Origin of the sequence: Halobacterium sp. DL1 (assembly GCA_000230955.3) — an archaeon.
Classification (GTDB): Archaea; Halobacteriota; Halobacteria; order Halobacteriales; family Halobacteriaceae; genus Halobacterium.
In genome coordinates, this window is sequence record CP007060.1 from 2550088 (window position 1) to 2604351 (window position 54264).

60 protein-coding genes and 1 tRNA gene (2 of these 61 cut by a window edge) are annotated in these 54264 nt (G+C 67.8%); 27 read left to right on the forward strand and 34 right to left on the reverse strand.

What is annotated here, in order from left to right; genetic code table 11:
• Both HALDL1_15255 and HALDL1_15260 read right to left on the reverse strand, forming a co-directional pair.
• Positions 1-139: the 5' end (the start) of an acetyltransferase gene (locus HALDL1_15255; protein AHG04796.1), read on the reverse strand. Its footprint begins 401 nt before the window's first position; 139 of the gene's 540 nt are visible here — the first part of the coding sequence; it begins with the start codon at positions 137-139; its stop codon lies beyond the left edge, outside the window.
• A 61-nt stretch (positions 140-200) separates the two neighbouring features.
• Positions 201-812: a metallo-beta-lactamase gene (locus HALDL1_15260; protein AHG04797.1), complete on the reverse strand. Its 612-nt coding sequence runs from the start codon at positions 810-812 to the stop codon at positions 201-203.
• A gap of 71 nt (positions 813-883) precedes the next feature.
• Here HALDL1_15260 and HALDL1_15265 point away from each other — a divergent pair, with 71 nt between their 5' ends.
• The 3 genes from HALDL1_15265 to HALDL1_15275 are packed head-to-tail and all read left to right on the forward strand — an operon-like array spanning position 884 to position 2258.
• On the forward strand, positions 884-1063 hold the full coding sequence (locus HALDL1_15265; GenBank protein ID AHG04798.1) for a death domain-associated protein: 180 nt from the start codon (positions 884-886) through the stop codon (positions 1061-1063).
• A gap of 4 nt (positions 1064-1067) precedes the next feature.
• Positions 1068-1646, forward strand: coding sequence for a hypothetical protein (locus HALDL1_15270; GenBank protein AHG04799.1), 579 nt, complete (start codon positions 1068-1070; stop codon positions 1644-1646).
• 24 nt (positions 1647-1670) lie between these two features.
• Positions 1671-2258, forward strand: coding sequence for a DNA polymerase (locus HALDL1_15275; GenBank protein AHG04800.1), 588 nt, complete (start codon positions 1671-1673; stop codon positions 2256-2258).
• Here HALDL1_15275 and HALDL1_15280 read toward each other — a convergent pair.
• The 3 genes from HALDL1_15280 to HALDL1_15290 form a co-directional block, all read right to left on the reverse strand.
• Complete coding sequence (locus tag HALDL1_15280) at positions 2255-3268, reverse strand: phosphate ABC transporter permease (protein AHG04801.1); 1014 nt, start codon at positions 3266-3268, stop codon at positions 2255-2257. The genes HALDL1_15275 and HALDL1_15280 overlap by 4 nt on opposite strands.
• Positions 3269-3270: 2 nt before the next feature.
• Positions 3271-4032 carry a phosphonate ABC transporter ATP-binding protein gene (locus HALDL1_15285; protein AHG04802.1) on the reverse strand — a complete coding sequence of 254 codons (762 nt, stop codon included), beginning with the start codon at positions 4030-4032 and terminating at the stop codon, positions 3271-3273.
• Between the two features lie 67 nt (positions 4033-4099).
• Complete coding sequence (locus HALDL1_15290; protein AHG04803.1) at positions 4100-5035, reverse strand: phosphate ABC transporter substrate-binding protein; 936 nt, start codon at positions 5033-5035, stop codon at positions 4100-4102.
• 176 nt (positions 5036-5211) lie between these two features.
• On the opposite strand from HALDL1_15290, the gene hisH reads away from it, so the two are divergent.
• Positions 5212-5868, forward strand: a complete 657-nt coding sequence (gene hisH / locus HALDL1_15295; GenBank protein AHG04804.1) for an imidazole glycerol phosphate synthase — start codon at positions 5212-5214, stop codon at positions 5866-5868.
• 63 nt (positions 5869-5931) lie between these two features.
• On the opposite strand, the gene HALDL1_15300 is transcribed toward hisH, so the two are convergent.
• Entirely contained in the window at positions 5932-6270 is a 339-nt protein-coding gene (locus tag HALDL1_15300) for a hypothetical protein (protein ID AHG04805.1), read from the reverse strand.
• A gap of 332 nt (positions 6271-6602) precedes the next feature.
• Between HALDL1_15300 and HALDL1_15305 the strand changes: the two genes are divergently transcribed.
• From HALDL1_15305 to HALDL1_15325, 5 genes are all read left to right on the forward strand, one after another.
• Complete coding sequence (locus tag HALDL1_15305; protein ID AHG04806.1) at positions 6603-7652, forward strand: isocitrate lyase; 1050 nt, start codon at positions 6603-6605, stop codon at positions 7650-7652.
• Positions 7645-8973 (forward strand): malate synthase, encoded by a 1329-nt coding sequence (locus HALDL1_15310; GenBank protein AHG04807.1) that lies wholly within the window; start codon positions 7645-7647, stop codon positions 8971-8973. Before HALDL1_15305 ends, HALDL1_15310 begins: the two co-directional genes overlap by 8 nt.
• A gap of 178 nt (positions 8974-9151) precedes the next feature.
• Entirely contained in the window at positions 9152-10267 is a 1116-nt protein-coding gene (locus HALDL1_15315) for a N2,N2-dimethylguanosine tRNA methyltransferase (GenBank protein AHG04808.1), read from the forward strand.
• A gap of 37 nt (positions 10268-10304) precedes the next feature.
• Positions 10305-11501 carry a ribonuclease BN gene (locus HALDL1_15320; protein AHG04809.1) on the forward strand — a complete coding sequence of 399 codons (1197 nt, stop codon included), beginning with the start codon at positions 10305-10307 and terminating at the stop codon, positions 11499-11501.
• A complete protein-coding gene (locus tag HALDL1_15325; GenBank protein ID AHG04810.1) occupies positions 11498-12343 on the forward strand; it encodes a PAP2 family phosphoesterase in 846 nt (281 codons plus the stop codon). The genes HALDL1_15320 and HALDL1_15325 overlap by 4 nt, the downstream gene beginning before the upstream one ends.
• 28 nt (positions 12344-12371) lie before the next feature.
• Here HALDL1_15325 and HALDL1_15330 read toward each other — a convergent pair whose 3' ends face one another.
• Complete coding sequence (locus tag HALDL1_15330) at positions 12372-13745, reverse strand: glutamine synthetase (protein AHG04811.1); 1374 nt, start codon at positions 13743-13745, stop codon at positions 12372-12374.
• 126 nt (positions 13746-13871) lie between these two features.
• Between HALDL1_15330 and HALDL1_15335 the strand changes: the two genes are divergently transcribed.
• Positions 13872-14333, forward strand: coding sequence for an AsnC family transcriptional regulator (locus HALDL1_15335; protein ID AHG04812.1), 462 nt, complete (start codon positions 13872-13874; stop codon positions 14331-14333).
• Positions 14334-14424: 91 nt separating this feature from the next.
• Here the strand turns inward: HALDL1_15335 and HALDL1_15340 are convergent, their stop codons facing one another.
• The 7 genes from HALDL1_15340 to HALDL1_15370 form a co-directional block, all read right to left on the reverse strand.
• Positions 14425-14877: a response regulator gene (locus HALDL1_15340; protein AHG04813.1), complete on the reverse strand. Its 453-nt coding sequence runs from the start codon at positions 14875-14877 to the stop codon at positions 14425-14427.
• 194 nt (positions 14878-15071) lie between these two features.
• The gene (locus tag HALDL1_15345) at positions 15072-16736 is read right to left on the reverse strand and encodes a thermosome subunit (protein AHG04814.1); all 1665 of its coding nucleotides are present in this window, start codon (positions 16734-16736) and stop codon (positions 15072-15074) included.
• Between the two features lie 191 nt (positions 16737-16927).
• On the reverse strand, positions 16928-17233 hold the full coding sequence (locus tag HALDL1_15350; protein AHG05402.1) for a hypothetical protein: 306 nt from the start codon (positions 17231-17233) through the stop codon (positions 16928-16930).
• A 246-nt stretch (positions 17234-17479) separates the two neighbouring features.
• Positions 17480-17561, reverse strand: a tRNA-Ser gene (locus tag HALDL1_15355).
• 47 nt (positions 17562-17608) lie between these two features.
• On the reverse strand, positions 17609-17797 hold the full coding sequence (locus HALDL1_15360) for a hypothetical protein (protein ID AHG04815.1): 189 nt from the start codon (positions 17795-17797) through the stop codon (positions 17609-17611).
• A gap of 2 nt (positions 17798-17799) precedes the next feature.
• Complete coding sequence (locus HALDL1_15365; GenBank protein AHG04816.1) at positions 17800-18180, reverse strand: endoribonuclease L-PSP; 381 nt, start codon at positions 18178-18180, stop codon at positions 17800-17802.
• Between the two features lie 69 nt (positions 18181-18249).
• A complete protein-coding gene (locus HALDL1_15370) occupies positions 18250-19479 on the reverse strand; it encodes a threonine dehydratase (protein ID AHG04817.1) in 1230 nt (409 codons plus the stop codon).
• 243 nt (positions 19480-19722) lie between these two features.
• Between HALDL1_15370 and HALDL1_15375 the strand changes: the two genes are divergently transcribed.
• The 4 genes from HALDL1_15375 (at position 19723) to HALDL1_15390 (ending at position 23241) form a co-directional block, all read left to right on the forward strand.
• Positions 19723-21024 carry a multidrug transporter MATE gene (locus HALDL1_15375; protein ID AHG04818.1) on the forward strand — a complete coding sequence of 434 codons (1302 nt, stop codon included), beginning with the start codon at positions 19723-19725 and terminating at the stop codon, positions 21022-21024.
• A gap of 118 nt (positions 21025-21142) precedes the next feature.
• The gene (locus HALDL1_15380) at positions 21143-21538 is read left to right on the forward strand and encodes an ArsR family transcriptional regulator (protein ID AHG04819.1); all 396 of its coding nucleotides are present in this window, start codon (positions 21143-21145) and stop codon (positions 21536-21538) included.
• Entirely contained in the window at positions 21531-22676 is a 1146-nt protein-coding gene (locus HALDL1_15385) for an arsenic resistance protein (GenBank protein ID AHG04820.1), read from the forward strand. The genes HALDL1_15380 and HALDL1_15385 overlap by 8 nt, the downstream gene beginning before the upstream one ends.
• Before the next feature lie 118 nt (positions 22677-22794).
• Positions 22795-23241 carry an ArsC family transcriptional regulator gene (locus HALDL1_15390; protein AHG04821.1) on the forward strand — a complete coding sequence of 149 codons (447 nt, stop codon included), beginning with the start codon at positions 22795-22797 and terminating at the stop codon, positions 23239-23241.
• 5 nt (positions 23242-23246) lie between these two features.
• On the opposite strand, the gene HALDL1_15395 is transcribed toward HALDL1_15390, so the two are convergent.
• Both HALDL1_15395 and HALDL1_15400 read right to left on the reverse strand, forming a co-directional pair.
• Entirely contained in the window at positions 23247-23999 is a 753-nt protein-coding gene (locus HALDL1_15395) for a chemotaxis protein CheY (GenBank protein AHG04822.1), read from the reverse strand.
• A 281-nt stretch (positions 24000-24280) separates the two neighbouring features.
• Positions 24281-25738 (reverse strand): hypothetical protein, encoded by a 1458-nt coding sequence (locus HALDL1_15400; GenBank protein AHG05403.1) that lies wholly within the window; start codon positions 25736-25738, stop codon positions 24281-24283.
• 233 nt (positions 25739-25971) lie between these two features.
• On the opposite strand from HALDL1_15400, the gene HALDL1_15405 reads away from it, so the two are divergent.
• Positions 25972-26388, forward strand: a complete 417-nt coding sequence (locus HALDL1_15405) for a hypothetical protein (protein AHG05404.1) — start codon at positions 25972-25974, stop codon at positions 26386-26388.
• A gap of 65 nt (positions 26389-26453) precedes the next feature.
• Here HALDL1_15405 and HALDL1_15410 read toward each other — a convergent pair whose 3' ends face one another.
• A complete protein-coding gene (locus HALDL1_15410; GenBank protein ID AHG04823.1) occupies positions 26454-27590 on the reverse strand; it encodes a citrate (Si)-synthase in 1137 nt (378 codons plus the stop codon).
• Positions 27591-27719: 129 nt separating this feature from the next.
• Between HALDL1_15410 and HALDL1_15415 the strand changes: the two genes are divergently transcribed.
• Entirely contained in the window at positions 27720-28913 is a 1194-nt protein-coding gene (locus HALDL1_15415; GenBank protein ID AHG04824.1) for a potassium channel protein, read from the forward strand.
• Here the strand turns inward: HALDL1_15415 and HALDL1_15420 are convergent.
• Complete coding sequence (locus HALDL1_15420) at positions 28910-29506, reverse strand: hypothetical protein (protein AHG05405.1); 597 nt, start codon at positions 29504-29506, stop codon at positions 28910-28912. The two genes, HALDL1_15415 and HALDL1_15420, sit on opposite strands and share 4 nt — an antisense overlap.
• A 50-nt stretch (positions 29507-29556) precedes the next feature.
• Positions 29557-29811: a hypothetical protein gene (locus HALDL1_15425; protein AHG04825.1), complete on the reverse strand. Its 255-nt coding sequence runs from the start codon at positions 29809-29811 to the stop codon at positions 29557-29559.
• 85 nt (positions 29812-29896) lie between these two features.
• On the opposite strand from HALDL1_15425, the gene HALDL1_15430 reads away from it, so the two are divergent.
• From HALDL1_15430 to HALDL1_15440, 3 genes are all read left to right on the forward strand, one after another.
• A complete protein-coding gene (locus HALDL1_15430) occupies positions 29897-30853 on the forward strand; it encodes a deacylase (protein ID AHG04826.1) in 957 nt (318 codons plus the stop codon).
• Positions 30854-31451: 598 nt separating this feature from the next.
• Positions 31452-32585, forward strand: a complete 1134-nt coding sequence (locus tag HALDL1_15435) for a threonine synthase (protein AHG04827.1) — start codon at positions 31452-31454, stop codon at positions 32583-32585.
• Positions 32582-33094: an NUDIX hydrolase gene (locus HALDL1_15440; protein ID AHG04828.1), complete on the forward strand. Its 513-nt coding sequence runs from the start codon at positions 32582-32584 to the stop codon at positions 33092-33094. The genes HALDL1_15435 and HALDL1_15440 overlap by 4 nt, the downstream gene beginning before the upstream one ends.
• Here the strand turns inward: HALDL1_15440 and HALDL1_15445 are convergent.
• Both HALDL1_15445 and HALDL1_15450 read right to left on the reverse strand, forming a co-directional pair.
• A complete protein-coding gene (locus HALDL1_15445) occupies positions 33091-33297 on the reverse strand; it encodes a hypothetical protein (GenBank protein AHG04829.1) in 207 nt (68 codons plus the stop codon). The two genes, HALDL1_15440 and HALDL1_15445, sit on opposite strands and share 4 nt — an antisense overlap.
• A gap of 95 nt (positions 33298-33392) precedes the next feature.
• Positions 33393-34655, reverse strand: coding sequence for a tRNA(Ile2) 2-agmatinylcytidine synthetase (locus HALDL1_15450; GenBank protein AHG04830.1), 1263 nt, complete (start codon positions 34653-34655; stop codon positions 33393-33395).
• Between the two features lie 140 nt (positions 34656-34795).
• Between HALDL1_15450 and HALDL1_15455 the strand changes: the two genes are divergently transcribed.
• Positions 34796-35758 carry a hypothetical protein gene (locus tag HALDL1_15455; GenBank protein ID AHG04831.1) on the forward strand — a complete coding sequence of 321 codons (963 nt, stop codon included), beginning with the start codon at positions 34796-34798 and terminating at the stop codon, positions 35756-35758.
• A 364-nt stretch (positions 35759-36122) separates the two neighbouring features.
• Positions 36123-36383 carry a hypothetical protein gene (locus HALDL1_15460; GenBank protein AHG04832.1) on the forward strand — a complete coding sequence of 87 codons (261 nt, stop codon included), beginning with the start codon at positions 36123-36125 and terminating at the stop codon, positions 36381-36383.
• A gap of 121 nt (positions 36384-36504) precedes the next feature.
• Here the strand turns inward: HALDL1_15460 and HALDL1_15465 are convergent, their stop codons facing one another.
• The 4 genes from HALDL1_15465 to HALDL1_15480 all read right to left on the reverse strand — a co-directional run bounded on the left by HALDL1_15465 (position 36505) and on the right by HALDL1_15480 (position 39744).
• Positions 36505-36750, reverse strand: a complete 246-nt coding sequence (locus tag HALDL1_15465) for a glutaredoxin (GenBank protein ID AHG04833.1) — start codon at positions 36748-36750, stop codon at positions 36505-36507.
• A gap of 56 nt (positions 36751-36806) precedes the next feature.
• Positions 36807-38243 carry a uracil permease gene (locus HALDL1_15470; protein AHG04834.1) on the reverse strand — a complete coding sequence of 479 codons (1437 nt, stop codon included), beginning with the start codon at positions 38241-38243 and terminating at the stop codon, positions 36807-36809.
• A 141-nt stretch (positions 38244-38384) separates the two neighbouring features.
• Positions 38385-39098, reverse strand: coding sequence for an adenine phosphoribosyltransferase (locus HALDL1_15475; protein ID AHG04835.1), 714 nt, complete (start codon positions 39096-39098; stop codon positions 38385-38387).
• Between the two features lie 121 nt (positions 39099-39219).
• A complete protein-coding gene (locus HALDL1_15480) occupies positions 39220-39744 on the reverse strand; it encodes an orotate phosphoribosyltransferase (protein AHG04836.1) in 525 nt (174 codons plus the stop codon).
• Between the two features lie 118 nt (positions 39745-39862).
• On the opposite strand from HALDL1_15480, the gene HALDL1_15485 reads away from it, so the two are divergent.
• Positions 39863-40336 (forward strand): GNAT family acetyltransferase, encoded by a 474-nt coding sequence (locus HALDL1_15485; GenBank protein ID AHG04837.1) that lies wholly within the window; start codon positions 39863-39865, stop codon positions 40334-40336.
• Between the two features lie 64 nt (positions 40337-40400).
• On the opposite strand, the gene HALDL1_15490 is transcribed toward HALDL1_15485, so the two are convergent.
• A complete protein-coding gene (locus tag HALDL1_15490; protein ID AHG05406.1) occupies positions 40401-40787 on the reverse strand; it encodes a hypothetical protein in 387 nt (128 codons plus the stop codon).
• Positions 40788-41035: 248 nt separating this feature from the next.
• Positions 41036-41581 carry a hypothetical protein gene (locus HALDL1_15495; protein ID AHG04838.1) on the reverse strand — a complete coding sequence of 182 codons (546 nt, stop codon included), beginning with the start codon at positions 41579-41581 and terminating at the stop codon, positions 41036-41038.
• Positions 41582-41667: 86 nt separating this feature from the next.
• Here HALDL1_15495 and HALDL1_15500 point away from each other — a divergent pair, with 86 nt between their 5' ends.
• Together HALDL1_15500 and HALDL1_15505 are read left to right on the forward strand one after the other, a co-directional pair.
• Positions 41668-42507 carry a proline dehydrogenase gene (locus HALDL1_15500; GenBank protein AHG04839.1) on the forward strand — a complete coding sequence of 280 codons (840 nt, stop codon included), beginning with the start codon at positions 41668-41670 and terminating at the stop codon, positions 42505-42507.
• Between the two features lie 50 nt (positions 42508-42557).
• On the forward strand, positions 42558-43157 hold the full coding sequence (locus tag HALDL1_15505; GenBank protein ID AHG04840.1) for a hypothetical protein: 600 nt from the start codon (positions 42558-42560) through the stop codon (positions 43155-43157).
• A 90-nt stretch (positions 43158-43247) separates the two neighbouring features.
• On the opposite strand, the gene HALDL1_15510 is transcribed toward HALDL1_15505, so the two are convergent.
• Complete coding sequence (locus HALDL1_15510; GenBank protein ID AHG04841.1) at positions 43248-44174, reverse strand: branched-chain amino acid aminotransferase; 927 nt, start codon at positions 44172-44174, stop codon at positions 43248-43250.
• Positions 44175-44316: 142 nt separating this feature from the next.
• Here HALDL1_15510 and HALDL1_15515 point away from each other — a divergent pair, with 142 nt between their 5' ends.
• The gene (locus HALDL1_15515) at positions 44317-45765 is read left to right on the forward strand and encodes an arginine:ornithine antiporter (GenBank protein ID AHG04842.1); all 1449 of its coding nucleotides are present in this window, start codon (positions 44317-44319) and stop codon (positions 45763-45765) included.
• A gap of 4 nt (positions 45766-45769) precedes the next feature.
• Here HALDL1_15515 and HALDL1_15520 read toward each other — a convergent pair whose 3' ends face one another.
• From HALDL1_15520 to HALDL1_15530, 3 genes are read right to left on the reverse strand one after another with little or no spacing between them, the layout of a single operon-like run.
• On the reverse strand, positions 45770-46042 hold the full coding sequence (locus tag HALDL1_15520; GenBank protein ID AHG04843.1) for a hypothetical protein: 273 nt from the start codon (positions 46040-46042) through the stop codon (positions 45770-45772).
• 57 nt (positions 46043-46099) lie between these two features.
• Positions 46100-46768: a bacterio-opsin activator gene (locus tag HALDL1_15525; protein AHG04844.1), complete on the reverse strand. Its 669-nt coding sequence runs from the start codon at positions 46766-46768 to the stop codon at positions 46100-46102.
• The gene (locus HALDL1_15530; GenBank protein ID AHG05407.1) at positions 46765-47175 is read right to left on the reverse strand and encodes a hypothetical protein; all 411 of its coding nucleotides are present in this window, start codon (positions 47173-47175) and stop codon (positions 46765-46767) included. The genes HALDL1_15525 and HALDL1_15530 overlap by 4 nt, the downstream gene beginning before the upstream one ends.
• 1292 nt (positions 47176-48467) lie before the next feature.
• On the opposite strand from HALDL1_15530, the gene HALDL1_15535 reads away from it, so the two are divergent.
• Positions 48468-50759, forward strand: a complete 2292-nt coding sequence (locus tag HALDL1_15535) for a histidine kinase (protein AHG04845.1) — start codon at positions 48468-48470, stop codon at positions 50757-50759.
• Here HALDL1_15535 and HALDL1_15540 read toward each other — a convergent pair whose 3' ends face one another.
• The 3 genes from HALDL1_15540 to HALDL1_15550 all read right to left on the reverse strand — a co-directional run bounded on the left by HALDL1_15540 (position 50760) and on the right by HALDL1_15550 (position 53138).
• Positions 50760-51422: a 3,4-dihydroxy-2-butanone 4-phosphate synthase gene (locus tag HALDL1_15540; GenBank protein ID AHG04846.1), complete on the reverse strand. Its 663-nt coding sequence runs from the start codon at positions 51420-51422 to the stop codon at positions 50760-50762.
• Entirely contained in the window at positions 51406-52110 is a 705-nt protein-coding gene (locus HALDL1_15545; protein ID AHG04847.1) for a riboflavin kinase, read from the reverse strand. Before HALDL1_15545 ends, HALDL1_15540 begins: the two co-directional genes overlap by 17 nt.
• Positions 52111-52175: 65 nt before the next feature.
• Positions 52176-53138 (reverse strand): tRNA-modifying protein, encoded by a 963-nt coding sequence (locus HALDL1_15550; protein AHG04848.1) that lies wholly within the window; start codon positions 53136-53138, stop codon positions 52176-52178.
• A gap of 135 nt (positions 53139-53273) precedes the next feature.
• Here HALDL1_15550 and HALDL1_15555 point away from each other — a divergent pair, with 135 nt between their 5' ends.
• Positions 53274-54264, forward strand: partial view of an aldehyde dehydrogenase gene (locus tag HALDL1_15555; protein ID AHG04849.1) — the 5' portion only. The gene runs 479 nt beyond the window's last position; the window shows 991 of its 1470 coding nt (coding positions 1-991); the start codon lies at positions 53274-53276; its stop codon lies off the right edge, out of view.

Genomic DNA, 54264 nt, shown 5'->3' on the forward strand with positions numbered 1-54264 from the left:
TCTCCGTGAGCGGCGTCCGCATCCCGGTCGTCCGCCAGACGGCGGGGTCGTTGACGGTGTCCAGGAGGAACTCGACGTCGTCCTCCGAGACCGCACAGAGGTCCACGCGCTCACCTGAGACGAAGGGGCGTCCTGGCATACGAGAACAGAGGGAGAGTCCGGCCAAAAGGGTTCCCGTGGTCTGCCAGGCGTTCGCTAGGCTACTCGTCGGGGTACTTCGGTTCGCGGCGCTCGGCGCGCTCCAGCGCGCGTTCGACGACCGCCCGCACGTCGCCCTCGTAGACGCCGCCGTGTCCCGAGTACATCTCGGAGACCGACGCGGGCAGACGGTCGAGCAGTTCGCGGATGCTCTCGATCAGGCGGTCGCGGGACTGGCCGGCCATGTCCGTGCGGCCGAAACTCCCGTCGTCGAAGGCGCCGTCGTCGTGGACGACGACGTCACCGGAGAACAGCGCCGCCTCGGAGACGAACGAGACGTGGTCGGGGGCGTGCCCGGGCGTGAACACCACCTCGAACTCGTCGTCGCCGATGGTGACGTGGTCCCCGTCGTCGAGCGCGTGGGTCCGCAGCGGGTGGTCGTCGTAGGCGTACACGTCAGGGTCGAAGGCCTCGCAGACGGCCTCGAGTTGCTGGACGTGGTCGCCGTGCTGGTGGGTAAGCACCACTGCGTCCAGGTGGTCCGTGTGCTGGCGAATCTCGTCGACGACGCCGTCGTACGCGCCCGCGTCGACGAGCGTCGTGTGGTCGCCGGGCGCGAGGAACGCGTTGCAGGTGAACGTCTCGGCGTCGCTCGTGACGTGTTCCACGTTCATGGTGGGAGGGTGGCGCGCTGGCCCCTTAAACCGGCGGGAAATTTTAGTGGAACGCGGTCGTACCCACGAACATGGGCTTCGGGAGCTACGACGAATCCGAACAGGAAACCCAGTCTCTCGACTCCGAGGAGATCGACACCGAGGAGAGCCTCGACACGGGCGAGTTCGAACACGCGGGGGACGTGAGCTACGAGATCGGGGCGTCGAACGACGAACTGCTCGACCGCCTGCAGGACATCAAGGAACAGTAGCGCCGTGAAACCCGGGACGCGGGCCCTCGGGGTCGCCGAATCCTACCGGGGCGACAGCTCGACGCTCGCCGGAGCGGTGGTGCGGGCGTCCCGTGTCGTGGACGGTTTCTCGTTTTCGTCGTGCACGGTCGGCGGCACCGATAGTACCGACGCCGTCGTCGACGTCTACCGGCAACTGGACCGCGAGGACGTCCAGTACGTTCTCGTGTCGGGCATCGCGCCGGCGTGGTTCAACGTCGTGGACCTCCAGGCCGTCCACGAGGCGGTCGACCGGCCGGTGCTCTCTGTCTCCTTCGAGGCGAGCGAGGGGCTCGAAGACGCCATCGCGCGAGAGTTCGAGGGCGACGAGCGCGAGTGCCGCCTCGCGGTGTACGACGCCCAGCCAGACCGCGAACCCCTGGCGGTCAACGGCGAGCGGGTGTTCGTTCGCGCCGTCGGCTGTGAGAATCCGGCGGACGTGGTGCGGGCGTTCACCCCCGAAGGCGGTCGTCCGGAGCCATTGCGAGTGGCCCGACTGGCGGCGAGGGCGGCCGACGAGTACGCCCAGATGTCCGTGGGGCGTCCGGGCGACGACCACGCTTAACAGCGCACGCGTGGTAGCCAGGCCATGGACAGCATGGACGGCCTCGAGGTGACCGACTGCACGAAGTGCGAGGAACTCGTCGAGTCCCGCAGCCAGATCGTCAACGGGGCCGGCCCCGCGGACGCCGACGTCCTGTTCGTCGGCGAGGGTCCGGGCGCCAACGAGGACGAGCAGGGCGAACCGTTCGTCGGGCGCAGCGGCAGCGTCCTCGACGACGCGCTCGCGGACGCCGGCCTCGAACGGGCGGATATCCGCATGACGAACTGCGTGCGCTGCCGGCCGCCCGAGAACCGCGACCCGACGAAGGAGGAGCTGAATAACTGCCGGCCGTACCTCGCGCGCGAGGTGGAGCTCGTCGCCCCCGAGGTGGTCGTCACGCTCGGGAAGGTGCCGGGCGAACACCTCCTCGAGCGCAGCGTCGCGGTCACGAAGGAGACGGGAGACGTCGAGCGCGTCGAACTCGGCGGCGAGCCACGCGACGTGCTGCTCTGTCTCCACCCGGCGGCGACGCTGTACGACGCGAGCCAGAAGGAAGCGTTCCGCGAGACCATCGAGAAGGCGGCCACGATGGCCGGCGTCGAGGGCGGCCAGTCGCGGCTGGGCGAGTACTAGTTCTTCGGGTCGCCGCGACCGAGCCACTTGTCGCCGTCGAACAGACCCTTGACGGCGTCGACGATCGACGTGTCCTGGCTCTCGCCGGGACGGAGGCGGGCGCGGATACGCGAGGAGAGCAGTTCGACGCTGATGACGATGACCACGACCATCAGCAGGCCCGCGGCCGCCTGCGCGTAGGCTTCCGGCGTGCCGAACTGGATCTTCAGGCTGATGTACTGGCCGAGGCCGCCGGCACCGACGACGCCGAGGCTGATGGCGATGCGGGTGTTGATCTCGAGGACGTACATCGTCCACGCGATGAACGACGACGAGACCTGACTGAGCATCCCGAAAATGACCGTCTGTGGGCGATTCGCGCCCGTCGAACTAATGGCCTCGATGGGGCCGTCGTTGATCTCTTCGAGTTCGTCCGTGAACAGGCGGCCGAGGTTCCCGATGGTGTCCGTCGCGATGGCGAAAATGGCGGACTTCGGGCTGATGCCGAACAGCGGGATGTAGATGAGGATCCAGACGAGCGACGGCACGGCCCGGATGGTGGACATCGTGCCGCGGAAGATGAAGTTGAACGGGAACGGCGTGACGCGTTCGGAGCCGAGCACGCCGAGGAGGAGTGCGAGCGGGAAGCCCAGTACGGTGCCGGTGAAGCCGACGATGATGGTCATGACGGCTGCCGCGACGAGCACGGACCCGCTCGACTGGGTCGCTCCTGCGCTCTCGACGATGGTACTGGGGTGTGTGAGACTGTACCAGAGGCCGTCGAGACCGCTGATGCCCTGGTTCTTCGACGCGATCGTGAAGTCGACGAAGTCCGGGTTGAGGAACTCCGTGACGAAACTCAGCCAGATCGGGAACTGTCGGACCAGTTCTGCGACGGTGAACCCGACGTACCGCATCCCGAGTGCGGTCGCCCCCACTACGAAGAAGACGCCGAGTGCGCCGAGGATGCGTCGGCGGCGCTGTCGTCGTTCGATCCTGTCCTTGACTCGTTGGATGTCGCTCGATGCCATTGTCAGTTCCCCGTGATGTGTTCGACGCCGTGGTCGGTAGTGTCGCCGTCGCCGTAGTAGATGCGGTCGACGACATCCATCGTCAGTTCCTCCTTCCCGCCGTCGAAGACGACTTCGCCGTCCCGGAGACCGATGAAGCGTTCACCGAACTCGCGTGCGATGTTTACCTGGTGCAGCGAGACGATAGACGTGAGATCGCGCTCGGTCGCGGCGTCCTTCAGGTACTGCATCACTTCCTGTGCCGCGCGCGGGTCGAGGCTGGCGACCGGTTCGTCGGCCAGCAGCAGACCCGGGTCCTGCGTGAGTGCGCGAGCGATGCCGACGCGCTGCTGTTGGCCGCCGGACATCGACCCGGCGCGCTGGTCAGCCTCCTCCAGCAGGCCGACGGTGTCGAGGGCGTTCAGCGCCATCTCCTTGTCCGGTTCGTCGTAGTGCGTGAGCACGCTGTCGACCGTCTCGGTCCGGTTCAGCGCGCCCGTCAGCGAGTTCCGGTAGGCGCTCATCGACTCGACGAGGTAGTGCATCTGGAACACCATCGCGACGTCCGAACGGGTGCCACTGACCACTTCGTCGCCGATAGTGAGGGCCCCTTCGGTCGGCTGCGTCAGACCGTTGAGAATCCGGAGGAGCGTCGATTTTCCCGCGCCCGACGGCCCCAGCAAGACCACGAACTCGCCGTCGGGGATCTCGAATGATACGTCGTTCAGCGCCACCGTATCCTCGCCGTAGACCTTGGTGACGTCCGATGCGGTTACTGTCGCCATTCTCTCGTTCTTGTAAGGAGGTGGCCTGAATAGGCCAAATGTTGTGTTTTTCAGTTCCGCGACTGCGTTACTCGCCGGAGTCCTCGAAGACGTCCTCGCTGTAGCCCAGTTCCTGGGCCACGTCGATGACTGGCTGGTACGTGTCGACGCCACGCTCACGCACGCCGGAGAACCAAATGTCGTCGTCGGTGCCTTCCTCGCCGTCGGCACCGTAGTACATCTCGTCGGGCGCCTCCGTGAACGCCTCCGTGATCGTGTCCTTCTCGTCGTCCGAGAGCTTCGGACTCACTACGATGGGGGCGCGCGGGATGCCATCCTCGGAGGCGACCTCTCGGATGCCCTCCGCGTACTCGCTCTCGTCGCCCGAGGTGATGAAGTAGCCGACGCCTGCTGCGGCGGCCTGCTCGTTACGGAGTGCTTCCATTGCGGACGCGTGGCTCGACCAGTTCGGGTCGAAGTTCGCGCCTGCCGTGCTGCCGGGTTCGTCGGGGATCTCGAGACCCGCGTCCTTCAGCATCCACAGGGGGTACAGCGAGCCGGACGCCGAGAGTGCGTCGGCGAACGCGACTGTCTCGCCTTCGAGGTCGGACAGCGATTCGATGTCGGAGTCCTCGCGGGTGACGATGACGGACTTGTACGTCCAGCCGCCGTACGCCTCTCGCTGGAGGATGATGTCCGCCTTCTCGGAGTTGACGCCGAGCGCGGCCGCGAACGGCCCCGTCTCGGCGACGTCGGCAGTGCCGGAGTCGAGCGCGTTGAGTGCCGCCGCGTAGTTTGCGGCGTACTTGATGTCGATCTCGTCGACGGCGTCGATGGTCTCCGCGAGGCGCTCCTGGACGGGTTCGTACTGCGCCGTCATCTGGTCCTGTGGTTCGGTCGGCGACATCAGGAAGCGCACGTCGCCGTCGACGTACGGCTGACTACCGAACTGCCCGAGACATCCTGCCGTGAGACCGGCTGCACCCGCTGCGCCGGCCGCTTTGAGGAAGTTTCGACGGTCCATGGGGATACAGGCAAAAATTCGATAGAAACGTCAAAAGCTTTTCTATACCATCTAACGTCGTGTACAGACGACACAAAGGCGCTCGGGAGTGGTACGTACCGCCGGGTAGCGGAGGGGAGTTGGCAGACATCGTTCGGAGGGAAAGGGACTTGCAGCGGGTCGTCCTACGGTGAGCCATGAGCACGCCGCCACCCGAGCAGACGTCCGCCTCAGTCGTCGTCGTGGACTACGGCCTCGGGAACCTCCGGAGCGTCACGCGCGGCCTCGAGCGCGCGAACGCCGAGGTCTCCGTCGTCGACGACCCGGCGGCCCTCGACGACGCGGACGGCATCGTCCTCCCGGGCGTCGGCGCGTTCGGCGACGGCATGGAGAACGCCGGTCCGTTCCGGGACGCGCTCGTCGACGCCGCCGAGGACGGCCGCCCGCTGTTCGGCATCTGTCTCGGGATGCAGATGCTGCTCACCGAGAGCGAGGAGGCAGAACGGGCGGGGCAGGGCGACGCCCGCGGCCTCGACCTGATTCCGGGACGCAACGTCCGCTTCAAGGGTGACGTGAAAGTCCCGCACATGGGCTGGAACGACCTCGACGTCGTCCGGGACCACCCGCTCGTCGACGGGGTCGACGGGGAGTACGCCTACTTCGTCCACTCCTACTACGCCGAACTGGAGAGCGACGACCACGCCGTCACGGAGACGGAGTACGGCACGCGCTTCCCCTCCATCGTCGCCAACGACGAGGGCAACGTCTTCGGCACGCAGTTCCACCCCGAGAAGTCCGGCGAGACCGGACTCCAGATTCTCCGCAACTTCGTCGACATCTGCGCCGAGCAGTAGGATGAGCGACGCCTCCGTCAGGCGGTACCGGCCCGACGACGCCGAGCGCAGCGCAAAAGGTCCTTAAAGGAAATCCCGGACTTCGCTGTAGAACATGTCGTGGTGGTCGACCGCACCGACGCCCTCGGCGACATCGACAGCGAGGGCGTGCCAGCAGAACTCGTCGGCCGCGAGGTTGTACTGGCTGTCGCGGCAGGTGCAGCCGCCGTCCTCGATGATGTACTCGTCCTCGTGGCCGACGACGACGGTGAAGTCGTTGTACTGTTTGACGCGGCCCTCGCTGGCGGCCTCGATGGCGCGCTGGCCGCGGTCCCCGTGTTCGGCGAGGAGGCGTTCGGTGATGGGGGCGGAGAGTTCGCCTTCGTCGGCGAGTGACGCCCGCCAGTCGTCGACCTCGGGCACGCCCCCCTGTTGAACGGGCCGTGGTTTAGCCGGTTCGGTTGCACCAGCCGGAGTCCTTAATGATTATTAATGGCCTTGCCCACATACCCGCATTATTAATCATTAACTTTATTCGGCTCTCCGCCGCCTCTCCTGTCGTAGTGCTCCCAACCCACCGCCGCAGACGAACCAGCACCGCCCGCCGACCACCGAGCGACCCGCGGAGGACCAGCTAATGCCCAGATACACCGACATCGAGAACACCGGGCTCCCGGTCGTTCCAGACCTCAGACCCGACGCCGACCGCGATGAGTGGCACGAAGAAGCCCGCAGCCACCGACTCCCACCCACCGATGACTGACGGCACCGACTACACGCGACGCGACCTCGACAACCCCGCGGGCCGCCAGTTCCGCGACCTGCTCGACGACCAGGAGTACGTGTTCGCACCCGGCCTCTACCACGCGCTGGACGCCCGCCTCGCCGAGAAGGCGGGGCTGGACGCCGCGTACATGAGCGGCTACTCGACGGTGCTCGGGCAGTTCGGCCTCCCGGACCTCGAGATGGTGTCGATGACGGAGATGGTCGAGAACGCCAAGCGCATCGTCGACGCCACCGACCTCCCCGTGGTCGCGGACGCCGACACCGGCTACGGCGGCGTCCACAACGTCCGCCGGGCCGTCCGCGAGTACGAGAAGGCGGGCGTCGCCGCCGTCCACATCGAGGACCAGACGACGCCCAAGCGCTGTGGCCACATCGCCGGCAAGCAGATCGTCTCCCGGGAGAAGGCCCGGGCGCGCTTCGAGGCCGCCGTGGACGCCAAGCAGAGCGATGACACGGTGATAATCGCGCGCACGGACGCCTACGGCTCCGCGAACGGCGACTGGGAGGAACACCTCGAACGCGGCCGCATCTACGCCGACGCTGGCGTCGACCTCGTCTGGCCCGAGATGCCCGACCCGAGCCGCGAGGACGCCGTGGAGTACGCCGAGACCATCCACGAGACTCACCCGGACCTCGACCTCGCGTTCAACTACTCGTCGTCGTTCGCGTGGAGCGAACAGGACGACCCGCTGACGTTCGAAGAGCTCGGCGACCTCGGGTACAAGTACATCTTCATCACGCTGTACGGCCTGCACTCGGGCGCACACGCGGTCTACGAGGACATGGCGAACATCCGGGAGAACGCCGAGGCGGCGCAGTTCGACCTCGAAGACCGCTACCTCGGCCACGAGACGGAGAGCCACCACGAGCTCTCCCAGGTGTCCCGCTACCAGGACATCGAGACCCAGTTCGACCCGGAGGCCCGCCGACGCATCGAGCAGTCGGAGGGGTACGCCGAGGACGAGAGCGACCCCATCACGGCCGACGACGCCGCGCCCGAAGCCAGCAACGATGACTGATTCGAACCCGACCGACCCGACCGCTCGCCACTACGACCGCGAGTTCGTCCGGACGTTCTTCACGTCCCCGACGGCCGTCTCGGGCGAGGACGATTCGGCGAAGCTGCTCCGCCGGGCCGCCCAGCTCCGGGGCATGCAGGCGCCGGACGTCTGGGTGCCGGACAACGAGGACGCCACCGCGCCGTCGATGCGCGAGGAGGGCGTCCAGAACGTCGTCGACGTCGTCGCCGAGTACGGCGCAGACTTCCGGGGCGAGATCCACCCGCGCATCGTCTGGCACCGCGACGACCCCGCGACCCGCTATCAGGGGTTCCAGCACGCCATGGACATCGCAGACCCCGACAACGGCGCGGTCGAGCACGTCGACGGCTTCGTGATTCCGGAGGTCGGCGACCTCGACGACTGGAAGAAGGCCGACGAGTGTCTCACCATCGTCGAGCACGAACACGGCCTCGAACCCCGCTCGCTCTCGATGTCCGTCATAATCGAGAGCGGGGAGGCCGAACTCGCGATGGGCGACCTCCGCGCGGAGCTGGGGAAGCCGTCGAACAACCTCGAACGAATGTTCCTGCTTGTCGACGGCGAGGTCGACTACACGAAGGACATGCGCGCGTCGACGCCCACGGGCGAACTCCCGCCGTGGCCCGAGTTGCGCCACAACACGTCGCGTGGCGCCAGCGCAGCCGGTCTCGTCGCCGTCGACGGCCCCTTCGACGACATCCGCGACGTAGAGGGCTACCGCGAGCGCATGCGGGAGAACCGCGCGAAGGGGATGACCGGCATCTGGTCGCTCACCCCCAGGCAGGTCGAGGTGGCCAACGCCGCGCCGCTCCCGCCGGAGTCCGGGTCGTGGCTGCTCGACGTCGACGGCGAGCCGGTCGAACTCGGCACCGAGGACGGCCAGCAGGTCTACCGCGGCGACGCAATCGGCCTCGAGGCGACCGACAACGGCCGCTACGTCCTCCGGGACGGCGACGACGAGCGCGAACTCGACGGCGACGAACTCCGCGAGGAACTGCTCGACCGCACGTCCTACGTCCCGAGCATGGACGACCTCGTGGACTCCATGGAGGAGTTCGAGGCCGCCAGGGACGCGGGGCAGGGCGCCATCGCGATGACCCAGTCCGCGACCATCGCCATCGACGACGTGGCGGTCGACGTCCAGCGGGACCGGATGTGGGACGAGGCCACCTACCAGGCGGCACAGACGCCCATCGCCGTCTTCCAGGACGTCTACGAGCACCGCCCCGACCAGCACAGGGAACTCGAGGAGCGGTACGGCGCGGACGTCGTCGAGCGCGCGACGAACGTCGGCAACTGACGCCGCTCGCGCAACTGCCTCGCTCACGGCTCCCTGCGGTCGCCGCTCACGCAGTCCGAGGCGCGTAGCGCCTCGTGACTCACGGGTCGTTCCACTCCCCGCTCGCCGTACTCCGAGGACTCGCTGCACTCGTCCCCGCAACCGCGGCCCTTTTTTCGGCCCCCCACCGAGTAGCGGTATGCTCGTCGAGGAGGGCGGCGTCACGGTGGAGGTCCCGCGTGAGTCCGGCGGCGGCGAGGGCGCCGCAGAGGGCGTGTTCTTCAACCCGACCCAGGAACTCAACCGCGACGTGACCGTCGCGGCGCTCGCTGCGTACCGGGAGCGAGAGCCACGCGCGGCCACCTACCTCGACGCGATGGCGGCGAGCGGCATCCGGGGCGTTCGGGCGGCCGCGAACGGCTGGGACGCCACGCTCGCGGACCTCGACCCCGACGCCGTGGAACTCGCGCGCTCGAATCTCGCGCGCAACGACCTGTCGGGTGAGGTGGTCGAGCGGAACGTCAACAGCCTGCTGCACGACGACGACCGGTTCTTCGACGTGGTGGACGTCGACCCGTTCGGGACGCCCATCCCGTTCGCGGACGCCGCGTTCGCCAACGCGCGGAACCTGGTCTGTATCACAGCGACGGACACCGCGCCGTTGTGTGGCGCCCACTTCGAGTCCGGCGTGCGGAAGTACGGCGCCGTTCCCCGGAACACGGAGTACCACGCCGAGATGGGGCTACGAGTGTTGCTCTCAGCGCTCGCTCGCACCGCGGCCCGCTACGACGTCGGCGTCACGCCCGTCCTGAGCCACGTCAGCGACCACTACGTGCGGACGTACCTCGACCTCTCCCACCGCGCGACGGACGCGAACAGCGCTATCGACGAACTCGGCTACGTCTACCACTGCCAGCAGTGTCTCCACCGCGAACACGAGCACGGCCTCATCGCGGACCCCCGCGACGAGTGCCCCCACTGCGGAGGGAACCAGGTGCTGCCCGCCGGCCCGCTCTGGCTCGGTCCCGCCCACGACGAGTCGTTCGTGGCGAGCGTCCGCGAGCAGGTCACCAACGAGATGGGGGCGGCGAAGCGTGCGCGGAAGCTCCTCGACACCATCGGGGGCGAACTCCACGAACCCACTCACTTCGACCAGCACCGCCTCTACGGGCAGTGGTCCGAACCGGCCGTCGGGATGGACGAGTTCCTCGACGAACTGACAGACGCCGGCCTCGCTGCGTCCCGCACGCACTTCGGCGGCACGACGTTCAAGACCGACGGGACGCTCGCCGACGTCGAGGCCGCCGTCCGCTGACCACCGGACGCGTCAGTTCGTGCGCATGACCCGATTTATGCGTCGGGCGGTCGAAGGTGCGGACGTGACAACTCTCGGGAACGCCATCGGACTCCTCAAGCAGATGGGGCGGACCGCGCGCGACGAGCAGGTGACGTTCCTCTCTGCCGCTGTCGCCTACTACGCGTTCGTCTCGATCGTTCCACTGTTGTTGCTCGGCGTCGCCGTCGGCACCGCCATCGGCGGCGAGGTGCTCGTCGACGCCGTCGTCGGGAGCGTCGACCAGTTCCTCACCGACACCGGACAGGACACGGTCCGGAACGCGCTGACGAACGCTCGCGGACAGGCCAGCGTGACGGCGGTCGGTCTGGTGTTGCTGCTGTGGTCGGGACTCAAACTGTTCCGTGGCCTCGACGTCGCGTTCTCCCGGGTCTATCGCGTCTACGAGGTGGAGTCGCTCCCGAAGCAGGTGTTCGACGCGGCGGTCGTGCTCGTCACCATCCCGCTGGCCGTCGCCGCGGCCGTCGGCGTCGGCTTCCTCGTCCCCTCGCTCGGCGTCGTCGCGTACGTCAACCTCGCCACCGTGGTGACGCTGGTCGTCTCGCTGACGCTCATCTTCCTGCCCGCGTACTACGTCTTTCCGAACGTCCCGATGACAGTTCGCCGGGCGCTCCCCGGGGCGGTGTTCGCGGCGTCCGGATGGACGGCGCTCTCCCAGTTGTTCCGCGTGTACACCGGCTTCGTCGGGGGGACGGAGGTGTACGGCTTGCTGGGAGCGGCGCTGTTGCTGGTGACCTGGCTCTACGTAGGCGCCATAATTATCACCCTCGGTGCAGTACTTAACGCTGTGTTGTCGGGACGAACTGACGACGACGACGAATACGCCCGCGTGCCCCCCGAGGAGGCGCCCGACATCGCCGAACTCGGAGCCGAAGTCGAGGCGCTGCGGTCGGAACTGGACGCCAAAACGGTGAGCAAGGAGGACCTCGAGAGCGACCTCAAGCGGTACGTCCGGAGCCGGGTGCGCCGCGGGAAAGCCCACGGCTGGGGCCCGTACCTCGTTCTGCTGTACGGCACCGCGATGACCATCGGGGCGTTCGTCTACCTCGCGGGTCTCTGGGCGATCCTCGCGATGGTCGTCGTCTGGCTCTCCACCCTCGGCCTCTACACGCTGATGGTGCTGGTTGGTCTCGGTGTGAACGCGGTCGGCCTGCCGGGACGCCTCGCCGACCGCGTCCGCTCACTGCGTTCATGAGTGGCCGCGGCGTCGGCGTCACGAGCGCGGTCACGGCGGCAGTCCCCGAGGTTCTCGTCCCCGTTCTCTCGGTGCTGACGTTCCTCGGAGGAACGTTCTTCCTGGTGTCGGTCGGCCCGGCTATCTACTGGTTCGGCCCGACCCGCGAGTGGCTGACGCGCCGCGACGGCGCGCGCCTGCTCGCGGTGACGCTCGGCGGACTCGCGCTCGTGGTCGCAACGAAGTCACTGTTCGCGATGCCACGGCCCCCCGAACACGTGATGCTCGTCGCCGAGGAGGGCAACGGGTTCCCGAGCGGGCACGCGACGGGTGCGGCCGTCTTCTACGGCGCACTCGCGGCACTCACCACTGTCTGGTCTCGGGCGCGGCGCTGGCTCCTCGCGGCCGGGTTCGTCCTGCTCGTCGGCTTCACGCGCATCGCGCTCGGCGTCCACTACCTCGTGGACGTGCTCGCGGGTTTCGCGCTCGGCGCGGCGTTCCTCGCCGTGGCGCTCGCACTCACCAGGCGACGCATCCACTACGGGTTCGCGCTCGCGGCCGTCATCGCGGGCGTCGGGTTCGTCATCGCCGGTCCGACAGACGACGCCGTCGGTGCGCTCGCCGCGACGGTGGGCGCGCTCACGGGGTGGGTCGTAATCGGACGCCGGGAAGCACTCGAGTCCCACGTGCACCCCGTGGCGGGTGCGGCGGCGCTCGGTGCGCTCGGCGGCACGGCTGCGGTCACGCTGCAGTTGAACGTCGCCGTCCTGGTCGTGGCCGCCACGCACGCAGTGGCGGGCGCGGCGTTCGTCGCGCTCCCGGCGATACAGGACCACTGGCGCGACGACGAACTGACGGTGTAGCGCGGAGAAAAATCGGGGGCGGGGCCGCTCAGAACGTCTCGAGGTAGCGGTCGAGTTCCCAGTCGGAGACGTCGACGCGGTAGTCGTCGTACTCCGCGGTCTTCGCCTCGACGAACTTCTCGGCGACGTGCTCGCCGAGCGCGTCGGTGACGACTTCGTCCTCCTCGAGGGCGTCGAGTGCCTCGCCGAGGTTCGACGGGAGCGTCTCGATGCCGTACTCCTGGCGCTTCTGCTCGTCGAACTCGTAGATGTTCTCGCGGACCGGTTCGTCGCAGTCCAGGCCGCGCTCGATGCCGTCGAGGCCGGCGTGGATGAGCGCTGCGAACGCGAGGTACGGGTTACACGACGGGTCGGGGAAGCGCGCCTCGATGCGGCTGGCGGCGGGCACGCGGGCCGCGGGCTTGCGGATGAGCGCCGAGCGGTTGCGGTCGGACCACGCCACGTAGACGGGCGCCTCGTAGCCGGGGACGAGGCGCTTGTATGAGTTCACGGTCGGGTTCGTGACGGCGGCCAGCGCCTCGGCGTGTTCGAGGATGCCGGCGGTGAACTGCTTGGCCTCCTCGGAGAGGTCGAACTCGTCGTCGGCGTCGTGGAACGCGTTGACGCCGTCGTCGGTGAACAGCGAGATGTGGGTGTGCATGCCGGAGCCGTTGATGCGCGGGATAGGCTTGGGCATGAACGTCGCGTGGAGGTCGTGCTGGGCCGCGATGGCGCGCACGACCGTGCGGAACGTCCCGACGTTGTCGGCCGTGGTGAGGGCGTCGTCGTACTCGAAGTTGATCTCGTGTTGCCCCTCGGCGACCTCGTGGTGGGAGGCCTCGATCTCGAAGCCCATGTCCTCGAGACCGTAGATGATGTCCCGGCGCACGTCGCTCGCGAGGTCCTTCGGCGCGAGGTCGAAGTAGCCGCCGGCGTCGTTGGTCTTCGTCGTCGCGCGACCGTCCTCGTCTTCCTCGAAGAGGAAGAACTCGGGTTCCGGCGCAGCGTTCACCGTGTACCCCATCTCGTCCGCGCGGTCGAGGGCCTGCTTCAGGACGTAGCGCGGGTCGCCCTCGAACGGTTCGCCCGTCGAGGTGTTGATGACGTCACAGATGAGGCGCGCGGCGCCGCCCGCCTCGCCCTCGCGGGTCCGCCACGGGAGCACCGAGAACGTCTCGGGGTCGGGCTTGAGACGCATGTCGGACTCCTGGATGCGCACGAAGCCGTCGATGGACGACCCGTCGAAGTAGATGCCTTCCTTGAACGCCTTCTCCGCCTGCGAGGCGGGTACTGAGACGTTCTTCACGGTGCCGAGGATGTCCGTGAACTGGAGGCGCAGGAAGTCGATGCCCTCCTCGTCGATCTCCTCGAGCACTGCCTGTTCGTGTTTTCCGAATCCGCCGTCCGGGTTTGCGTTCGTCATTTCTATGGACAGCGTGTACGACTACATCCACGGTAAAAACGTTACCGCTCAGGGTAAGTATAGGTTCCTCTCGGTTAGAACTGGACATTCGTAAACTTCTATACGGGGGAGCCGGTATCGGGGTGTATGACGTACGAGAATCTCGACGCGCGACTCGTGAACGAACTCCTGGGCGACGGCCGCGCAAGCCTCCGCAGTCTCGGCGAGGACCTGGGCGTGTCGGTCACCACCGTCTCCAACCACCTCCAGACCCTCGAGGACGGTGACGTTATCCAGGGGTACACGCCCGTCGTGAACTACGACGAACTCGGCTACGACGTCACCGCCATCCTGCAGTTGAAGGTCGAGGGCGGGGCGCTGCCGGACATCACGGGTCGCCTGCGCGGCCACAAGCAGATGGTCTCCGTCTACGAGGTGACCGGCGACTACGACGTCGTCGCCGTCGGCAAGTTCCAGGACACCGACGACATGAACGCGCTCATCAAGGAGCTGCTCGCCGACGCCGACATCAGGGAATCCAACACGAGCGTCGTCCTCAACGCCGCCGCCGAGAACGAGCAGTTCCAGCTCGACGTCGACGACGAGTAAGGAGGAACGCGCCAGTCAGGTACGTAGCGGCCGCGAGATTCCACGCCAATCGCGGGGGACGGCAGCCCGTCTTCGCCGGCGAAACCGCGAGTCAGTCGTCCGGGGGGTGCCGAACGACCGTCAGCCAGAACTCCTCGACTGACTGCACGAACTCGATGAACTCCTCTGCCTCCACCGGCTTCCGGATGTAGTGGTCGGCGTCGATGGCGTGGGACTTCGCGATGCGCTCGCCCACGTCGGAACTCGTCAGGACGACGACGGGGATGTCCGCGAGCGCCGGCTCGTCGTTCAGTTCGGCGAGCACCTCCGTCCCGGTCTTCCCGGGCAGCCGCGGTTCCAGCAGGATGAGGTCGGGTCGTGGCATCTCCGCGTACTCGTCGCGCTGCTGGACGAAGTCGAGGGCCGACTCTCCGTCCGTCACAGTGTGGAAACAGTTCAACAGTTTACCGTCGGTGAACGACTCCGCGAAGAGGCGGGCGTCCCCGGGGTTGGGTTCGACCAGCAGAATGTTGATCTGCTCGCTCGCCTGGTGGTCCGGGGCCATTACAGAGCCTAGAGAACCGGCCGACATAAAGTAGTGGTCGAGAGCAATCCTCGCACCGCCCACGGAGAACTGCGCTGTGGAGCCGACCCAGAGCTGTCGCTCCGGAGCGAAACGCCGAAAGAAAACGTGTGTCGGTGAGCGAGCGGTACGGGAACAGCGGTCGTCGGCTGGCGTGAGGTCGGTGCGTGCCGATCTTACATCATGCCGCCCATGCCGCCGCCCATGCCGCCCATGCCGCCGGCGCCGCCCTCGTCGTCACCCTTGTCGGTGGAGAGGTCGCCCGCGGAGATGATGTCGTCGATTTTGAGCACGAGGTTCGCGGCCTCGGAGGCGCTCGTGATGGCCTGCTCCTTGGCGTGAGCGGGCTCGACGACGCCGGCCTCGAAGGTGTCCTCGAGGTTGCCCGAGAGGACGTTCAGGCCGGTGCGCTCCTCGCCGGACTCGTGGGCCGAGCGGAGGTCGACGAGCGTGTCGATGGAGTCGAGGCCCGCGTTCTCTGCGAGGACGCGGGGGACGAGCTCCAGGGAGTCGGCGAACGCCTCGACGGCGAGCTGCTCGCGGCCGGAGACGGAGTCGGCGAAGTTGCGGAGGCGGTCCGCGAGTTCGACCTCGATGGCGCCGCCGCCGGGAAGCACGCGACCGTCGCTGAGCGTCTGTGCGGAGACGTCGAGGGCGTCGGTGACGCCGCGCTCGAGTTCGTCGACGACGTACTCGGTGGAGCCACGGAGGAGGATGGTGACGCCGTGGGCCTGGTCGTCAGTACCCTCGACGTAGAACAGTTCGTCCTCGGCGTCGCGCGTGACGGAGCCGCTGGCGACGTCGGCCTCGCTGACCGCGTCGAGGTCCGTGACGACGGACGCGTTGAGCACGTTCGTCAGGAACTCGATGTCGGACTTCTTCGTGCGGCGGACGGCGAGGATGCCCTCCTTCGCGAGGTAGTGCTGGGCCATGTCGTCGATGCCCTTCTGGCAGAACACGACGTTGGCGCCGGTGTCGACGATCTGCTGGACCTTCTCCTTGAGCTGCTTCTCCTCCTGGTCGAGGAAGGACTGGAGCTGGTCGGGGCTCTCGATGTTGACGTTCGTGTCGGCCTCGGCCTCCTCGACCTCGACGGCCTCGTTGAGGAGGAGGATGCGGGCGTCCTTGACGGTGCTGGGCATCTCGTCGTGGACCGGGTCCTTGCTGATGGCCGCGCCGCGAAGGAGTTCGGACTCGCTGGAGCTGCGGCCGGTCTGGGTCTCGATGTTGATGTTGGCCGCGTCGACGACGACTTCGCCGTCCTCGGTGTCGACGGAGACCTGCTTGATCGCCTCGTAGATGATGCCGGAGAGGAGCTCCTTGTCGAGTTCGGCGCCCTTGCCGGTCATGGAGGTCTCGGCGACGCTACGGATGAGGTCCTCGTCGTCCGGGTCGACGTTGATGGCGACGTTGTCGACTTCCTCGCGGGCCTGCTCGGCGGCGAGGTTGTAGCCCTTGATGATTGCCGTCGGGTGAATGTCGTTCTCGAGGAGGTCCTCGGCGTTCTTGAGGAGCTCGCCCGCGATGGCGACAGCCGTGGTCGTCCCGTCGCCGGCCTCGTCCTCCTGGGTCTCGGCGACTTCGACGATCATCTCGGCCGTCGGGTTGTCGATGTCCATCTCCTGGAGGATGGTGACGCCGTCGTTCGTGACGGTGACGTCGCCCATCGAGGAGACGAGCATCTTGTCCATGCCTTTCGGGCCGAGTGTGGATCGTACCGCGTCGGCGACGGCGCGCGCCGCGGAGATGTTGTGTTCCTGCGCGTCCTTGTCCTTCACGCGCTGTGCGTCGTCGCCCATGATGATCATCGGCTGACCCTGCATACGGTTTCGTTGTGCCATAGGTACTGGATAGATTGAATGTGCTTCTATATAAAACTTGGCCACACCCGACTGAGGCCGACCGTCGGCGCAACTGCCGGGAGAGCCTGAAACGGCCGCAATCTCACTGTGACAGCGAAATAGTGTGTCAGCTGTTCACACGAGACAACCGGCAGAAGCAGGTCTTTAAGTAGCTCTCCGGGTCGGCCCGGTTACGCTTCCTCCTCGGCCGCGTAGCCGAGGGCCTCGACGTCGGAGAGGTTGCCGACGGGCTTCGTGGTGTCGCGGTCGCCGTCGTACTCGTCGACCAGCGGTTCGAGCCAGCCGTTCGCCCACTGCGTCTCGATGCGGAACACGCGGTCGTTCTCCGTCTGCACCACCACCCAGAGTTCGCTGTCGTCCACGCGCTTGCGGTGTGAGTACCCCTCGAACTGCTCGCCCGCCACTTCGAAGCGGAGGCGCTCCAGCATTCCCAGGTCAGCGAGCGTATCCGCCGGGTTCTCGCTACACGTAGCCATACCACCTCACGGCGCCTCCGCCACCTTGACTATACGTCGGCTACCGTCTGTTACGACGGTGCTAAACTCGTCTCAAGGCGAGCCTACTCGACGGCTCGGCGACAGTTGACGCTACCTGTAGCCCCACTCGGATGTGGCGGGCCGCGCTACGATTCCCGTGGCGGAGTCACGCCCCGCGGCGCTCGCAGAGAACTCACGCTCGCAGCGCGATGAAACGCGCTGCTTGGTGGTGAGTCCACAGAGAAACGCCGGGACTGGGATTTGAACCCAGAACCCCGTAAGGGGACACGCTTTCCAGGCGTGCGCTTTGCCATTCGGCCATCCCGGCCCACTCTACCGTATCTCGGTCCGGCGTTTAAACCCTTCTCTTCGGCGTCAGTACACCGCGTCGTGGAGGGCGTAGGAGGTGACGGACGCGGCGGCGAAGACCGCCAGGGCGACGCCGAGCGTCGGGAGGAAGCCGATGCCGCGCTCCGCGACGAGGAGGTACGCTTGCGCGAGCACGAGGAAGGCGAGCGCGCCGACGAGGCCCCAGAGGAGGCTCCCTCTCGTGCGCGCGTCCATGCCTAGTTCTGCGTGGCGATGGCTTCGATCTCGACGCCGGCCCCCTTCGGGAGGTTGGCGACCTCGACCGCGGAGCGGGCGGGCGGGTTGTCCTGGAAGTACTCCTTGTAGGCGTCGTTCATCTCGTCGAAGTCCTGCATGTCGTCCATGAAGACGGAGACCTTCAGCACGTCCTGCATCGTGAGCCCCTCGTCCTCGAGGATGGCCTTCACGTTCTCGAGGCTCTGGCGGGTCTGAACCGCGATGGCCTCGTCGTCGAGGAGGTCGCCCTCCGGGGTCATGGGAATCTGGCCCGCGGTGAACACGAGGTCGCCGTCGGTCGTCGCCTGGCTGTACGCGCCAACCGCGGCCGGCGCGTCGGGGGTGTCGATGATGCGCTTCATACTCTGTCGCTCTCGTGCAGACCCCTTAAACCCACGTAGTCCGGCGCTCTCTCACCCGACAGCGCGCAGTCAGTTCTGCGGGCGCGGACCGTTCAGCACTGTCACCTCGAACCCCTCCTCGCGGATGCGGTCGAGCAGGCCGTCGACGTGTTCGGGGCCGCGCGTCTCGAGGTCGAGTTCGACCTCGGTGGCGTTCATCGCGATGTCGCGGTTCGTACGGTCGTGCTGGATGGCGTAGATGTTCACGCGCTCGTCGGCGACGACGTCCAGCAGGTCGTTGAGCGACCCGGGACGGTCTTTCAGGACGGTCCGCACCTTCACGTAGCGGCCCTGGTCGACGAGGCCGCGCATGATGACCGTGGTGAGGAGGTTGAGGTCGATGTTCCCGCCGCAGAGCGCGGGCACGATCGTCTCGCCCTCCTCGTAGTCGAACGTGTCCTCGAGGACCGCCGCCAGCGGTGTCGCACCGGCGCCCTCGACGAGCGTCTTCCCGCGCTCGAGCAACAGGACGAGCGCGGTCGCTATCTCGTCGTCGGAGACCGTGACGACCTCGTCGACGCGCTTGCGGATGACGGGGAACGTCCGCTCACCGACCCGTCGGACGGCGATACCGTCCGCGATGGTGTCGACGGAGTCGACGCTCTGGGGTCCCCCTTTGTCGAGGGAACGAGCGACGGTGGAGGCGCCCTCGGCCTGCACGCCAACCACGCGAACGTCGGGGTCGTGAGCCTTCACCGCGGTGGCGATGCCCGAGATGAGGCCGCCGCCGCCGATGGGGACGACGACGGTGTCGAGGTCCGGGAGGTCGTCGACGATCTCGAGGCCGAGCGTCCCCTGCCCGGCCATGATGTACTCGTCGTCGAAGGCGTGGACGTACGTGCGGCCCTCCTGCTCCTCGAGTTCGTGGGCGTGGGCCTGTGCTTCGTCGTAGTCGACGCCGTGGAGCACGACCTCTGCCCCGTAGCTCTTGGTCGCCTTGATCTTCGATATGGGGGCCGCCTCGGGCATCACGACCTTCGAGTCGACTCCCGACCGACTGGCAGCGAGTGCGACGCCCTGGGCGTGGTTTCCGGCGGAGGCGGTGACGACGCCGGCGGCCTGCTCCGCGTCGCTGAGCGTGCGGATGCGGTTGGTGGCGCCCCGTATCTTGAACGAGCCCGTGCGCTGGAAACACTCCAGTTTCAGGTGGACATCCGCGCCCGTCAGGTCGGAGAACGTGTGGGAGTAGTCCAGGGGGGTGTGCCGGGCGACGTCCGCGACGCGGTCGCGGGCCGCCAGCACGTCGTCGAGTTCGATCATGTCTGCGGCTACGCGGCAGTCGCTGTTAACGGTTGGTGATGTCGCCCCCAAGGAATGGGGAAAACCAGCGTGTGACGACTGGACCGAAAGCCGGGACGGTAATAAAACCGAGCAAAGCGGAGTGAAAGTGAAACTGGGCTGCCGAAAGACCGACACGCACTTTCCGACCGACTGCGACGGACCACCGTGTACTCGCGACTGCGGACGGTGTGGCGCCGCGTCTTCGCACTCGCGTGGCCGGTGATGGCCGAGCAGACGCTGCGCACGCTGATGCGGACGGTGGACGTCGTCGTCACCGCCGCAATCTCCCCGGCAGCCGTCGTCGCCGTCGGTCTCGCCGACCTCTACGCCCGGTTCCCGCTGCGCGTCGGCCTCGGACTCGGCGGGGGCGCCATCAGCCTCTCTAGCCAGGACACCGGCCGCGGCGCCACCGTCACCCGCGACGAGGCCATCACACAGGCCATTCTCCTCGGCGCGCTCGCCGGCCTCCCGTTCGCCGCGTTCGGCCTCCTGTTCGGTCCGGCGGCCATCCGCCTCCTGGGCGCGGACCCGACCGTCGTCGACCTGGGTGGCACCTACCTCGCCGTCGTCCTCCTCACCGCGCCCGCCCGCCACATCGCCCTCATCGCGGCGCGGTCGCTGCAGGGGACCGGTGACACCCGCACACCGATGTACGTCAACGCCGTCGCGAACGTCGGCAACATCGTCGGCAGTTTCGGCCTCGGGCTCGGTTACTTCGGGCTCCCGGAACTAGGCGTGCTCGGCGTCGGCGCCGCCACTGCCTCGGCGAACGTCTTCACCGCCGTCGTGCTCCTGGCGGCCATCGCCTCCCGCCACACCGCCGCCGGCTTCTCGCGCCCGCAGTCGACGGTCATCACGCGCCAGCTGCTCGTCGTCAGCGCGCCGAAGGCCGCCGAGGGGCTGAGCTCTGCGCTCGCGGAGTTCCCGTTCAACGCGCTATTGCTCGGGTTCGGCACGAACGTCAACGCCGCCTTCCAGATCGGGCGACGGGTCTACCAGCAGGTGACGGGTCCGCTCTCCCGGGGCTACAGCGTCGCCGCGAACGTCGTCGTCGGCCAGTCGCTCGGCGAGGGCGACCCCGACCGGGCGCGCTACGACGGCTGGGCGGTCGCCGCGCTCGGCCTCCTCACCGTCGGCACCGTCGGACTCCTCCTCGCGTACTTCGCCCGGCCGCTAGTGATGCTCCTCGACGACACCCCGGAGGTCGTCCGCTACGGCGTCTGGTTCGCCCGCGCCTACGGCCTCAGCGCCCCGTTCCTCGTCGTGTTCGTCGCGCTCTCTGGTGCGCTCCAGGGCGCCAGCGAGACGCGCGTCCCGCTGGTCGCTCGCGCCACCGGCATGTTCGGCTTCCTGCTCGGCTTCTCCTACCTCGCCGGCGTCGTCCTCGGCTGGGGCGTCACCGGCGCGTACTGGGGCGTCGCGCTTGCGAACGTCTGGATGGCCGTCGTCGTCACCGCCGGCTTCCACCGGGGCGACTGGGCGAGCAGGGCGGCAGCGATGATGGCGGAGCGGGTAGACAGTTGAATTTCCAGTAATCTCTGGATTCGGTTTTGTACCTTCACAGTCCACCATGTAGCAGTACCAGCCGATTCTTCCCGCCTAACCGAAACGCATAATTGAGAGTTTGCTCAATTGTTCTGCAATGGCACAAGCCACGGACCGACTACGCCGCTACCTCGACGACGAACTCGAGGAGTGCCGGAGCGAGGACGTCGAGCAGCGCCTCGACGAACTCGGCACCCTCGAGGCCGCTCTCGGCTCGGGCCGGGTCGAGGCGGAACTCGACGTGCTGTCGGCGCTCGCCAACGAGACCCGCTACACGCTCGTCCGCGTGCTCGTCGCCGCGGGCGAGGAGCTCTGCGTCTGCGAACTCAACGCGGTCGTCGACGTGACCGAGAGCGGCCTGAGTCACGCGCTCTCGGCGCTCGTCGACGCGGGGCTCGTCGAAGGCCGGAAGGACGGGCGCTGGAAGAAGTACCGGGCGACCAACCGCGCCGTCGCGCTCGTGACCGTACTCGAGGGGAGCGTCGGTGAGTGAGGTCGCCCACGACCACGGGCCCGACTGCGGCTGTGCCGACTGCGGCGAGCCGCGCTCGATGGACTTCCTCGACCGCTACCTCACCGTCTGGATCTTCGCCGCGATGGCCCTCGGCGTCGGCCTGGGCTACGTCGCGCCGTCGGTGACCGGGCCGATACAGGACCTCCACCTCGTGGAGATCGGACTCGTCGTGATGATGTACCCGCCGCTGGCCAAGGCGGACTACGGCCAGCTCCGGGCCGTCTTCAGCAACTGGCGCGTGCTCGGGCTGAGCCTCGTGCAGAACTGGCTCATCGGGCCGACGCTGATGTTCGGGCTCGCCGTCTTCTTCTTCAGCGGCCTCGTCCCCGGCCTCCCCGCGCGCCCGGAGTACTTCCTCGGCCTCGTGTTCATCGGGATGGCGCGCTGCATCGCGATGGTGCTCGTCTGGAACGAACTCGCGGAGGGCTCGACGGAGTACGTTACCGGGCTCGTCGCGTTCAACAGCCTCTTCCAGATTCTCACCTACGGCGTCTACGTCTGGTTCTTCGGGCTCGTCCTCCCGCCGCTGCTCGGGATGGACGCGCTCGTCGCCGGCATCACCACCTTCGACGTCACGCCCGCGCAGGTGTTCGGGGCCATCGTCGTCTTCCTCGGCATCCCGTTCCTTGGCGGCTTCCTCACGCGCTACGTCGGCACCCGGGCGAAGAGCGAACAGTGGTACGACGAGGAGTTCGTCCCCCGCATCGACCCGCTGACGCTGGTCGCGCTGCTGTTCACCGTCGTCGTGATGTTCGCCACGCAGGGCGAGACCATCGTCGCCACGCCCGGCGACGTCCTGCTCATCGCCGTCCCGCTCACCATCTACTTCGTCGTGATGTTCCTCGTCAGCTTCGGGATGGGGCGGGGCATCGGTGCGGACTACTCCACGACCACCGCCATCGGCTTCACGGCCGCCTCGAACAACTTCGAACTCGCCATCGCCGTCGGCGTCGCCGTCTTCGGCGTCGGCTCCGGCGTCGCGTTCGCGACGGTCGTCGGCCCGCTCATCGAGGTCCCGGTGCTGCTCGCGCTCGTCAACGTCGCGCTGTACTTCCAGGACCGCTACGACTGGAGCGCGCGCGGCGCCGCCGCCGACGGCACAGCCACTACCGACTGACTAAAATGTCCACTGAAGCACCCACCGACGACCGGACCCGCATCGCCTTCGTCTGCGTGCAGAACTCCGTCGCACCTGCGGCGCGACGTGCTCAGCACGGTGGGCGAGGGGTGACCGCGTGACCACCACCGTCGCCTTCGTCTGCGTGCAGAACGCGGGCCGTTCCCAGATGTCGGCCGCGTTCGCCGAACGGGAGCGCGAACGCCGCGACCTCGACGTCGAAATCATCACCGGCGGCACAGAGCCCGCCGACCACGTCCACGACGAAGTGGTCGCGACGATGGCCGACGCCGGCTTCGACCTCTCCGACCGGACGCCCCGCGAGATACCGCTCGACGAACTCCGCGCCTGTGACTACGTCGCGACGATGGGCTGTTCGACGCTCGACGTCGACGAGGTACGGGACGACGTCGACGTCCGGGACTGGGCGCTCACTGACCCCGACGGGAAGGACCCCGCCGCGGTCCGAGTGATTCGCGACGAGATAGCGGAGCGAGTCCGCGTGCTGTTCGACGAGGTGGCACGGGCGACGGAGACGCGTAGCCACGGCGAGCGGTCGGAGTAACGCGTTCAGTCGCTGCCAGAGATAGTCTGGTCACCGGACTGCTGCGCTGATTGTTCCTCGAGGTCAACCTGACCACTGCCGTCGACGGTGATGGCGTACCCCCGGTACGTCAGCGTCAGTGAGTCGACCTCACCGCTCGCTGGACCCGACTGCGAGGCGAAGAGCGCGTCGACGGCGTCCGTGTCCACGACGTCTGCGAGCGGCGGCGCGAGTTCGACTGGGTCGACGTCCTCACGGGCAGCGACCGCCCTCACCACCGCCATGCTCGTCGATTCGGCGCGCTCGTCGGTGGAGTAGTCGTCCGCCACGCTGACCCCACCGTCCACGATGTGCTTCTGGCGTTCCAGGTAGTCGAGGCGCTGCTCCGCACGGTACTTCTCGACGAGCGTGTGGACGTGCCGGGCGAGGACGGCGTACTGTCCAGTTCCGACTTTCTTCTGGTGGTACGCGTCCACCCCCGCGTTGACCGCTTTCGCCGCGATCTCCTCGGATCCCTTCCCCGTGAACAGGATGAACGGGAGGGCGACGGACTCCTCCCGGACCAGTTCGAGAAACTCCAGGCCGTCCGTGTCCCCCATCTCGTAGTCGCTCACCACACAGTCGACAGCCCGTTCCTGAATCCGCTCGAGGGCGTCGCCCGCCGAGGGTTCCGAGAGCACAGAGAGCGAGGAGTTACTGCGTTCCAGATACGTTCTCGCGAGTTCGCGAAACTGCGGGTCGTCGTCGACGTGCAGGACGGTGGTCGTGTTCTCTGTCATGTAATGCTGCCGCGCTTACCAGGCACAACCTAACCAGTTAGTAAAAATCTTTATACGGGATTATCACGCCTGAGAGATTCCGCAGCGAGCTTGAGGAACGCTACGTTGTTACGAAACGATTGGTCGAGCAATCGGGTCAGTGCCGAACAGTGCCCAGAAACAGAACGAGCCACGGTGTCCGAGGAATCGGAGCGGGACGGCGGGAGTAGTGCGGAAAGTCTCGTCCACCGGGTCTGCGGTTCCGGCCACATCCCTGGCGGTGGCTGGGCGCTGGACCGTCGTCACGCGGGCGTGGCCTGTTCGACGTTCGTGAACTCGAAGCGCGCACCGCCGTCGTCACCGTCGGTGATTCGCGTCTCCCAGCCGTGCGCGAGGGCGATCTGTTTGATGCTCGGAAGGCCGATTCCGGTCCCGCCCGCTTTCGTGGTGTAGCCGGGTTCGAACACCGCGGTTCGGTTCTCCGGGCGAACTCCCGGTCCGTCGTCCTCGACGAAGAACCCGTTCGCGAGCGGACCGACGCGGACGGTCCGCCCCTCACCGCCGTGCTCGACGGTGTTCCGGATGAGGTTCTCGAAGACCCGCAGCAACGCCATTTCGTCGGCCCGGATGCGCATCCCCGATTCGACGTCGCTCTTCGCGTCGTTCGTCTCCTGGGTCGCCCACGCCAGGTCGAAGACGTCGCCGACGTCGAGGTCTGTGACCTCGTCGACCACGCTCCCTGCTTTGATGGCGTCCGTCAGGTCGGCCAGGATGTCGGTCGCGCGCTGCAGCGAGTCCTCGACCGCCTCGAGGTTGGTACTGTCGCCCGTCTCGCGGGCCAGTTCGAGACGGCCGACCGCGATGTTCAGCGCGTTCCCGAGGTCGTGGGAGAGCACCCGCCCCAGCCCCTCTAGCTGGCGGATCGTCTCCGCCTGGTGGCGGTCCTTGACTCGTCGATTCGACTCGTCCGAGAGGACCGCGACGACCTGGTCCGAGGAGGGCGCGTCGTCCCACAGCGGCGCGGCGTTGATGGAGAGCCAGACGAGTTCGCCGTCCGGTCGCCGGATGCCGTGCTCGACGTCGAAGATGGGGTCGCCCGTCTCGGCGACCTGCCTGAACGGCAGCGCGTCGTCCGAGACCGGTTCCCCGTTCTCGTCGACGATCCGCCACTTGTCGTCGTTGAACGTCCGTTCCGCGATTTCGGCTTTCGACAGGCCCAGGGTGGTCTCGGCGAGTTTGTTCGACCGGATGATGCTGCCCTCGCCGTCGAGCACGACGACTGCGGCGGGGCTCAGGTCCAGCACGCGGTCGAGGAACGCGCGGCTCCGCTCGAGTTCGTGTTCGGTGCGGTAGCTCCGAACGCTGTTCTGTATCCGGTTGCCCAGCACCTCGTACTGCTCGGTCCCGCTGCTCTTCTGCAGGTAGTCGGTCACGCCCCGGCCCACCGCCTCGCTGGCGATCTCCTCGCTCCCTTTGCCGGTAAAGAGGATGAACGGGATGTCGGGGTGGGACCCGCGCACGGTCTCCAGGAACTCTAGTCCCTTCACCTCCGGCATGTCGTAGTCGCTCACGATGCAGTCGATGCGGTCCGTCTCGAGTCGCTCGAGCCCGTGGCGGGCGTCTACCTCCGTAATGACCTCCAGGCCGTCGTGTTCCTGCTCTAGGACGGTCTTCACCAGCGCGCCGAACGCCGGTTCGTCGTCGACGTGGAGAACCCGAATCCGGCCCGTTCCGGCCTCTTTCCCCGAATCGACACTCATGACCGCCTCTCTGTCGGACCACCACATAACAGTGTGGGAATTGTTCACACACGCCCCGGGATAGCGTTAGTTCCTGTCGTCGTTCGTCCAACGGTATCGTGGCACTGATGGGAACACTCGTCAACGCGACCTACTGTCCGGACCTGGTCTCCGCCGACCCGCCTGGGGGCTCGCAACGACGGCCCTGACTCGGCTCGGAAGGATTATCGTGACAGCCATCCAATGACTATCCGATGGCTCCCGCAGAACGACAGACGCGCTCGCTGGGCGTCGCCTCACTCGCCGGTGTCGCGGTCGGGCTGGGCGTGTTGAGCCTCTACATCGCCGGGGGACTGGTCGTCGCCAACTGGAGCGTCACGGATTTCCTGGGCCACCTCGACGCCGAAGTCGCCGGAACGCTCCTCCTCGCCGGGGCGATTGCGGTCGCGTGCTTCGCCGTTCCGGTGGCGGCGTACCTCCGGCTCCGCCTGGTCTCGCCGCTCGTCGTCCTCTCAGTGGTCGTCCTCGGGTGGCTCGGCTACGCCGAGTCGACCGGGCTCTTGACGGCACAGACCGTCTTCGGGCTCGCAGTGTACGCGATATACCTCGTCCCACTGTACTTCGTCCTCTACGCCGTGGCCGGCGGCGTGGAGTACCACGTCCACCGCTAGAATTCGGGGCGTCGAAACCGTCGAGAGCGCGGTGAGCGTTCGGAACTGCTAGAGAACAGCCCTGCTTACCGCTCGTCGACGCTCGGGAACTCGCGGTCCTCCTCGCCCACGTAGCGAGCACGGGGGCGGATGAGGCGGTTGTCCTCGTACTGTTCGAGCACGTGGCCGACCCAGCCACCGACGCGGGACATCGCGAAGATGGGGGTGAAGATGTCGACGGGGATGCCCATCTGGTAGTACGTGGAGGCGGAGTAGAAGTCGACGTTCGGGGCGAGGCCCTTCTCGTCGGCCATGTACTGCTCGATGGTGACGCTCATCTCGTACCACTTCGTGTCGCCGGCGGCCTCGCCGAGGTCCTCGGACTGCTCGCCGAGAATCTTCGCGCGCGGGTCCTTGACGTTGTAGACGCGGTGGCCGAAGCCGGCGACGCGATTGCCCTCCGCGAGAGCGTTCTTGACCCACTCGAGGGGGTCCATATCGCTGTCGTCGACCTGCTTGAGCATGCGCATCACGTTGGCGTTCGCGCCGCCGTGGAGGCTCCCCGAGAGCGTGCCGATGGCGGAGGTGACCGCGGAGTGGACGTCCGCGAGCGTGCTCGCGGTGACCATCGAGGAGAACGTCGAGGCGTTGAGGCCGTGGTCGGCGTGGAGCACGAGCGCCTGGTCGAAGACGTCCGCGAGCACGTCGTCGGGCTCCTCGTCGTTGAGCATGTAGAGGAAGTTCGCCGCGTGGTCGAGGTCCTCGCGTGGTTCGACGGGGTCGTCGCCGTTGCGGAGGCGCGTGAACGCGGCGACGATGGTCGGCATCTTCGCGGTGATGCGCTCGCCCTTCCGAAGGGTCGCCTCGCGGTCGGTCGGGTCGACGTCCGCGTCGTCGTCGAACGCGGAGAGTTCGGAGACGGCCGTGCGGAGCGCGGCCATCGACTCCTCGTCGGCGTCGGCGAGGTCCGCGACCAGCGAGAGCACGTCGTCGTCGACGGCGCGGTAGCCCGCCATCTCGTCGCGGAAGGCCTCGAGTTCTTCGCGATTCGGGAGGCGGCCATTCCAGAGGAGGTAGAGCACCTCCTCGTAGCTGGCGTCCCGCGCCAGGTCTTCGATGGTGTAGCCGCGGTAGACGAGTTTCCCCGCGTCCCCGTCGATGTAGCTGAGTTCGGACTCGGCCACGAGCACACCCTCGAGACCCTTCTTGAGTTCGTCTGCCATAAGGTCTGATTCTTCGGTGTCGCTCCTAATGGGTGTCGGTTTCTGACGCGAGCCGTGGTATCTCGTTCCGGGTCCTAGCCGGCCGCCCCCACGCGAACGTTTTTCGCCCGGGGGCCAGAAGGTGTCCCCATGAGCGGCCGCGTCGAGTACGAACCCGCGAGCGTGAAGGCCCTCCTCGCGGAGATGAAAGACACCGCCGAACTCCTCATCGACCTCTCGTTCTCGGCGGTGCTCCACGGCAGCGACGACGTGGCCGCGGAGGTGCTGCGCCTCGAGGAGCGCATGGACGTCCTCCAGTTGCGGGCCCGGATGAGCCTCCTGATGGCCGCGCGCAACCCGGAGGACGCGGAGACGCTGGCGCCCGTCCTCGGGGTCGTCGGCGCCGCCGAGAAGATCAGCGACGCCGCGGGCGACGTCGCGAAGGTGGTGCTGGAGGACATCGGCGTCCCGGACGCGATGCGGGCGGCGCTCCCGGAGGCAGTCGAGTCGCTCGTTCGCGCGGAACTCGCGGCCGACTCGCCGTACGCGGGCCGCACGCTCGGCGACGTGAACCTGGAGACGGAGACCGGCGTCCGCGTCATCGCCATCCGGCGGGGTGGGGAGTGGATACTCAACCCCGACCGGGAGACCGACCTGCGGGCCGCCGACGTGCTCCTCCTGCGCGGCCCGGAGGCACGGGTCGGCGACGTCTCCGAAGCGGCGACCGGCGAGCGCTACGAACAGCCTGACCCCGTCGAGCCCGACATCGAGGACCTCGAGCGCGCCGTCGACTCCGTGGTGCTGATGAAGAACATGAGCGAGCTCGCGGTCGACCTGGCGTACGGCGCCGTCCTCTTCGACTCCGAGGACCTCGCCAGCGAGGTGGTCGAACTGGAGGCGGAGGTCGACGCCCTGAAATCGCGCTTCGAGGCGTGGACGCTGCGGGCCGCGAGCCGCGTGGCGGACCCGGTGTCGCTGCGCGGCCTGGTCCACATCGCCACCTCGACGGAGGTCATCAGCGACGCCGCCCTCGAGATCAGCGAGGGCGTGCTGCGCGGCCTCGACACGCACGTCGTCGTCCAGGAGGCCGTCGGGGAGTCCGACGAGGTGCTCGTCCGGGTCGTCGTGGACGACGACAGCGAACTCGCGGGGACGACCCTCGGCAGCGAGCAGGTGGAGACGGAGACGGGAATGCGAGTCATCGCGGTGCGGCGACCGGACGCCGACAGCGACGAGTGGGTCGTCCAGCCGGGGTCGGCGACGGGCATCGAGGCCGGCGACGTGCTGCTCGCGAAGGGGACGCGGACGAGCGGCGACCGCCTGCGAACACTCGCGGCGGGCTAACGCAGCGCCTTCCGCTCGGCGACGACCGCGCGCAGCGCGAGGTCCGGTAGCGGGACCAGGAGGTAGTCGCGGCCGTCGTCGTAGCCCGTCACCGTCACCATCGACGTCTCCGACGTCTCGAAGCGGAGTTCGAAGCCCGCCGGGTCCGCGGTGGTGCGCGCTGTCGTTACGCGGTTCACGATGCCGTCGTCGACCAGGGTCTTCCGGCGCTCGGCGAGTTCCGTTGCGACGTCGGGGTCGACGCCGAGCGCGTCGTAGCCGTCGTCGCTCCCCCGAACCCGTGAGAGCAGGCCACCGCTCTCCGGCGGTTCGACGCCGGAGCGGGCGTAGACGTGGCCGTCCTCGCGAGACACCACGAGGCGAGTGGTGCAGTCCTCGCCAGCGAAGCCGACGTCGCAGGTGAAGCTGTATCGCTTCTCGGCGTGGTCGGTGGACTCGACGTCGAAGCGGTGGCCGCCGGGGGACTTCTCGGCCCCGCGGAGCGGCGCGAGCAAGCCCGCGACGACCGCCGACGGCGTCGGTAGCCCGTCGCCACCGTCGCCGTCGGCGCCCATCGACGCGGCGAGGCGCGTCGGGAAGTCGTCGTCCGCCATCTGCGAGATGGAGCGCGTCCGTCTACAATAGGTTTACTTCTAAGAATCAACTAGTCGAGAGACTGCGAGAGGCGGTAGGCGGCGCCCAGCGTGAACGCGAGCGTCGCGAGCAGACCAACGGTGAACGCCAGCACGAGAGCGAGCGCGAGCAGGTACGGCGTGGAGTACGGCGACCCGCCCGAGGAGACGACGAAGAGGTAGTACGTCCCGACTGCGGCGAGGAGCCCCACGAGGAATCCGCGTTTGGCCTGCGTCGCCACGTCGAGCGCGCGCACGAAGTTGTCGACACCCGGCCGCTCGGACATACCCGCTGGTTGTGCCGGATTCGGGAAAGCCTCGTCGGTTCCGGGACCGAATCGCTCAAGGCCCAGCCCACGCCTTCTGTACGTAATGACTACGCTCGGCACGGCGTCCGCGGCCCCCGGGGAGCTCGACACGGGGCGGCTGACCGTCGGCGAGACCCGGGACGGCACGGCGGTCGGCCTCCCGGTCGCGGTCGTGAACGGCGAACGCGACGGGAAGACCCTCTACGTGCAGGCAGCCAGCGACGGCGACGAACTCAACGGCGTCGGCGTCGTGCGGCGCGTCGTCCCGCAACTCGACCCGGCAGAGCTCGCGGGCGAAGTGCTCGTCGTCGGCATCACGAACTACCACGCCTTCCAGGTGGGCGAGCACCGCAACCCAATCGACGACACGAAGCTCAACCGCGCCTACCCCGGGAAGGCCAACGGTTCCTCCTCCGAACGCATCGCGCACGCGACGTTCTCGGCGGCCGAGGACGCCGACCTCATCCTGGACCTCCACCAGGGCTCGACCTCTCGGATGATCAACGAGGTGCGGGTGCGCTGTGGCCGCCACCACCGCCTCCACGGCGACTGCCTCGAACTCGCGAAGGTGTTCGGCTGCGGCCACGTCCTCGACCAGAAGGGGCCGGAGGGCCAGCTCGCCCGCGCCGGCCCGGACGAGGGAATCCCGACCGTCGACCCCGAACTCGGCGGCTGCGTCGGCCTCGACGAGGAGTCCATCCAGTACGGCGTGAACGGCGTGTTCAACGTCCTCGAGTACTACGGCTTCCTCGACGGCGACGTCGAGACCCAGCCTCAGACCCGCGCGAAGGAGTTCGACCGCTACGGCTCCCCGGTCGGCGGCCTCCTCCAGTTCCGGGCAGACCTCGGCGAGGAAGTCGAGTCCGGCGACACCCTCTTCGAGGTGACGGACGTCTTCGGCACGCTGAAGGCCACCGTCACCGCCGACGACGACGGCATCTTCTGGCGGACCTGCCGCCGTCCCCAGGTCGCCACCGGCGAGTACGTCTGCTCGGTCGGGACGGACGTGGACCAGTATTAGGTCCTGAGGAAGAACTTTGTAGAGAACCTCTTTCCTAGACAATATGCCAGTATTTGAAATGATAGTTGAGGTACTAAGTAGTGATGCAGTTGGGAACCTAGCACTACTCCTGGCGGCTATCGTCGGGGTTCTGGGAAGTTGGTATCTCCAAGAGAGACGGAGAAAGATTAGAAGAAATCGCCTGAGGAGAGCTCTGGTTGCGGAGATAATGAGTATGCAACCGATGGTTCGGTCATTAGACCATCGAGAGCTAGAGGGAGACAAAGACCCAGAACTATTCTTCAGTAACAACGTCTACGACTCGAATACTGACAGAATAGGAGACCTGTCAGAGAAGGAGGTTACTGCGGTGATAGACTTCTATTCTGCCGCTGCAAAAGTTCAGGGAGTGGGGAACAAATCTGACGGGAGAGTGTTCATTGAAGCGACTGAGCGGGACGTGTACTCCAAGCTACTGAAGGCGTTATCTGCTCTAAAACAGAATACTAGTGGTTTTGGCCCCCAAGTCGATGAACTGGAGGAACCACTTCCCGTTGCGGAACCCGGCGAGCCAATCTAAAACAGGAAACGATTCACGCGATAAATCGGTTCTAAAACTATGCAAAAATTACTCGAATGCCGTTCCTGTGGCCGAACGTACGACTCCGGGCCGAACGAGCCGTGGCGCTGCGACTGCGGTCACGCGCTTGACTTCGCGGAACATCCGCTCCCCGACAGCGACGAACCCGACGTCGACCCGCGGGAAGGGCTGTGGGCGTTCGAGGAGTTCCTGCCCGTCGGGCGGGAGGTGACCCTCGGCGAGGGGTGGACGCCGCTGGCCGAGGCGCCCGACTGGGGCGCCCAGTTCAAACTCGACCACGTGTTCCCGTCGGGGAGTTTCAAGGACCGCGGCGCGGCGCTGACGCTCTCCCGGGCGGCGGAACTCGGCGTCGAGCGCGTCGTCGAGGACTCTTCGGGGAACGCGGGCGCGGCCATCGCGCAGTACGCCGCGCGGGCCGGCATCGACGCCGACATCTACGTGCCGGCGGACGCCAAGCAGTCGAAACTCGACGCCATCGAGGCGGCGGGCGCGACGCCAGTCCGGGTCGAGGGCAGCAGGCAGGACGTTACAGACGCATGCGTCCGCGAGGCCGTGGGCGGCGACGCGTGGTACGCGAGCCACGCGTGGAACCCGGCGTTCTTCGCGGGCACGTCGACGTTCGCGCTCGAACTCGCCGCCCAGCGCGACTGGGACGTGCCGGACGCCGTCGTCCTCCCGCTCGGCCACGGCACGCTGTTCCTCGGCGCCTACCGGGGGTTCCGCGCGCTCCGCGACGCCGGGTGGACCGGGGAGCTCCCGCGCCTGCTGGGCGTGCAGGCCTCGGGCGTCTCGCCCATCGTCGAGGAGCTTCACGGGCGCGAGGGTGAGCGGAGCGAACCCTCGAATGGGCGAGCGAGGAGCGCAGCGACCCGCGAGGCGGGGACGAACGACGTCGCCGACGGCATCCAGATCCGGGAGCCCGCGCGGCGCGGCCAGATTCTCGACGCCATCGAGGCGACGGGCGGCGACGCAATCGCCTGCGGCGCCGAGGCGACCGGCGACGCGCTCGCAGCACTCCACGAGCGCGGCTTCTACGTCGAACCGACGAGCGCCGTCGGCGTCGCCGGCCTCGGGACCTACCGCGAGCGCGGCGAACTCGACGACGGGGACGACGTGATCGTCGCGCTCACCGGGAGCGGACTGAAGACGTGATTCCGTCGTACTGCCCCCAGTGCGGGACCGAACTCGGCGAGCGACGCGTCGAGGACCGCGACCGCAAGTGGTGTGGGTCCTGCGAGCGCCCCGTCTACCGGAACGCGGTTCCCTGTGCGGGCGTCACCGTCCTCGACGGCGACCGGGTGTTGCTCGTCCAGCGGTCAGTGCCACCCGGCGAAGGGTCGTGGGCGACCCCCGCCGGTCACCTCGAAGTCGAGGAGGAGCCCCGCGTGGGTGCGGCGCGGGAGCTGGAGGAGGAGACCGGACTCTCGGTCGACCCCGCGGCGCTGGTGCTGCTGGAGGCGACACAACTCGAACAGTTCGGAGAGAAACACGTCGTCTCGGTCGGCTACGCGGCGAGCGCGGCGGACGTGACCGGGACGCCGGAGGCAGGGTCGGACGCCGCGGCCGTCGAGTGGGTGCCACGGGAGCGACTCGCGGAGCGGCCGCTACGTCCACACGTCGAGCGGCGGGTGGAGGCCGCGGTTCGCGCGCTGTCCGACTAGCGGATCGTCTGGAGGTCGACGAACGCGTCGTCGGCGGCAGTCACCCACGTAGTGACCAGTTCGTCGGCGGAGGCGTGGGCGGGGAACAGGGTGCACTCCTCGTGGCCATCCTGGGACTCGATGCGAGCCAGAAGCCGGGAGGAGACGCCGTCGCTGCTGGCGCCCTGGGCGGGGTCGGGGTGGGAGCGGTGTCCACCGGTCATGGTTCCAGTTTCGACTGACAGTGAATAAAGTGTTGTGGTACGGTGCTACTGGTTCGCACGCCAGCCCAGCGCGTCGTGGCAGTGCCGTCCCCGGATTACCGCTCCGGGTGGACGGGCGCGTCCCACTCGCCGCGGACGAGCGGTCTGGCGACGTGTCGGCGGGCGCACGGCGGTACCTCGTACCAGCCGACCGCGAGGTCGCGGTCGAGTGGGCGGGGGACCTTGCCGGGGGCGTCGGTGCCGCAGTCGCGACAGCGGTAGCCCTGGTCGGCGCCCGCGCTCTCCATCCGGTTCCCGCAGGTCGGGCAGGTCGGCGTCTCGCGCTCGGTGGTCACGAGGTCGCGGACCGCGAACTTCTCCAGTTTGAACGTGCCGTCGCTCACCTCGCCGCAGACCGTGAGGTAGTCGCCCAATCGGAGCGCCCGCACCCGGTCGCGGAAGCGCTTCGTGGGTTCGAAGGCCGCACACTGCACGCGCTCCCCGTCGGCCTCGACGGGCACGAAGACGTGGCCGCCGCGGCGGGTCTCGGGGTCGCCCCCGACAGTCACGTCGACGCGGTAGGCGCGGCCGTCCTTGACGTCTGCGAGGTCGGCGTCCGCGAGGTGGGCGTCGGTGCCCTGGTTCGTCACGAACAGCTGGCTCGCGTGGACGGGTTCACTGTCTATCTCGTCGGCGACCCACGCGACCGTCTCCAGGTCGTCGCCGCGGATGCCGTAGAGGATGGGGCCGGGCGTGTGCGGGACACAGACGGTCTCGCCCTCCCCGCGGTCGACGGTGTCCCAGGCGTCCGGGTAGGCGGCGTCGGCGGCCGTGAAGACGCTGTCGGCGTCGACGCGGCGCTCGGTCCCCCAGCGCTCGGGTTCGCGGTAGTCGATGTGCTCGTACGTCCAGTCGTCGAAGGCCGGCCAGGCGCCCACCGCCGCGAGCGCCCCGACGACACCGCGGCCGTCGCCCCAGCCCGCAGTCTGGTAGCCGTGGGCGGCCGCCAGCGAGTGGGCCTCACCGGGGTCGAGGTGTTCGCGCATCGCCCGCCTGGCGAACTCGGCGACAGCGTCGGGGGCGTCTCGCTCGTGGGCGACGACGACGCCCGGGTTCGTGCGGGGGTCCGCCGTCTCGGCGTTCGCCCCGACCACGTCCGTCGCGACATCGAAGGCGACGGCGGGGTCGACGTCCACGTGGACCGCGAGCGCCGCGTTCCCGCGGGTCTTGTACTCGACCGCGGGGTTGAGGCGGACGAGCAGCAGGCGCTCGACGGTGGCGCCGCGCTCGCGCAGTCGCTCGGCGACGAGGTGGGCGGCGTACGTCGTACACATCCCGCGCTCGCGGGAGTCCGTGTCGTCAAGCGCAACGACGGTCATCCCCTCGGCGTACGCCCCGGGAACGTTTCGCGTTTCCGGTCCGGGCAGGTCCCCGATTCGGGGATAGTGGGCCGAAAACGCGTGGAAGCGGGGGTTTCCCGGCACAACGCATATATGTGGCCACCGGCTTACCTCACCGTATGTCACGGTCGGCACTCATCGAGAACGTCACCGCGATGCTCGGGGACGCGGGGTTCACGGTGAGCGAGCGCTGTGCGACCCGACCCAAGAGCTTCGACATCGCGGCCCGCCGCGGCGACGACGTGGTGCTCGTCAAAATCCTCGGCAACATCGACGCCTTCGACGGCGAGACGGGCGCCGAGATGCGCCGCATCGGGAGCTACCTCCAGGCCACGCCGATGGTCATCGGCCTGCGCACCCGCGACGAGGAGCTGAAACCCGGCGTCGTCTACTTCCGGCACGGCGTCCCCGTGCTCAGCCCGGACACCGCGATGGACTTCTTCGTGGAGGGCGTCCCACCGCTCATCTACGCGGCGCCCGGCGGCCTCTACGTCAACATCGACGGCGACGTGCTCTCCGACCGGCGCAAAGACGACGACCTGAGCCTCGGCCAGCTCGCCAACCAGCTCGGCGTCTCCCGGCGCACTGTCTCGAAGTACGAGGACGGGATGAACGCCAGCATCGAGGTAGCGATGGAACTCGAGGACCTGTTCGGCGGCGACCTCACCGCACCCGTCTCCGTGATGGACGGCGCCGAGGAGGTCCGGGACGCCGACCCGACGCCGGAGGACCCCGAGGCCGCGCCCGAGGACGTGCCCGTGCTGAGCGTGCTCGCGCGCGTCGGCTTCGAGGTCCACCCGACGCTCCGCGCGCCGTTCAAGGCCGTCGGCGAGGACCTCTCGCGGGCGGACCGACTGCTCACTGGCCACTCCGCGTTCACGGAGGCCGCCGTGAAGCGCGCCCGCATCATGAGTTCGCTGGGCGAGATTACGCACACGCGGGCGGTGTACGTCGTCGACGAGGCGAGCCGCAAGTCCGTCGATGGCACCGCCATCGTCGAGCGCGAGGAACTCGAGGACGTCGAGGGCGCCGAGGAGTTCCGGGACCTGCTGGCGGACCGCGGCGACCCCCAGGAAGCCTGAGGGGTCGCCCGCGCCGGGCCGATATCGTTCTCCCAGGAACAGGGACAACGTTTAGACGAAAGCAGCAACGGCTCCCCCACGACATCGACACTCCACTAATACCGAGCAGTACGACTACGTGGTGCTACCGTCGAACTGACAGTCAATCTGTCGAATCACCCGCCTGCGGGTGGGTAACGTCCCCCTACGCGCCGCCACGTTGTCCATCTTCCCCGTCCACGTGTCGTCGTCGTTGTTACCAGCTGCCGGCACAATGGTCACGAAAGTTATATTTAGGAGAGCGTCACAGTACTGGGCGTAGATGTCGGGTACGAATGTCAGAGAGCACGCAGACGAAGCACACAACTCAGGAACGGCGTCTCCGATCTCCGATTCTGTCACCAGGACGTACAACTGGGCGGACGTAGAGCCGACCACCGGAGTGGTCGAAACGACCGCCGCCGCGACGGGCGTCAAACAGACCGACCTCGAGGTTCTCCACGACGCCGTCGACACCACGGCGTTGAACGCCTTCCTCCGGTCGGACGGGGACGACGAGGACCTCCGAGTCTCCTTCGACTACCACGGCTGTACCGTCGTGGCCCGACAGAGTGGCCACGTCACTGTGTACCCCATCGACGGCTGACGGCCCAGACTGCTGATTCGTTCTCCGGGAGCCAGCGACACCGGAAAGGAAATTGTTCGAAAGCGTCGTCTACGGATGCTGTTCTCCGCTCACCACACGGCAAAAAATCCGGCCCAGACCGTTACGAGCCGTAGGTCTCTTCGAGGTACTCGACGATGTCGTCGCTCTCGTTCATCCCCTCGACGCCGTTGTCGGTGTCGACGAGGACGGGGACGCCGCGCTGGCCGCTGACCGCCTCCACCTCGTCGCGTTCGGCGTGCGAGCTCGCGACGCCGTGTCTCTCGTAGTCCAGGCCGAGTTCGTCGAGTTTCGTCTCGACCTTCGCGCAGTACGGGCAGCCGTCGAGTGCGTACAGTTCGAGCGTCATGCTCGTTCGTTGTGGCGTCTCACTGAAGAATCCGGGGGTCGGAGCGGAGCGGGCCGCTACACTGCGGCGGAGAGGACGCCGCTGGTCCGGACGTAGAAGTAGAGGACGAACAGACCGGCGAGCACCCACTGGCCGGGGTGGACGTCGTCCCACTCACCCACGGCGCCCTTCACGACGGGGTAGGAGACGATGCCGGCCGCGAGGCCGTACGCGATGGAGAACGTGAACGGCATGACGAAGATGGTGAGCGCGGCGGGAATCGCGAACGTGACGTCCTGCCACGCGATCTCCGCGACGTTCGCGAGCATGATGATGCCGACGACGACGAGCACGAGGTGGCTCGCGTACGTCGGGACGGCGACGGCCAGCGGGACGACGGCCAAGCTCAGGATGAACAGCACGGCGACGACGAGCGCCGTCAGACCCGTGCGGCCGCCCTCCTCGACGCCGGTGGCGGACTCGATGTACGTCGTGACGGTGGACGTGCCGAGCATCCCGCCGACGGTGGTGCCGATGGCGTCGGCCATCAGCGGCTTGTCGATGTCGGGGAGGTCGCCGTCCTCGTCGAGGAAGCCGGCGGCCTGCCCGACGCCGGTGAGTGTGCCGGCGGTGTCGAAGAAGTCAACGAAGAAGAACGTGAAGACGATGAGCGCGAACGACACGCCCTCGATGTTCTGCAGTCCCTGAACGAACGCGCCAGCCAGCGGCGTGATGTCGTAGCTAGCGGCGTTGTACGCGATGGGGACGTCGGGCGCGAGCGGGACCGGAGACTGCAGGGTGGCCCCGTACAGCTCCATCGCCTGCTCGGCCGGGTAGGCGGCGTAGTCGAGCGCGCTGGCGGCGTAGCCGAGCAGGCTCGTCGCGATGATGCCGATGACGATGCTCCCGGTGACGCCGCGGGCGTACAGTGCCAGCGTCAGCAGCAGGCCGACGACGCTGACGACGGCGACGGGGTCGCTAGCGAACACCGGGCTGAACTGGACGAAGGTGGCCGAGGAGCCGGCGATGACCCGCATCTCCTGGAGGCCGATGATGGCGAGGAACAGTCCGATACCCGCGCCGACCGCGAGTTTGACGGGTTCGGGGAACAGCCGGATGATGTACTCGCGGGCGCCGACGGCGGTGAGCACGATGAAGACGAGGCCCTCCACGACGACGGCGGCGAGTGCGGTCTGCCACGGGATACCGAGGCCGAGGACGACCGTGAACGCGAAGAACGCGTTGAGGCCGAGGCCGGGCGCCTGCGCGAACGGCCGGTTGGCGTAGAACGCCATCACGAGCGTCGCCGTGGCAGCGGCGAGCAGCGTGACGACAGCGATCATCTGGAACGTTCGTTCCGGACCGATGCCGTCGATCTGGATCGCCGCCGAGAGGATGGCCGGGTTGACGACGACGATGTAGGACATCGTCAGGAACGTGGTGATGCCAGCGACCAGTTCGGTGCTGACGTCGGTGCCGTGTTCGTCGAGTTCGAAGTAGTCAGCGAGCCCCATGATGCACGTTCGAGCACATCGATACCAGAGTATTAAGCGTTGTTATGCACGTTCGTACTTCTTGCACTCAAACAGGTTCTGGGGAGCGATGATAGACACGTACGTGCACAGAACCGGCCGATTCTGGGGCCGAGCGGTGTGTCAGTCGAGGTGGGCGAGCGCGCCGACCGGTGCGTCAGTGAGTTCGCGGGCGCGTTCGACGCCCTCCTGACCGGCCGCGATGAGCGTGAACACGCCGGTGACGTCGGCGTCGGCGGCGTGTGCGATGTCGAGGAGGAGTTCCTGGGTCTCGCCCGAGCGGATGAGGTCGTCGACGACGAGCACCGTGTCGCCCGCGCCGATGGCCGACGCCGGCAGGTAGTAGGTGAGTTCGATGCCCGAATCGAGGCGCTGGCGGGCCTCGATGAACTCCTCGACGGCCGTCTCCTTGGACTTCTTGGCGTACGCGCAGTCCGCGCCGTAGTAGGAGGCCAGCGCGGCGGCGAGGGTGATGCCGTCGGTGGCGGCAGTCAGCACGACGTCGGGGCGCTCGAAGTCGAACGTCTCGGCGGTGACCGGTGCCGCCAGGTCGAGGAACGACTGGTCGAAGACGACCCCCGAGTTGTCCACGTAGCCCTCGTCGTCGACGCGGACGCGGGAGGTCAGTTCCTCACGGAGCAGGTCGGCGCCGGCGTCGCCGACGACCGCCTGCGCCCGGTCCGCGCTCGGGAGCACGTGACCGTTGACGTAGCGGTTCAGGTCGCCCGCGGGGAGCCCCGTCTCCGCGGAGAGTTCGTCGTAGGTGCGCGTCTCCTTCAGGGTCCGCAGGACCGCGACGGCCTGCAACTGCAGGGCCGCCTTCTCGGCTCGGTTCATACAGATACGCACGTTTCCACAAACTTGAATACCTCGAAACGCTGCTGGCGGGAAGGAACCACGAACGCGCTGTTTCAGGTGGCAACCGGGGTCCCGCGGCGACCCCAGACCGGGCGATTGGTCACGCCGAGTCGAGCAGGTCGCTCGCCGTGACCAGCGCCTCCATCTCCACGCCGTGGTCGGCGAGCAGTTCCCGGCCGCCCTCCTCGCGGTCCACGACGAGCAACGCCCGGTTCACCGTTGCGCCGGCGTTGCGGAGCGCCTCCACGGCATCCACGGCTGACTGGCCGGTCGTCGCGATGTCCTCCACGACGACGACCTCCTCGCCGTCGTCGAGGCGGCCCTCGATGCGGTTGCCCGTGCCGTACTCCTTGGCCTGCTTGCGCGCGATGACGTACGGGACGTCCGCAACCACCGACGTGGCCGCGGCGAGGGGTACGCCGCCGAGGGCGACGCCCCCGAGTTTCGTGTCCGCGTCGATTCGCTCCGCGAACGCCTCCGCGATTGCGCGCAGGCAGTCGGGGTCCGTCTCGAAGAGGTACTTGTCCACGTAGTACTCCGAGGTGCCGCCGTGGGAGAGTTCGAACTCGCCGAACTGCACGGCGTCTGCGTCACGCAGCGCCGCGATGAGGTCGTCGTTCGCCATTGCCAGAGACGGCGCGCCGGTCCAGTAAAAGGTGTCCGGTCACCGCCGCCGTCGTGGGGCGCGGTGCCAGGCGGCGAAACCGGTTTGGTGGGCGCCGCCGAACCGACCGTTCATGCAGGTGCGGGAAGCCACACCCGAGGACGCGGAGGCGGTCCACGGCGTCGCGGAGGCCGCGTGGCACGACGCCCACGGGCCCATCGTCGGGACTGAGGCGGTCGACGCGTTCCTCGCGGAGCACTACGAACCTGAAGTCCTCCGAGAACGCTACCGCGACGCCGACAGTGTGACGTTCGTCGCCGAACGCGGCGGGGAGGTGGTCGGCTACGCGAGCGGCGTCCCCTCCGACGACGGCTACACGCTCGGCTCGCTGTACGTCCACCCCGACCGCCAGGGAGCGGGAATCGGGAGCCGACTGCTCGCTCGCGTCGAGGACGCCGCCCGGGATGCCAACTACGACGCCGTGGACCTCGTCGTGATGGCCGAAAACGACGACTCCATCGGCTTCTACGAGTCGAAGGGGTACGAGCGCGTTGGCGACCACCACGACGAGCTGCTCGACGTCGACGGCTACGTGTACGAGAAACCAGTCTGAGGGCGGTGCTCACGCGGTTTCCCTGTTCAGGCAAGGTCGAAGCAGACGAACTGCCGGCCGCGACCTACAGCGGGGACAGCGACCAGTCGCTGACGGACCGCTCGAGAAGAGCGAGCAGGCCGGCCAGGACGAAGAACAGCGGCCACCCGAAGAGAAACGCCAGCGAGTACATACCGGGGCTGGACGCTCCCCCGTCGACGCCACCAGTAGGTAGCAGTCCGAGCAGCAGAACGAGGATGGCAACCGAGAGGGGCGTGACCAAGCCCTCCCGCCCCAAGGCGAAGCCTGCCAGGCCACCCATCGCGAGACCCCCGGATGCGACCCACACGTAGAACGTAACCGGGGAGCCCGAACCCAGTCCGAACACCGCCAGCCAGACGCTCGCGTAGAGCACGGCCCCGAGCGCGAGGCCTGTCGTCCCCCTGTTCACCCCACCTGTCTGGTTCTGCACGGGTTCGAGAACCGACAATAGCGTGGTAAGTTTTTCGTGTTTGTCAACTCCCGTCACTCCAAGCAAGCATCCGCGACCCGAGCGGCTCGAAGAGCCCGGGAGGGTCGCGGTTCACGCTGCGAGCGAACGTAGTGAGCGAGCAGCGGCCGACGACTGAGGGACGCGAAGCGGACCGAATGAGGAGTGCTTTTGGCCGAGCTTTTGCTCTGCGGGCGCGGCGGAGCCGCGCCCGCAGAGCAAAAGGTCGCTTACCAGGGCTCGTCTTTCAGACCCAGCTGGTAGGCGCCGACGTTGGTGCCGACGTGGAGGAGTGGGGTGAGGACGAGAACGGCGGCGATGACTTCGAGGGTGAATGTGTCGCCGAACCAGGCGGGGGCGGCGACGGCGGTGAGCGCGAGCGCGACGACGACGAAGTCTAGCTGGTCGACGAGCGGGAAGGCAGCGCCGCGCTCGCGGCCGGTGCGGCGCTTGACGAAGGAGGCGAGGATGTCGCCGAGCATCGCGCCGGCCGGGAGCGCGACCATCGCGGCGAGCGGGAAGACGGGAATCGGGACGCCGAGCCCGTCGGCAGCAGCAGGTTCGAGAGCATTGAGTACGAGGGCGAGCACGACGCCGGCGAGGATGCCCACGAACGTGCCGCGCCACGTCTTCCCGTCGCCGAGGACGCGGCGTCCGTTCCAGGTGCGGCCGCCGTCGATGGGGCGGCCGCCGCCCGCGAGCACCGCGACGTTGTTCGGGACGTAGGCGGGGAGCATCGCCCAGAACGCGACGGCGACGGTGGCTGCGAGGTCCATGCTCGCCGGTGCACGCGGCGGCCGCAAAAACCCGGGGGTTTCGAACAGACGGGTCGTTTAAGGGAGGGGGAGACACAGACATTGGTATGATACCGCCCATCGCGAGTCAGTTCGTCGCGGGAGAGTCTCCCGCGGCAGCGCTCGACCACGTCGACGACCTGAACGACCGGGGGGTGAAGGCCATCCTCAACCTGCTCGGCGAGCACTACGAAGAGCGCCCCCCGGCCGACGAGGACGCGGCAGCGTACGAGGACCTCGCCCGGGACATCTCGCGCAGCGACCTGGACGCCTGTATCTCCGTGAAACCCTCGCAGATCGGCCTCGACGTCGGCGACGACGTGTTCGCCGAGAACTTCGCGGACATCGTCTCAGTGGCCGACGAGCACGACGTGTTCACGTGGGTCGACATGGAGGACCACGAGACGACGGACGCGACGCTGGACGCCTTCGAGGCGCAGACGACGGAGTACGGCGGGAACGTCGGCATCTGCGTGCAGGCGAATCTCAAGCGCACGGAGGAAGACCTCGAACGGCTCGCCGACCTCCCCGGGAAGGTGCGCCTCGTGAAGGGCGCGTACGACGAACCGAAATCACTCGCGTACAAGAAGAAAGAGCGCGTCAACGAGGCGTACCGCAGCTACCTGGAGTACATGTTCCGGGAGTTCGACGACGGCGTCGCGGTGGGCAGCCACGACCCCGAGATGATCTCGCTGGCCCGGGAGCTCCACGACGAGTACGGCACCGACTACGAGGTCCAGATGCTGATGGGCGTGCGCGACGACGCGCAGGTCGACCTGTCGGCGGAGGGTGTCGAGGTCTGGCAGTACGTTCCGTACGGCGACAAGTGGTTCTCGTACTTCTACCGGCGCGCGATGGAGCGCAAGGAGAACATGCTGTTCGCCCTGCGCGCCGTCCTCGGGCGGTAGCGCCGCCCAACCTCGCAATCACTTTACGTCCTGCCTCTATGGGTTCGGGTATGACCTCCTGGAAACGGGACTTCGCGAGCGGTCTCGTCGTCCTCGTGCCGATTCTGGTCACGGCCTACGTCATCTACTGGCTGTTCGGCATCATCGCGGGGTTCGCTGGCATCGCGACGTCCATCGACGACCCGGTGACCGCGGTGGGGCTGACGCTGCTGGTGTTCGTCTTGCTGGTGTTCTCGGTGGGCTATCTGATGCGGACGGCCGTCGGGAGCATCGTCGAGGGCATCATCGACGACCTGATGAACCGGCTGCCGATTCTTCGCATCGTCTACAACGCGTCGAAGATGGCCGTCGAGACGGTTCTCTCCGGCGGTACGGGCGAGTTCCAGAAGCCCGTGAAGATCTCGCCGTGGCAGGGGATGCGGATGACGGCGTTCAAGACCGGGAAGACGACAGACGACGGCCGCGAGGTGGTGTTCATGCCGACCTCCCCGAACATCACCACGGGCTTCGTCATCGAGGTCGACCCTGACGACATCGTCGAGACCGGCGAGAGCGTCGAAGACGCGCTGACGCGCGTGTTGAGCGCGGGCTTCGGGGAGAACGAGAAGAAGAAGCAGAGCGTCGAGCAGTTCGTCGGGGACGACGAGTAGCGATTCCGGCGGTCGGCCGTCGGCGGTGTCTGTTCTTCGTTCGAGCGCAGAAGGAGAGTCGTCGGGTCGTTCAGCGTTCGGTCGGCGGTTTCAGACGTAGTGGAACCACTCCTCGCGCTCGCCGGCTTCGACGAGGTCGAAGAACGCAGTCTGGAGTTCCTCGGTGACGGGGCCGCGGCCGCCGTCGCCGATCTCGACGTTGTCGACCTTGCGGATGGGGGTGACCTCGGCGGCGCTGCCGGTGAAGAACAGTTCGTCGGCGGTGTTGAGTTCGCCCCGGGAGATGGAGACGTTGTCGTGGACGGTGTAGCCGCGCTCCTCGGCCAGCGTAATGACCGTCTCGCGGGTGATGCCGTCGAGGATGCTCTCGGAGAGGCCGGGCGTGTACAGTTCGCCGTCCCGGACGAGGAAGAGGTTCTCGCCGGGACCCTCCGCGACGTTGCCCTCCTTGTTCAGGACGATGGCCTCGACGAAGCCGTTGCGGCGGGCTTCCTCGCCAGCGAGCATGGAGTTGACGTAGAGACCGGTGGTCTTGGCGTTCGTCGGGATCTGGCTGGAGGAGTGCTTGCGCCACGAGGAGACCATCACCTCGACGCCGTTCTGGAGGGCGTCCTCGCCGAGGTAGGCGCCCCACGGCCACGCCGCGATGGTGACGTCTGTCGGGCAGTCGCCCGGGGAGACGCCCAGCGTGTCGTAGCCGTAGTAGGCCAGCGGGCGGATGTAACAGGACGCGAGGTCCTGGCGGTCGAGCAGTTCGGTCACCGCCTCGGTGAGCTCCTCGGGCGTGTACTCGATTTCGAGGTCGTAGGGCTTGCAGGAGTTGTAGAGGCGTTCGAGGTGCTCCTCCCAGCGGAAGATGGCGGGGCCGTTGTCCGTGTCGTAGGCGCGGACGCCCTCGAAGACGCCGCTGCCGTAGTGGAGGGCGTGCGTGAGGACGTGGACTTTCGCCTCGTCCCAGTCCACGAACTCACCGTTCATCCAGATCGTGTCAACGTCCATCTCGTCGAATCCGCTCATACTCGCCGGAACGGCTCGCCGTATCATAAAACCACGAGTGACGCTCCCCGCGGCGTTTGCTGGTTTCTCCAACACGCGGCAGAAATGCCCGATGATAATCTAACCAACGTCCTTAATTACTGGAGTGAATTAGGCCGCGTCGATGAGCGAGTTCACGCCACTCACCTACGACGACATCGACGAGGCCCTCCGGCCGAGCCTGCGCGAGGCGCTCGTGCCCGTCCTCGCCGTCGTCGTCTTCCTCGGCGTCGGCTCGGGCTACCTGGAGCTCGCGCCGCACGCACCGCTGCTGTGGAGCATCGTCTTCGCGGGACTGTTCGCCCGCTACCGCCTCGGCTACGACTGGGAGGGCGTCTACGACGCCGCGGCCGCCGGCCTCCGCATGGGCCTGCAGGCCATCCTCATCCTATTCGTGATCTACGGGCTCATCGCCACGTGGACCAGCGCGGGCACCATCCCCGGGCTGATGTACTACGGACTGGACGCGCTGTCGCCGACCGTCTTCCTGCCCGTCACCGCCGTCCTCGCGGGTGTCGTCGCGTTCGCCATCGGCTCCTCGTGGACCACCGTGGGGACCCTCGGCGTCGCGTTCATCGGCATCGGCAACGGCCTCGGCGTCTCCCCCGCGATGACCGCGGGCGCCATCGTCTCCGGCGCGTACGCCGGCGACAAGCAGAGCCCGCTGTCGGACACCACCAACCTCGCGGCCGCCGTCACCAACACGAACCTCTACGACCACATCAACGCGATGCGGACCGGCACCGCCATCGCCTTCGGGCTCTCGGTGCTCGCCTACGCCGTCCTCGGCGTGTTCGTCGTGAGCGACGCGGGCGCGAACGTCGCCACCATCAGCGGCCCGCTGGCGGAGTCCTACGCGCTCGGCGCCGTCGTCTTCCTGCCGCTAGTCGTCACGTTCGGCCTCGCGGTCCGCGGCTACCCGCCGCTGCCCTCCCTCGTCGCCGGCGTCTTCGCGGGCGCGTTCACGACGATAGTCGCACAGGGCGCGTCGTTCACGAAGGCGTGGGACGTCTTCCTCAACGGCACCAGCCCCGCGACGGGGAGCGAACTCGTCGACGGCCTGCTGACGACGGGCGGCATCGCCGGGTCCGCCTGGACCATCGCCGTCGTCGTCGCCGCGCTCGCCCTCGGCGGCATCCTCGAGCGCACCGGCATCCTCGCTACGCTCGCCCACCACCTCACGGCCGCCGTCTGGTCGCCCGGGTCGCTGGTCGCGGGCACCGGCGTCTCCGCGATGGTGACCAACGCGTTCTCCGCCCAACAGTACATGAGCATCGTGGTCCCGGGGATGAGCCTCCGGAACCTCTACGAGGAGTACGGTCTCGAGGAGCGTGACCTCTCGCGGGCCGTCGAGGCCGCCGGCACGCCCACCGGGCCGCTGTTCCCGTGGCACGCCGGCGCCGTCTACATGGCGGGCGTCCTCGGGCCCGCGTTCGCGACGTCGTGGGACTTCGCGCTCTACTACTTCTTCGGGTTCCTCTCACCGCTCGTGCTGTTCGCGATGGCGCTGACCGGCCACGGCTACAGCCAGACTCGCGCGGAGGCCGACCCCGCGGCGCCCGCCGACGACTGACGCGCTACGGCGCCGCGAACAGTTTCCCGTTGCCGTCGGCTCTGAGGTGGACGCGGAGTCCAGCGAAGGAGAACTCGATGTAGGCGTTCTGTTCGGGGCGCGAGTCGAACAGCGCGTCCAGCGCGTCGGGTTCGACAGCCGTGTACAGCGGCTCCATCGACGTCGGGTCCCGGCCCCTGTAGGCAGCCACGGCCCGGACGACGGCCGCACTCGCCGACTCGTCGTCGTCCCACGTGAACGTCTGGAGGGGCGTGCGCTGCGAGTCGTCCTGCAACATGATAGCAGAGTACGCACGGACCCTGCCAATAGCTAGTGGTTCCCTCGAGAAGGGAGTTTAAGTGGGGCCGTTCGAATCGCCCCGCGTCGTCGGGTCGAGCAGGGAACTGGTGACGAGGTTCCGGGTCCCGCGACGGAGCCGGTTGGAGACGGCCCGGCCGCTGATGCCGAAGTGGTCCCCGAGTTCCGCCTGCGTGACTTGCCGGGGTTCGTCGAAGTAGCCGCGCTGGTAGGCGAGGAGCAGCGTCCGGCGCTGCTCCGGTGTCAGCAGACGGTCGTCGCCCAGGAGCTCCGCGAAGCCGTAGATGCGGCCTATCTCGACGTCGACGCCCTGGTCGGTGAGCAGCTGCCGGAACGCGCCGAGATCGTCGCGGCTCCCGCCCCGCACCTGGAACGTCCAGCCGTCGGCGGTCCCGGTGGCGTCGAGGATGGTCACCCGCAGGTCAGACATCCCCTGGACGACCACCGCCTCGGACGCCCACTCCGCGCGGAACAGCGCGCCCGACTCGACCTCGGTGAGTATCTCGACGGCTGCGACCCCTTCCTCCGCCTGGAACCGCTCGCGGAACCGCTGCGGGTCGGCGTCGACTACCCAGAAGAACGGGAGCGCGGCGTCGCCCATCGGAACCAGTCGTTCGAGTTCGATCGTCGCCTCTGGGAGGGACTCGAGGGTCTCCCCGCCGGGTATCGCCCGGGGCGGGAGACTGAACTCCGCGACGATGCTCATCGGGAGCGCTGTGCCGACGCCCCCGTCCGGGTGGCCGTCTCGGCGAGCGGTCGTGGACGAGCGGGCGGCGCCCGACTACTGGACCGCAACGCGATGGCTGTCCGGGTCGTAGTCGAGGACGCCCACGTCTTCGAGCACGGGGAGGTGGACGTGGTGGAGCGACACCGCCACCTGCTTCCGTGCCGGCGGGTCCTCGCCCGGGCCGGCGAGTCCTCGCCCGGGCCGGCGAGTTCCCGTTCGAGGACCGCCGTCGTCAGTTCCTCGAGGGTCAGTTCGTCGGTCTGCTCGGGGAGGACGTCGAGGACGACCTGCCGCCGCTCGTTGGCCAGCAGTCGGTGACGTTCGCTCTCCGTGAGTTCGGTGTCATCCCCTCGTTCCAGCCCGTGTTCCAGTTGTGCCTTGCTCATTGTAGGTGTTCACGGCACCCAGCCGTGAGTTCGTGTATCGATAGAGGGGTCGTTCCCGGGTAAGGATTGACCATAAGCAATTAGGCTGCCGTTTCGCCGTCTCCTCGGCGTCGTGGCGGTGATTTGACAGCCACGTGGTACTGATTGGTTACCAGTAGATTTCGACGTGGACAGGATTGATTGCAGCGTTCCCGGACTGTTACTTCCGTCCACGGAGGCTTAATTAGGTATGCGTTCTACAGGGGAAACTAATGGCCAGTGGTACACTGAGTGATGGGCTGCGTGAGGCGCTCGCAGTCTTCGAGACGGTCGACGGCACGGGTGAGCCGTTGACCACGAACGAGGTGGCCGAGGAGTTACCCATCTCCCGTCGGAGCACGTACGCCCGTCTGGAGCGCCTCGCCGACGACGGGTACCTGCAGACGAAGAAGGTCGGGAGCAGGGGCCGCGTCTGGTGGCAGCCAACGGCGGCCACGAGACCCGGAACGGCGGCCGAGAGCGGCGTCGAACTGGCGCGGCTCATCGACAACACCCCGGGGATGGTCTACCGGTGTCTACACGAGTCCGGGCAGCCGATGACGTTCGTCAGCGACGCCTGCAGCGACATCACCGGCTACGACGCCGCCGCCCTCGAGTCCGGCGACGTGAGCTGGACGGACGACGTCGTCCACCCGGACGACCGGGCGGACGTCCGCGAGGACGTCGCCGCGCAGTTGCGCGAGGACGACGAGTTCACGGTCCGGTACCGCGTCCAGACCGCCGACGGCGAGGTCCGGTGGGTGGCCGAACACGGGACCCTCGTCGACGACGACGGCCGTGGGTTCCTCGAGGGGGTCGTGACCGACGTCACCGAACAACAGACGGCCGAGCGGGAACTCGACGAGCGGACGCGCGAGCTCCGGGAGGAGACGGCGTTCGTCGAAACCATCCTCGACAACCAGCGGGACATCGTCTACGCGGTGGACACCGACGGGCGGCTCACGCGCTGGAACGACCGGCTCGTGGAGGTAACCGGCTACGACGACGAGGCGGTGGCGGGGATGCAGGCCAGGGAGCTCCTCGCCGACGAGGCAACTCGGCGGGTCGAGAACGCTATCGAGGCCGCCGTCGAAGAACGGGAGAGCGTGACCCTCGAACTGCGACTCGTGACCGCCGACGGCACGGAGATACCGTACGAGTTCACCAGCAACCCGATTCTGGACGACGGGAAGGTCGTGGGCATCGTGGGCGTCGGCCGTGACATCACGGCGCGCAAGGAGAAGCAGCGACAGCTCACCCGCCACCGCGACGACCTGGAGAGCGAACTCGAGGAGATATACGGCCGCATCACGGACGCGTTCTTCGCGCTCGACGAGGACTGGACGTTCACGCACTTCAACGAGCGCGCCCAGGAACTCGTCGACCCGGACGGCGACGGCCTCGAAGGCGAGAACATCTGGGAGTCGTTCCCGGACGCGGTCGACTCGCGGTTCGAGGCAGAGTACCGGACGGCGATGGAGAGCCAGGAGCCGACCACGTTCGAGGCGTACTACCCCGAGCCGCTGGACGCGTGGTTCGAGGTCCACGCCTACCCCTCGGAGACCGGACTGTCGGTGTACTTCCGTGACGTCACCGACCGGAAGGAACACGAGCAGGAGCTCGAACTGCACAAGACCATCGTCGAGACCATCGACGACGGCGTCTACGTCCTCGACGGTGACTTCTGCTTCTCGCAGGTGAACGACGCCTACGTCGAGATGACCGGCTACAGCCGCGAAGAACTGCTCGGCTCGCACTGCTCGCTCGTCGTCGACGAGGCGGTGCTCGAGCAGTCCGCCGAGGACCTCGAGCAGATTCTGGAAGAGGAGACGGGGAGTGCGACCATCGAGGCCGACCTCAACCGCGCAGACGGCAGCCGTCTACCCGCCGAGAGCCGGTTCACCGCGCTGCCGACCGTGGGCGAGGAGCCGGCGCGGAAGGTCGGCGTCGTCCGCGACATCAGCGAGCGGCGGGAGCGCGAGCGCGCACTCGAGGAGTCCGAGCGCCGCTACCGCACCATCGCGGAGTATTTCCCGAACGGCATCGTGGCCCTCTTCGACGACGATTTCACCTACACGCTCGCCGCCGGACAGGGGTTCGCCGACCTCCCCGTCGACCCCGAGGACGTCGAAGGCCGGAGCGTCCGCGAAGCGTGGGGCGACGAGACCGCCGACGAACTCGAACCCGTCTTCGAGGCCGCACTCGACGGCGAGGAGCGGTCGGTCGAACTCTCGTACGCGGACGCGGAGTGGGTGGTCCGCGGGGTACCTATCACCGACGAGCGCGGCGACGTGTTCGCGGGGATGACGACGGCCCAGAACATCACCGAACGCAAGGAGCGCGAGGACGAACTGGTCCGGCAGCGCGAACAGCTGTCCGCGCTCAACGACATCAACCAGGTCGTCCAGGAGATAACGGAGGCGGTCATCGAGCAGTCAACGCGCGAGCAGATCGAGCAGACGGTCTGCGAGCGCCTCGCGGCCGCGGACTCCTACCGGTTCGCCTGGATAGGGGACGTGGAACCGAACTCCCGAACCGTCGACCCACGCGCCAGCGCGGGCACGGACGGCTACCTCGACGACGTCACCATCTCGGTGAACCCGGACGACGAGCACAGCGAGGGACCGACCGGCAGAGCCCTCCGCACGGGGAAGATGCAGACCTCCCAGGACGTCCAGCACGACGCGGAGTACGCGCCGTGGCGCGACGTCGCGGAGACGTACGACTTCCACTCCTCGGCCGCGATACCCATCACCCACCAGGGCACGGTGTTCGGCGTGCTGAACGTCTACGCCGACCGCCCGCACGCCTTCAAGGGCCGGGAGCGGGCGGTCATCGGCCAACTGGGCGAGATCGTCGGCCACGCAATCGCGGCGGTCGAGCGCAAGCGCGCGCTGATGAGCGACGAGGTCGTCGAACTCCGGTTCCACATCCCGGCGCTCTTCGAGGCGCTCGACACCGACACCACCGCCGACGGCCGGTTCACCATCGAGGAGACCGTCCCGATAACCGACGCGGAGTACCTCGTCTACGGCCACGCCACCCAGAACGCCGTCGAGAACCTGGAGGCCATCGTGGACGCCGTCGACCACTGGAAGGACGTGCGGTTCCGCGACACCGGCGGAGACGGGGTGGCCTTCGAGGCGCGCCTCTCCAGCCCCCCGGTGTTGTCGGTGCTGGCCTCGCTGGGCGGCTCCGTCGAGGAGTTCGTCGTCGAGGACGGCGACCTCCAGATGTCGCTGCATCTGGCGCCGAGCGCGGACACCCGGGCGCTCGTTGACGTCGTCCGCGACGCCTACCCCACGGCCGAGATGGTGGCGCGGCGCCAGACCACGCGCCCGGGGACAGGCGCCGAACAGCTCGACCACGTGTTCACGGAGTCACTCACCGACCGGCAGCGGGCGGCGCTCCGGGCGGCCTACCACGCCGGCTTCTTCGAGTGGCCCCGCGAGGCCTCCGGCGAGGACGTCGCCGCGTCGCTGGACGTCGCAGCGCCGACGTTCCACCAGCACCTCCGGAAGGCCGAACAGCAGATCTTCGAGTCGCTGCTGTCGTCGTCGGTCTGACTACGCCTCGAACGCCGCGAGCAGGTCGCTCCCTTCGACGTAGACGAGGTCGTTGCGCTCGGCGTACGCCTTCGCGTCCGCGACGGACAGCGCCTCGCCCGTCTCGTCGTCGAGCATCTCGCAGACCACGGCGGCCGGCGCGACGCCAGCCGCGCGGGCGAGTTCGACGGCGAGTTCGGTGTGGCCCTGGCGGTCCGCGAGCGAGGGCGCGGCGCGGAGCAGGTGGACGTGGCCGGGCGCGCGGAACTCGTCGGCGAAGTCGACGCCGTCCGGGTCGGCAGCCGCCCGGCCGAGTTCCGAAATGGTGAGCGCGCGGTCGTCGTCAGTGATGCCCGTGTACGTGTCGCGGTGGTTGACGGACAGCGAGAACGACGACCGCTCGTCGTAGCCGAGGTGGTCGTGGTCGGCGACGTCGTGGTCGATGACGTCGGCGACGAACGGGAGGTCGAAGGCGTCGGCCACCTCGTCGGCGAGCGCGACGCAGACGAGTCCGCCGGCGTCATTGCGGAGGCGGACCACGTCCCCGGGGGTGACGGATTCGGCGGGATAGACGAGGTCCACCTCGCCCTCGCGGTCGGCGGCGTCGTGGACGAGCACCGGCTCGCCGTCGCGGAAGGCGGCGACGGCGCGCTCGACGGCGGTCACGTTACCGCTCTTCGACACGGATGGTCACCTCGTCGTCGTCGAGCAGGCCGAGTTCGTCGCGGAGCTTCTCGGGCGCGATGAGCTCCATCTGGCTCTCGTCGTGGTGGGTGCGGTCGGGGACGATGACGTGGGCCGGCGAGAACTCGCTGTCGTCGCCGGCGACGGCGCAGGGGTAGCAGGTGGCCGAGCCGTAGGTGCGGTCCTCGTCCTCCCACTCCTCGATTTTCACGCCGGTCATCGCCTCGAGGGCCGACCGGGCGCGCTGGCTCTCGGCGTCGAGGTCGACGTTGAGCGTGCCGGGATAGGGTTCGTAGCCGAGGTTCTCCTGGAACTGGCGGTTGTAGCCGGGGAGGCTGATGTAGTGGCGGCCCTCGCCCATGCCGCTGGTGACGGCGCCGGAGAGCGCGAGTTCGCCGGGGTCCTCGAAGATGCGGCGGTAGTCCTCGTACTCGTGTTCGAGCGCGCGGCTGCCGTCCTCCGTGATGGCGACCCACTGGCCGTCGCTGACGAGGTCCCGCTCCACGAGGCCGGCGTCGTCGAGTGCCTGCAGGCGCCGCGACGCGGTCTGGTTGGAGGCGTCGAGGTGGCCGGCCAGGTCCCCGCAGGAGACCTTGGTTTCGCCGCGGCGCGCGCCGTCGAGCGCGAGCAGTTTCAGCACGGCGAGTTCGTCGAACCCGACCTCGCGCGTGCCGGTGGCGTGTGACATGTTCGTGGCTACTGTCGGCCGCCGCATAAGCATACCGGATATGGAACGCGTCCCGGAACTGGAAGTCAGTCCGCGCTCGCCGGCTCGTCGCTCCAGAACTCGGAGTCCGCCGCCAGTTCGGGCACCCAGGTGTCCCGCTCGCGGGCGAGCAGGGCGACGCGGGAGACCTCCTGGTCTTTCAGCACCGTGTGCTCGGGCATGTGCGCCTGGATGGCCTCCGCGAACTCCAAAACGTCCTCGTGGTTGGGCATCGCCGAGCGGTCGAGGCGACTCCGGGAGTTGCCGACGTGCATGTACGCCTTCAGCTCCACGAAGTCGGGGTCCGCGCGCTCGAAGAACGCCGCGTACCAGTCCGGGTTCGTCATGTTCTCGCCGCCGACCAGCGTCGTCCGCAGGACGGTGCGGGTCTCGTCCTTCTCGTGGAGCACGTCCATCGTGTCCACGAGTTTCTCCCACGCGTCGTCCTCCGTCGCGCCCACGACGTCGTCGAACGTCGCGCGCTCGGGGGCGTCGACGGAGACGTACAGCTGCGTTGGGTCGCACTCCCGGAGCACCTCGGGGCGGGTACCGTTCGAGACGAGGAACGTCGTCAGCCCGCGGTCGTGGAACGCCTCCAGCAGTTCCGGGAGGTGGGGGTAGAGCGTGGGTTCGCCGTCGAGCGAGATGGCGACGTGGCGGGGTTCCATCGCCTCCTCGAAGCGTTCCCTGGGGACTTCGTCGTTGCCGCCGAACCCGGAGAGCAGTTTCTTCTGGAGTTCGATGGAGGCGTCCACCACCGCCTCCGGGTCGTCCCACTCCACGCCGTCGAGTTCGTACGTGTGGCCGGCATGGTCCCGCCAGCAGAACACGCAGCGCTCGTTGCACCGAACAACTGGTGTCATCTGGATGCAGCGGTGGGAGCGAATACCGTAGAAGGCGTGCTTGTAGCAGGTGCCCTCCCCGCGGAGCGCGTTCGCCGTCCACCCGCAGGTCTGGGCCGCGGTGTGGTTCTCGTGGTGGTAGTCGGGGTCGTCCACCTGCTTCGGCATGAGAGCGGGTTCGGCGCTCGCGTGCAAAAGCGTGGCGCTACCAGGGCCGGGAACCACGCGACGACCGCCCGACGCGGAGCGGGGGCGTTTGCCACCAGGAGAGATACCAAGTAACGGGGGCGAGTAGGTGGGCGCATGAGCAGCACACGCTCTCTGGAGCGACACGACCTCCTCATCGGGGGCGAGCGCGTCCCGCCCGCCAGCGACGACTACGTGGAGACCCTCGACCCGGCGACCGGCGAGGCGTTCGCCGAGGTAGCCGTCGCAGACGAATCCGACGTCGACCGGGCCGTTCGGGCGGCCAGCGAGGCGTTCCCCGACTGGCGGGACACCGACCCCGTCGAGCGCGGCCAGACGCTCCACCGGGTCGCGGAACTCGTGCGCGAACACGCCGACGAGCTCGCCGACCTCGAATCGCGCGACCAGGGGAAGCCGCTCTCGCAGGCGCGCTCGGACATGCTGAGCGCGGCGCGGTACTTCGAGTACTACGCGGGCGCCGCCGACAAACTCGAGGGGCGTTCGGTCCCCGTCGGCACGGGACAGGTGGACTACGTCGTCCGGGAGCCCTACGGCGTCTCCGCGCAGATCATCCCGTGGAACTTCCCGGGGAACATCTTCGCGCGCGGCGTGGCGCCGGCGCTCGCCGCCGGGAACACCACAGTCGTCAAGCCCGCGCCGACGACGCCGCTGTCGGCGTACCGCCTCGCCGAACTCTGCGCCGAGGCGGGCGTTCCCAAGGCGGCGGTCAACGTCGTTTCGGGCGCCGGCGAGACGGGCGCGGCGCTGACGAACCACGCGGACGTCGACACCATCACGTTCACCGGGAGCGTCGCCACTGGCCAGCGGGTGATGGAGGCGGCGGCGGGCAACGTCACGCCCGTGACCCTGGAACTCGGCGGGAAGAACCCGGCCATCGTCTACCCCGACGCCGACCTCGAGGAGGCCGTCTCGTGGGTCGAGCAGGGCATCTTCGCGAACGGGGGGCAGGTCTGCTCGGCGGCCGACCGCGCCATCGTCCACGAGGACCACTACGACGAGTTCGTCGAGCGCATCGTCGAGCGCGCGTCGGCGTACGAACTCGGGCCGGGCACGGACGACCCGGACATGGGGCCGCTGAACAGCGCCG

Bases quoted from the DNA above. Each gene is read 5' to 3' on its own strand.
- HALDL1_15365 (AHG04816.1), bottom strand. From the start codon at position 18,180: ATGAAGCGCATCATCGACACCCCCGACGCGCCGGCCGCGGTTGGCGCG.
- HALDL1_15360 (AHG04815.1), bottom strand. From the start codon at position 17,797: ATGGACGCGCGCACGAGAGGGAGCCTCCTCTGGGGCCTCGTCGGCGCG.
- HALDL1_15480 (AHG04836.1), bottom strand. From the start codon at position 39,744: ATGGCGAACGACGACCTCATCGCGGCGCTGCGTGACGCAGACGCCGTG.
- HALDL1_15510 (AHG04841.1), bottom strand. From the start codon at position 44,174: ATGAGCGGATTCGACGAGATGGACGTTGACACGATCTGGATGAACGGT.
- HALDL1_15545 (AHG04847.1), bottom strand. From the start codon at position 52,110: ATGTCACACGCCACCGGCACGCGCGAGGTCGGGTTCGACGAACTCGCC.
- HALDL1_15280 (AHG04801.1), bottom strand. From the start codon at position 3,268: ATGGCATCGAGCGACATCCAACGAGTCAAGGACAGGATCGAACGACGA.
- HALDL1_15350 (AHG05402.1), bottom strand. From the start codon at position 17,233: ATGGCTACGTGTAGCGAGAACCCGGCGGATACGCTCGCTGACCTGGGA.
- HALDL1_15325 (AHG04810.1), top strand. From the start codon at position 11,498: ATGAGTGGCCGCGGCGTCGGCGTCACGAGCGCGGTCACGGCGGCAGTC.
- HALDL1_15320 (AHG04809.1), top strand. From the start codon at position 10,305: ATGCGTCGGGCGGTCGAAGGTGCGGACGTGACAACTCTCGGGAACGCC.
- HALDL1_15450 (AHG04830.1), bottom strand. From the start codon at position 34,655: ATGACCGTCGTTGCGCTTGACGACACGGACTCCCGCGAGCGCGGGATG.
- HALDL1_15315 (AHG04808.1), top strand. From the start codon at position 9,152: ATGCTCGTCGAGGAGGGCGGCGTCACGGTGGAGGTCCCGCGTGAGTCC.
- HALDL1_15495 (AHG04838.1), bottom strand. From the start codon at position 41,581: ATGGACCTCGCAGCCACCGTCGCCGTCGCGTTCTGGGCGATGCTCCCC.
- hisH (AHG04804.1), top strand. From the start codon at position 5,212: ATGAGCACGCCGCCACCCGAGCAGACGTCCGCCTCAGTCGTCGTCGTG.
- HALDL1_15500 (AHG04839.1), top strand. From the start codon at position 41,668: ATGATACCGCCCATCGCGAGTCAGTTCGTCGCGGGAGAGTCTCCCGCG.
- HALDL1_15275 (AHG04800.1), top strand. From the start codon at position 1,671: ATGGACAGCATGGACGGCCTCGAGGTGACCGACTGCACGAAGTGCGAG.
- HALDL1_15550 (AHG04848.1), bottom strand. From the start codon at position 53,138: ATGCCGAAGCAGGTGGACGACCCCGACTACCACCACGAGAACCACACC.
- HALDL1_15465 (AHG04833.1), bottom strand. From the start codon at position 36,750: ATGACGCTCGAACTGTACGCACTCGACGGCTGCCCGTACTGCGCGAAG.
- HALDL1_15370 (AHG04817.1), bottom strand. From the start codon at position 19,479: ATGATCGAACTCGACGACGTGCTGGCGGCCCGCGACCGCGTCGCGGAC.
- HALDL1_15345 (AHG04814.1), bottom strand. From the start codon at position 16,736: ATGGCACAACGAAACCGTATGCAGGGTCAGCCGATGATCATCATGGGC.
- HALDL1_15470 (AHG04834.1), bottom strand. From the start codon at position 38,243: ATGGGGCTCGCTGACTACTTCGAACTCGACGAACACGGCACCGACGTC.
- HALDL1_15375 (AHG04818.1), top strand. From the start codon at position 19,723: ATGGCCGAGCAGACGCTGCGCACGCTGATGCGGACGGTGGACGTCGTC.
- HALDL1_15305 (AHG04806.1), top strand. From the start codon at position 6,603: ATGACTGACGGCACCGACTACACGCGACGCGACCTCGACAACCCCGCG.
- HALDL1_15415 (AHG04824.1), top strand. From the start codon at position 27,720: ATGAGCGGCCGCGTCGAGTACGAACCCGCGAGCGTGAAGGCCCTCCTC.
- HALDL1_15505 (AHG04840.1), top strand. From the start codon at position 42,558: ATGACCTCCTGGAAACGGGACTTCGCGAGCGGTCTCGTCGTCCTCGTG.
- HALDL1_15410 (AHG04823.1), bottom strand. From the start codon at position 27,590: ATGGCAGACGAACTCAAGAAGGGTCTCGAGGGTGTGCTCGTGGCCGAG.
- HALDL1_15330 (AHG04811.1), bottom strand. From the start codon at position 13,745: ATGACGAACGCAAACCCGGACGGCGGATTCGGAAAACACGAACAGGCA.
- HALDL1_15530 (AHG05407.1), bottom strand. From the start codon at position 47,175: ATGAGCAAGGCACAACTGGAACACGGGCTGGAACGAGGGGATGACACC.
- HALDL1_15285 (AHG04802.1), bottom strand. From the start codon at position 4,032: ATGGCGACAGTAACCGCATCGGACGTCACCAAGGTCTACGGCGAGGAT.
- HALDL1_15380 (AHG04819.1), top strand. From the start codon at position 21,143: ATGGCACAAGCCACGGACCGACTACGCCGCTACCTCGACGACGAACTC.
- HALDL1_15290 (AHG04803.1), bottom strand. From the start codon at position 5,035: ATGGACCGTCGAAACTTCCTCAAAGCGGCCGGCGCAGCGGGTGCAGCC.
- HALDL1_15455 (AHG04831.1), top strand. From the start codon at position 34,796: ATGTCACGGTCGGCACTCATCGAGAACGTCACCGCGATGCTCGGGGAC.
- HALDL1_15310 (AHG04807.1), top strand. From the start codon at position 7,645: ATGACTGATTCGAACCCGACCGACCCGACCGCTCGCCACTACGACCGC.
- HALDL1_15515 (AHG04842.1), top strand. From the start codon at position 44,317: ATGAGCGAGTTCACGCCACTCACCTACGACGACATCGACGAGGCCCTC.
- HALDL1_15430 (AHG04826.1), top strand. From the start codon at position 29,897: ATGACTACGCTCGGCACGGCGTCCGCGGCCCCCGGGGAGCTCGACACG.
- HALDL1_15405 (AHG05404.1), top strand. From the start codon at position 25,972: ATGGCTCCCGCAGAACGACAGACGCGCTCGCTGGGCGTCGCCTCACTC.
- HALDL1_15475 (AHG04835.1), bottom strand. From the start codon at position 39,098: ATGAACCGAGCCGAGAAGGCGGCCCTGCAGTTGCAGGCCGTCGCGGTC.
- HALDL1_15265 (AHG04798.1), top strand. From the start codon at position 884: ATGGGCTTCGGGAGCTACGACGAATCCGAACAGGAAACCCAGTCTCTC.
- HALDL1_15425 (AHG04825.1), bottom strand. From the start codon at position 29,811: ATGTCCGAGCGGCCGGGTGTCGACAACTTCGTGCGCGCGCTCGACGTG.
- HALDL1_15445 (AHG04829.1), bottom strand. From the start codon at position 33,297: ATGACCGGTGGACACCGCTCCCACCCCGACCCCGCCCAGGGCGCCAGC.
- HALDL1_15435 (AHG04827.1), top strand. From the start codon at position 31,452: ATGCAAAAATTACTCGAATGCCGTTCCTGTGGCCGAACGTACGACTCC.
- HALDL1_15525 (AHG04844.1), bottom strand. From the start codon at position 46,768: ATGAGCATCGTCGCGGAGTTCAGTCTCCCGCCCCGGGCGATACCCGGC.
- HALDL1_15400 (AHG05403.1), bottom strand. From the start codon at position 25,738: ATGAGTGTCGATTCGGGGAAAGAGGCCGGAACGGGCCGGATTCGGGTT.
- HALDL1_15335 (AHG04812.1), top strand. From the start codon at position 13,872: ATGACGTACGAGAATCTCGACGCGCGACTCGTGAACGAACTCCTGGGC.
- HALDL1_15260 (AHG04797.1), bottom strand. From the start codon at position 812: ATGAACGTGGAACACGTCACGAGCGACGCCGAGACGTTCACCTGCAAC.
- HALDL1_15395 (AHG04822.1), bottom strand. From the start codon at position 23,999: ATGACAGAGAACACGACCACCGTCCTGCACGTCGACGACGACCCGCAG.
- HALDL1_15520 (AHG04843.1), bottom strand. From the start codon at position 46,042: ATGTTGCAGGACGACTCGCAGCGCACGCCCCTCCAGACGTTCACGTGG.
- HALDL1_15340 (AHG04813.1), bottom strand. From the start codon at position 14,877: ATGGCCCCGGACCACCAGGCGAGCGAGCAGATCAACATTCTGCTGGTC.
- HALDL1_15420 (AHG05405.1), bottom strand. From the start codon at position 29,506: ATGGCGGACGACGACTTCCCGACGCGCCTCGCCGCGTCGATGGGCGCC.